Source organism: Butyrivibrio sp. XBB1001 (assembly GCF_000424505.1).
Lineage (GTDB): Bacteria > Bacillota > Clostridia > Lachnospirales > Lachnospiraceae > Butyrivibrio.
On record NZ_AUKA01000017.1, the window covers coordinates 1 to 57,671 of the forward strand.

General features: G+C 41.1%; 52 protein-coding genes (1 of these 52 running past the window's edge). 35 read left to right on the forward strand and 17 right to left on the reverse strand.

What is annotated here, in order from left to right; all coding sequences use genetic code 11:
• Positions 1-399 precede the first annotated feature (399 nt).
• Complete coding sequence (locus G631_RS0113060; RefSeq protein WP_026489837.1) at positions 400-2,499, forward strand: DUF2339 domain-containing protein; 2,100 nt, start codon at positions 400-402, stop codon at positions 2,497-2,499.
• Positions 2,500-2,507: 8 nt separating this feature from the next.
• On the opposite strand, the gene G631_RS0113065 is transcribed toward G631_RS0113060, so the two are convergent.
• The gene (locus G631_RS0113065) at positions 2,508-2,921 is read right to left on the reverse strand and encodes a hypothetical protein (protein WP_026489838.1); all 414 of its coding nucleotides are present in this window, start codon (positions 2,919-2,921) and stop codon (positions 2,508-2,510) included.
• Between the two features lie 252 nt (positions 2,922-3,173).
• Here G631_RS0113065 and G631_RS0113070 point away from each other — a divergent pair, with 252 nt between their 5' ends.
• Genes G631_RS0113070 through G631_RS0113080 form a run of 3 tightly spaced genes read left to right on the forward strand, consistent with a single transcriptional unit; the run spans position 3,174 to position 5,241 of the window.
• Complete coding sequence (locus G631_RS0113070) at positions 3,174-3,509, forward strand: PadR family transcriptional regulator (RefSeq protein WP_026489839.1); 336 nt, start codon at positions 3,174-3,176, stop codon at positions 3,507-3,509.
• Positions 3,510-3,511: 2 nt separating this feature from the next.
• The gene (locus G631_RS0113075) at positions 3,512-4,531 is read left to right on the forward strand and encodes a permease prefix domain 1-containing protein (protein ID WP_026489840.1); all 1,020 of its coding nucleotides are present in this window, start codon (positions 3,512-3,514) and stop codon (positions 4,529-4,531) included.
• Positions 4,528-5,241, forward strand: coding sequence for a DUF4097 family beta strand repeat-containing protein (locus tag G631_RS0113080; protein ID WP_026489841.1), 714 nt, complete (start codon positions 4,528-4,530; stop codon positions 5,239-5,241). Before G631_RS0113075 ends, G631_RS0113080 begins: the two co-directional genes overlap by 4 nt.
• Before the next feature lie 7 nt (positions 5,242-5,248).
• Here G631_RS0113080 and G631_RS20975 read toward each other — a convergent pair whose 3' ends face one another.
• Positions 5,249-5,407: a hypothetical protein gene (locus tag G631_RS20975; protein WP_155833923.1), complete on the reverse strand. Its 159-nt coding sequence runs from the start codon at positions 5,405-5,407 to the stop codon at positions 5,249-5,251.
• Positions 5,408-5,577: 170 nt separating this feature from the next.
• On the opposite strand from G631_RS20975, the gene G631_RS19205 reads away from it, so the two are divergent.
• Together G631_RS19205 and G631_RS0113095 are read left to right on the forward strand one after the other, a co-directional pair.
• A complete protein-coding gene (locus tag G631_RS19205) occupies positions 5,578-5,964 on the forward strand; it encodes a DUF1622 domain-containing protein (protein ID WP_035789829.1) in 387 nt (128 codons plus the stop codon).
• Complete coding sequence (locus G631_RS0113095) at positions 5,951-6,592, forward strand: YoaK family protein (protein WP_026489842.1); 642 nt, start codon at positions 5,951-5,953, stop codon at positions 6,590-6,592. The genes G631_RS19205 and G631_RS0113095 overlap by 14 nt, the downstream gene beginning before the upstream one ends.
• On the opposite strand, the gene G631_RS0113100 is transcribed toward G631_RS0113095, so the two are convergent.
• Both G631_RS0113100 and G631_RS0113105 read right to left on the reverse strand, forming a co-directional pair.
• Entirely contained in the window at positions 6,593-7,285 is a 693-nt protein-coding gene (locus tag G631_RS0113100) for an LrgB family protein (RefSeq protein WP_026489843.1), read from the reverse strand.
• Positions 7,285-7,662, reverse strand: a complete 378-nt coding sequence (locus G631_RS0113105; RefSeq protein ID WP_026489844.1) for a CidA/LrgA family protein — start codon at positions 7,660-7,662, stop codon at positions 7,285-7,287. The genes G631_RS0113100 and G631_RS0113105 overlap by 1 nt, the downstream gene beginning before the upstream one ends.
• Before the next feature lie 110 nt (positions 7,663-7,772).
• Between G631_RS0113105 and G631_RS19210 the strand changes: the two genes are divergently transcribed.
• Together G631_RS19210 and G631_RS0113115 are read left to right on the forward strand one after the other, a co-directional pair.
• Complete coding sequence (locus G631_RS19210; RefSeq protein WP_051197235.1) at positions 7,773-9,980, forward strand: glycoside hydrolase family 31 protein; 2,208 nt, start codon at positions 7,773-7,775, stop codon at positions 9,978-9,980.
• Positions 9,981-10,889 carry a hypothetical protein gene (locus G631_RS0113115; RefSeq protein ID WP_026489845.1) on the forward strand — a complete coding sequence of 303 codons (909 nt, stop codon included), beginning with the start codon at positions 9,981-9,983 and terminating at the stop codon, positions 10,887-10,889.
• Between the two features lie 6 nt (positions 10,890-10,895).
• Here G631_RS0113115 and G631_RS0113120 read toward each other — a convergent pair whose 3' ends face one another.
• Positions 10,896-11,291 (reverse strand): RrF2 family transcriptional regulator, encoded by a 396-nt coding sequence (locus G631_RS0113120; RefSeq protein WP_026489846.1) that lies wholly within the window; start codon positions 11,289-11,291, stop codon positions 10,896-10,898.
• Between the two features lie 235 nt (positions 11,292-11,526).
• Between G631_RS0113120 and G631_RS0113125 the strand changes: the two genes are divergently transcribed.
• Positions 11,527-12,810: an O-acetylhomoserine aminocarboxypropyltransferase/cysteine synthase family protein gene (locus G631_RS0113125; protein WP_026489847.1), complete on the forward strand. Its 1,284-nt coding sequence runs from the start codon at positions 11,527-11,529 to the stop codon at positions 12,808-12,810.
• Between the two features lie 723 nt (positions 12,811-13,533).
• Here G631_RS0113125 and G631_RS0113135 read toward each other — a convergent pair.
• Complete coding sequence (locus tag G631_RS0113135; protein ID WP_026489849.1) at positions 13,534-14,730, reverse strand: MFS transporter; 1,197 nt, start codon at positions 14,728-14,730, stop codon at positions 13,534-13,536.
• A 38-nt stretch (positions 14,731-14,768) separates the two neighbouring features.
• Positions 14,769-17,255, reverse strand: coding sequence for an EAL domain-containing protein (locus G631_RS20345; RefSeq protein WP_051197237.1), 2,487 nt, complete (start codon positions 17,253-17,255; stop codon positions 14,769-14,771).
• Positions 17,256-17,523: 268 nt separating this feature from the next.
• Between G631_RS20345 and G631_RS0113145 the strand changes: the two genes are divergently transcribed.
• The 3 genes from G631_RS0113145 to G631_RS0113155 all read left to right on the forward strand — a co-directional run bounded on the left by G631_RS0113145 (position 17,524) and on the right by G631_RS0113155 (position 22,490).
• On the forward strand, positions 17,524-18,261 hold the full coding sequence (locus G631_RS0113145; protein WP_026489850.1) for a hypothetical protein: 738 nt from the start codon (positions 17,524-17,526) through the stop codon (positions 18,259-18,261).
• Between the two features lie 231 nt (positions 18,262-18,492).
• Complete coding sequence (locus G631_RS0113150) at positions 18,493-20,508, forward strand: diguanylate cyclase domain-containing protein (RefSeq protein ID WP_026489851.1); 2,016 nt, start codon at positions 18,493-18,495, stop codon at positions 20,506-20,508.
• A 179-nt stretch (positions 20,509-20,687) separates the two neighbouring features.
• On the forward strand, positions 20,688-22,490 hold the full coding sequence (locus G631_RS0113155) for a methyl-accepting chemotaxis protein (RefSeq protein WP_026489852.1): 1,803 nt from the start codon (positions 20,688-20,690) through the stop codon (positions 22,488-22,490).
• Positions 22,491-22,561: 71 nt separating this feature from the next.
• On the opposite strand, the gene G631_RS0113160 is transcribed toward G631_RS0113155, so the two are convergent.
• Positions 22,562-22,840, reverse strand: a complete 279-nt coding sequence (locus tag G631_RS0113160; protein WP_026489853.1) for an HU family DNA-binding protein — start codon at positions 22,838-22,840, stop codon at positions 22,562-22,564.
• A 149-nt stretch (positions 22,841-22,989) separates the two neighbouring features.
• Between G631_RS0113160 and G631_RS0113165 the strand changes: the two genes are divergently transcribed.
• Positions 22,990-23,511, forward strand: a complete 522-nt coding sequence (locus G631_RS0113165) for a PH domain-containing protein (RefSeq protein ID WP_081671355.1) — start codon at positions 22,990-22,992, stop codon at positions 23,509-23,511.
• Between the two features lie 191 nt (positions 23,512-23,702).
• Positions 23,703-25,487 (forward strand): methyl-accepting chemotaxis protein, encoded by a 1,785-nt coding sequence (locus G631_RS0113170; RefSeq protein ID WP_026489855.1) that lies wholly within the window; start codon positions 23,703-23,705, stop codon positions 25,485-25,487.
• Positions 25,488-25,571: 84 nt separating this feature from the next.
• Here the strand turns inward: G631_RS0113170 and G631_RS0113175 are convergent, their stop codons facing one another.
• Positions 25,572-26,993: an amidophosphoribosyltransferase gene (locus G631_RS0113175; protein WP_026489856.1), complete on the reverse strand. Its 1,422-nt coding sequence runs from the start codon at positions 26,991-26,993 to the stop codon at positions 25,572-25,574.
• 311 nt (positions 26,994-27,304) lie between these two features.
• Between G631_RS0113175 and G631_RS0113180 the strand changes: the two genes are divergently transcribed.
• Genes G631_RS0113180 through G631_RS0113190 form a run of 3 tightly spaced genes read left to right on the forward strand, consistent with a single transcriptional unit; the run spans position 27,305 to position 31,621 of the window.
• Positions 27,305-28,228: an AAA family ATPase gene (locus tag G631_RS0113180; RefSeq protein WP_026489857.1), complete on the forward strand. Its 924-nt coding sequence runs from the start codon at positions 27,305-27,307 to the stop codon at positions 28,226-28,228.
• Complete coding sequence (locus G631_RS0113185) at positions 28,225-29,295, forward strand: DUF58 domain-containing protein (protein ID WP_026489858.1); 1,071 nt, start codon at positions 28,225-28,227, stop codon at positions 29,293-29,295. The genes G631_RS0113180 and G631_RS0113185 overlap by 4 nt, the downstream gene beginning before the upstream one ends.
• Complete coding sequence (locus G631_RS0113190; protein ID WP_155833924.1) at positions 29,198-31,621, forward strand: transglutaminase-like domain-containing protein; 2,424 nt, start codon at positions 29,198-29,200, stop codon at positions 31,619-31,621. The genes G631_RS0113185 and G631_RS0113190 overlap by 98 nt, the downstream gene beginning before the upstream one ends.
• A 36-nt stretch (positions 31,622-31,657) precedes the next feature.
• On the opposite strand, the gene G631_RS21185 is transcribed toward G631_RS0113190, so the two are convergent.
• From G631_RS21185 to G631_RS0113205, 3 genes are all read right to left on the reverse strand, one after another.
• Positions 31,658-31,825, reverse strand: coding sequence for a hypothetical protein (locus tag G631_RS21185; RefSeq protein WP_196803869.1), 168 nt, complete (start codon positions 31,823-31,825; stop codon positions 31,658-31,660).
• Positions 31,826-31,915: 90 nt separating this feature from the next.
• Positions 31,916-33,481 (reverse strand): 2-hydroxyacyl-CoA dehydratase family protein, encoded by a 1,566-nt coding sequence (locus tag G631_RS0113200; protein ID WP_026489860.1) that lies wholly within the window; start codon positions 33,479-33,481, stop codon positions 31,916-31,918.
• The gene (locus G631_RS0113205) at positions 33,474-34,676 is read right to left on the reverse strand and encodes a 2-hydroxyacyl-CoA dehydratase family protein (protein WP_026489861.1); all 1,203 of its coding nucleotides are present in this window, start codon (positions 34,674-34,676) and stop codon (positions 33,474-33,476) included. Before G631_RS0113205 ends, G631_RS0113200 begins: the two co-directional genes overlap by 8 nt.
• Positions 34,677-35,032: 356 nt before the next feature.
• Between G631_RS0113205 and G631_RS0113210 the strand changes: the two genes are divergently transcribed.
• Positions 35,033-37,807, forward strand: a complete 2,775-nt coding sequence (locus G631_RS0113210) for a glycoside hydrolase family 3 protein (protein WP_026489862.1) — start codon at positions 35,033-35,035, stop codon at positions 37,805-37,807.
• A 108-nt stretch (positions 37,808-37,915) separates the two neighbouring features.
• Here the strand turns inward: G631_RS0113210 and G631_RS0113215 are convergent, their stop codons facing one another.
• The 3 genes from G631_RS0113215 to G631_RS0113225 form a co-directional block, all read right to left on the reverse strand.
• Positions 37,916-39,874: a fructose-bisphosphatase class III gene (locus G631_RS0113215; protein ID WP_026489863.1), complete on the reverse strand. Its 1,959-nt coding sequence runs from the start codon at positions 39,872-39,874 to the stop codon at positions 37,916-37,918.
• Between the two features lie 195 nt (positions 39,875-40,069).
• Positions 40,070-41,230, reverse strand: a complete 1,161-nt coding sequence (locus tag G631_RS0113220; protein ID WP_035789832.1) for an RNA-guided endonuclease InsQ/TnpB family protein — start codon at positions 41,228-41,230, stop codon at positions 40,070-40,072.
• Complete coding sequence (locus G631_RS0113225) at positions 41,193-41,816, reverse strand: IS607 family transposase (protein ID WP_196803873.1); 624 nt, start codon at positions 41,814-41,816, stop codon at positions 41,193-41,195. The genes G631_RS0113220 and G631_RS0113225 overlap by 38 nt, the downstream gene beginning before the upstream one ends.
• Before the next feature lie 344 nt (positions 41,817-42,160).
• Between G631_RS0113225 and G631_RS0113230 the strand changes: the two genes are divergently transcribed.
• From G631_RS0113230 to G631_RS0113275, 10 genes are all read left to right on the forward strand, one after another.
• Positions 42,161-43,780, forward strand: a complete 1,620-nt coding sequence (locus G631_RS0113230; protein ID WP_026489866.1) for a hypothetical protein — start codon at positions 42,161-42,163, stop codon at positions 43,778-43,780.
• Positions 43,781-43,785: 5 nt separating this feature from the next.
• Entirely contained in the window at positions 43,786-44,025 is a 240-nt protein-coding gene (locus G631_RS0113235) for a hypothetical protein (RefSeq protein ID WP_026489867.1), read from the forward strand.
• 68 nt (positions 44,026-44,093) lie between these two features.
• Positions 44,094-44,546, forward strand: coding sequence for a hypothetical protein (locus G631_RS0113240; RefSeq protein WP_026489868.1), 453 nt, complete (start codon positions 44,094-44,096; stop codon positions 44,544-44,546).
• A 95-nt stretch (positions 44,547-44,641) separates the two neighbouring features.
• Positions 44,642-45,730, forward strand: coding sequence for an acyltransferase family protein (locus tag G631_RS0113245; RefSeq protein WP_026489869.1), 1,089 nt, complete (start codon positions 44,642-44,644; stop codon positions 45,728-45,730).
• Complete coding sequence (locus G631_RS0113250; protein ID WP_026489870.1) at positions 45,723-46,142, forward strand: helix-turn-helix domain-containing protein; 420 nt, start codon at positions 45,723-45,725, stop codon at positions 46,140-46,142. The genes G631_RS0113245 and G631_RS0113250 overlap by 8 nt, the downstream gene beginning before the upstream one ends.
• Before the next feature lie 28 nt (positions 46,143-46,170).
• Positions 46,171-46,470: a hypothetical protein gene (locus G631_RS0113255; RefSeq protein ID WP_026489871.1), complete on the forward strand. Its 300-nt coding sequence runs from the start codon at positions 46,171-46,173 to the stop codon at positions 46,468-46,470.
• A 106-nt stretch (positions 46,471-46,576) separates the two neighbouring features.
• Positions 46,577-48,133 (forward strand): glutamate/gamma-aminobutyrate family transporter YjeM, encoded by a 1,557-nt coding sequence (gene yjeM, locus G631_RS19220; protein ID WP_081671357.1) that lies wholly within the window; start codon positions 46,577-46,579, stop codon positions 48,131-48,133.
• A 218-nt stretch (positions 48,134-48,351) separates the two neighbouring features.
• Positions 48,352-50,106 (forward strand): HD-GYP domain-containing protein, encoded by a 1,755-nt coding sequence (locus tag G631_RS20350; protein WP_051197241.1) that lies wholly within the window; start codon positions 48,352-48,354, stop codon positions 50,104-50,106.
• A 189-nt stretch (positions 50,107-50,295) separates the two neighbouring features.
• Positions 50,296-51,273 (forward strand): nucleoside hydrolase, encoded by a 978-nt coding sequence (locus G631_RS19230; protein WP_035789833.1) that lies wholly within the window; start codon positions 50,296-50,298, stop codon positions 51,271-51,273.
• Positions 51,274-51,288: 15 nt separating this feature from the next.
• Positions 51,289-51,870 (forward strand): ECF transporter S component, encoded by a 582-nt coding sequence (locus G631_RS0113275; RefSeq protein WP_026489872.1) that lies wholly within the window; start codon positions 51,289-51,291, stop codon positions 51,868-51,870.
• Positions 51,871-51,875: 5 nt separating this feature from the next.
• Here G631_RS0113275 and G631_RS0113280 read toward each other — a convergent pair whose 3' ends face one another.
• Positions 51,876-52,520, reverse strand: coding sequence for an SDR family NAD(P)-dependent oxidoreductase (locus G631_RS0113280; protein ID WP_026489873.1), 645 nt, complete (start codon positions 52,518-52,520; stop codon positions 51,876-51,878).
• A gap of 96 nt (positions 52,521-52,616) precedes the next feature.
• On the opposite strand from G631_RS0113280, the gene G631_RS0113285 reads away from it, so the two are divergent.
• The 6 genes from G631_RS0113285 (at position 52,617) to G631_RS19235 (ending at position 56,599) form a co-directional block, all read left to right on the forward strand.
• Positions 52,617-53,156, forward strand: coding sequence for a histidine phosphatase family protein (locus tag G631_RS0113285; protein ID WP_026489874.1), 540 nt, complete (start codon positions 52,617-52,619; stop codon positions 53,154-53,156).
• 72 nt (positions 53,157-53,228) lie between these two features.
• Complete coding sequence (locus G631_RS0113290) at positions 53,229-54,356, forward strand: hypothetical protein (protein ID WP_026489875.1); 1,128 nt, start codon at positions 53,229-53,231, stop codon at positions 54,354-54,356.
• Positions 54,295-54,726, forward strand: coding sequence for a hypothetical protein (locus G631_RS0113295; protein ID WP_155833925.1), 432 nt, complete (start codon positions 54,295-54,297; stop codon positions 54,724-54,726). Before G631_RS0113290 ends, G631_RS0113295 begins: the two co-directional genes overlap by 62 nt.
• Before the next feature lie 19 nt (positions 54,727-54,745).
• Entirely contained in the window at positions 54,746-54,919 is a 174-nt protein-coding gene (locus tag G631_RS20980; protein ID WP_155833926.1) for a hypothetical protein, read from the forward strand.
• Positions 54,920-54,969: 50 nt separating this feature from the next.
• Positions 54,970-55,368, forward strand: a complete 399-nt coding sequence (locus G631_RS0113305) for a DUF3237 family protein (protein ID WP_026489877.1) — start codon at positions 54,970-54,972, stop codon at positions 55,366-55,368.
• Positions 55,369-55,651: 283 nt separating this feature from the next.
• Positions 55,652-56,599 carry a hypothetical protein gene (locus G631_RS19235; protein ID WP_196803871.1) on the forward strand — a complete coding sequence of 316 codons (948 nt, stop codon included), beginning with the start codon at positions 55,652-55,654 and terminating at the stop codon, positions 56,597-56,599.
• Positions 56,600-56,755: 156 nt separating this feature from the next.
• On the opposite strand, the gene G631_RS20985 is transcribed toward G631_RS19235, so the two are convergent.
• Positions 56,756-56,917, reverse strand: a complete 162-nt coding sequence (locus G631_RS20985) for a hypothetical protein (protein WP_155833927.1) — start codon at positions 56,915-56,917, stop codon at positions 56,756-56,758.
• Between the two features lie 210 nt (positions 56,918-57,127).
• Here G631_RS20985 and G631_RS20755 point away from each other — a divergent pair, with 210 nt between their 5' ends.
• Positions 57,128-57,671, forward strand: partial view of a GNAT family N-acetyltransferase gene (locus G631_RS20755; RefSeq protein ID WP_081671358.1) — the 5' portion only. The gene runs 455 nt beyond the window's last position; 544 of the gene's 999 nt are visible here — the first part of the coding sequence; the start codon lies at positions 57,128-57,130; the stop codon falls past the right edge of the window.

The window sequence follows — 57,671 nt, forward strand, 5'->3', positions numbered from 1 at the left end:
TGCTGATATGATACTCATATATACTGCAGGTTCGCGGTGATAAGTTTCTGATAAAGCACTCCTCTTTGAGTTGCTTTCTAATTTCGTTATTCATTAAAAATCCTCCAGAATTAAATATTTTCAGTGATAAAAAACATTCTTCCGGAGGAGGGCGGACTCTCAGCAGTAAAGAGTTGTGAAGAAATACAGAAAATGTTAATCTTTTCATAGGCGGAAGTAGTGGTTTTGTTTTGGTGTGGTAACTTAAACAATACTCCTTTTAGGAGTCACTATCTACCGCCTTTCTAAAAGTAAAAACGCTGCGCACAGCCTTGGCAGGCCGTCGCGCAGCGACTTAGTTCAATTATAATTAAAGGCTACACTTATTTTTTTATACGATAATAATCAGGGGAGAAGTGTATGGGACAGATTGAAGAGTTGGAGAGGGAACTTAGTACCATCAGGTTCCAGGTCAGTCAGATTCAAAATCGCTTAGATCAAGCGTCAAATACAATTGAAGAATTAAAGAGACAACAAGGGGTGGCGCCACAGATGCAGCCGCAGCCGCAACCGCAACTATATCAGCCTCAGGCTAGAACTGTAGCACAGCCAATTTACCAGCAGGCACCACAGCAACAACCACAGCCTCAGGTTAGAACTACAGTGCAGCCACAACCCCAGTTATATCAGGCACCAGTCAGGAAATCATCCACAGAATCCTGGATTGGTAAGCATCTTATGGGAGTTTTGGCAAGTATCCTGATCTTTATAGCTCTTGTTTTGTTTGCAAGTCTCATCATTCCTTACATGAATGATGGGGTTAAGATCACAATGATGTTTACAGTCAGCATAGGCCTCACAATTGGAGCATATTTTCAGCATGTTAAAAAGCCGGAGAATACGTTTTTTACAGCCCTTCTTGCTTGTGGTCTTGGATGCACCTACCTGTCGGTTCTAGTCACCAGGATACATTTTGAGGTTATAAATGATCTGCTTATGTATATTCTTTTGTTTATCTGGGCCGCAGTTGTTCTTATAATAGGCAGAAAAGAAAGCAGACTCTTCCAGACTATAGGCGATGCAGGATTTGTGATATCGGCCTTCCTGGGCGCAGGAATCAAAGATACAGCACTGGTTATTCCTATGCTCTTCTATTTATGCATACTGGGCGGAGCCTTCCAGTTTGCCTTCTGGAAGAATAAGACCCAGCGTCTTATTCAAAGTTGCATTAATTTGGGAATCATCTTTTATTTTGCTGTTGTGATAGGAGACAAGATTAGTATTGGTGTTCCTCTGACTATTGCAGCAATTGTTTTGATGCTTATAAGTGCAGGTTATTATGCATATTTCCTATTTGGGAATCTGCTTACAGAAGATGCAGATAATACATTCATGGCCTTTGGAAGCGCTATAGCCCTTGCTTCCTCCTATATGCTATTTGGAGATTGTGTTAATACGGCTACATGGCTTGACATTATTGTTTTCTTCGCCATAGTAGTTGTGGCAGAGGCAGCTCTTTTAATGGGCATTTCAAAGAGTGACAAGCCCTACGTAAGGTCTTTTAACATTGCCTGGACAACTGGCTGGATCATCGTAGGTTTGATTCGAATTTGCTTTAACTACGAGGAATTCTTTGATACAGGAATCATATTTGTGGCCTTTCTTGCGGTAGCTCTTTATGGAATCAGGAGAGATATAAAAGGCTTTAGAAACCAGGCAGCGATTCTTGCAGCTGCAATGATCATTTTAGAGCTTATTGGTAATAGCAGTGTCCTTTTCTATGGAGCGGCCTTTATATTTGCTGTAGTAGTGTTTATCTTTGAGGCATTCGTGGTCAACAAATATGCTCTCAGCAAGATTATCTTTTATGTTATGACTCAGGTCTGTATGGGATTATTCTTGTTTACTGCGCTGGAAGACAGCCTGGCGAAATATGCAGAACTAAGAGAACTTTTAGTTATAACTCCTATGGGAATATTTAACGCTGCCATGATCTTTCTTAAGTTTGACCATGACAGCGCGGGTAACAAGGATAAACAGATCAGCACTGTCCTTAACATTTTCAATGCTATAGGAATGCTGGTGGGACTTTACAATATAGAAAATGTGGATTCCCCTGTATTACAGGGCCTGTACATTGTATTTACTGTGGCACTTGCCTGCATTAACCTTCCAAGACACTTTGCTTCTGGTGGCAGTGAAAAGCTCTACGCAGGCATCAAGTTTGGAATAATCCTTCTTGTCAGCCTTTTTGGCTATGATGCAGAGGGATTTGTAGTCAGCGTTGCCATTCTGCTCTTTGCTATCGTGTGCATTGCTGTGGGCTTTAACAAGACCTTTGGAGCCAAAGAGCTAAGGCTCTACGGACTTATCTTGTCTATGATCTGCGTTGCAAAGTTTATTATGATCGACATAACCTATGAGAATACCATTGGACGCGCAATCAGCTTCCTGGTAAGTGGTATCCTCTGCTTTGGTATAAGCGCGATTTACAACCACTTTGAAAAACAAGGAAGGTAGTCAAAAAATCATCTGACTTCTACAGTTGGGTCAGGTAAATCTGTTACTGGAGGATTGTCATAGTGATCTCCAAGGCTCACATCTACAGTAGAAGAGTCAATTGCCTTGTCTTTTTCTATTGTAGATGAGCCGTCTGTTTTGGTGACAGAAGCGGAAGTTGCTGAGGAAGACTCCTCCACATTGGTAGCTTCCAAAGAAGCCGCATCTGTAGCCTCATTAGGAGCATCATTAGCATCGGAAGAAGAATCTACAGAAGAAACATTGGTAGATTCTGCGCCCTTTGATATAGCTTCTGTTGAATTATTCTCTGTAGAAACTGCTTCTGTAGAGCCATCTTTCTGGTTATTTGTACATGCGCCAAGGACCAGGCAGGCAAGACCTATAGTAGTACCGATCAATAATTTCTTTTTTAGATTTTTCATCGTCTTTCTCCTCTCATTCCCAAAATAATTAAAAATATTCTATCACTATAGAAACAACGTAGCAACGCGGTTTGTGACGCTTTTCAAATGCTTTTTTGCTATTTTTAAAAAATATTTTTGACGATGTGTTGACATACTACGATAGCCGTGGTATATTTACTACGTCAGATATACTACGACAGACATAGTACATCTGTCATAGTACGATAGTCGTATGAAATACACATTTTAAGAGAGGATGTGATTTATGGGATGGTAGAGATCAGTAGCGATGTAATTCGCGGATATAATGACACCATTATCCTATTTATCCTCCTGGATGAACCTTCTTATGGATACGAGATTTCCAAACGGATCAGGGCTCTTTCAGAGGACAAATACATTATAAAAGAGACAACTCTTTATTCCGCGTTTACCAGAATGGAGAAAAATGGATATGTCGAATCCTATGCGCAAAGCGCAGAGAACGGCAAGAAGAGAACCTACTACAGGATAACCGAGTTGGGGAAACAGTACTACATGGAAAAATGTGCTGAGTGGAATCTTACAAAAGAAGTGGTTGAAAAGTTTATCAGAGGAGATAAGTGATTATGGATACAATTAAAAATTATCTGGAGACAATGTTTGCGAATCTTCCAAATACAGTCGAGGTAAAAAAGGCCAAGGACGAGCTTTACTCTATGATGGAAGACAAATATACAGAGCTTATAAATGAGGGCAAGACAGAGAATGAGGCAGTTGGAACAGTTATCTCAGAGTTTGGTAATCTGGATGAACTGGCAGAGAGCCTTGGAATAGATAAGGTTGTAAGTGAGGCAGTTGACTCAGATACAAGAGTTCTGTGCCAGGAAGAGGTCCTTGATTATATCAGAGACGTAACCCGCCAGAGATTTACTATTGGTCTTGGTGTTATGCTGTGCTGCTTTGCTATGGTTGGACCAATTCTTTTTTCTACAATCGGAGATATGATCGGAAGAGAAGGCGTTGTAGGAATAGGTGTGATACTAATGTTCCTTCTGGCTGCTGCTGGTGTGGGAATGTTTATCTTTTCCTCAGTTATGATGAGCCAGTGGAAATTTCTTCAAAAAGAGCCTTGCGCCATTGATTTTTCTACTGCTGAGTATCTTGCAAGGGAGAAGGAGGACAATGCAATCCTTCGCGGCAGCATCCTTACAATAGGCATAATAATCTGTGTACTTAGCATAATTCCTGTTATAGCCTTCAGCACAATCTTTGGAGAAACATTTCCTTTTCTCACAGAAGGCATCGGCCCTTCAATGATCTTTATCTGCGCAGGTGTTGGAGTTCTGCTCATTATCTTTTCAGGAGCCAAGGACTCTGCATATGACAAGCTCTTATCTCTCAATGATGTAAAGACCATGGCTGGTGACTTTGAACCGGTTAAAAAGGCCAGAAAGAACTATGTCAATGAATATGCGAAGGACTTCATGTCAATGTACTGGAAAATAGTTCTTTGCATTTACCTGATCATCAGTTTTTCATCCTTTAACTGGGGTTCAACCTGGCTTATATGGCCTATCGCTGGAATTATCCGCAAACCACTTGGAAGGATCCTGACAGGAAATCGTGAGGGAGGTGAAGCTAAATGAATAAGGCATTTATGTTTGTTCTTGTAGTGATTACTGTAGCCGCTGTATTTTGGGGCATCAAGACCCACCTCTACAACGAGGGAGAAGTAGTTAACGAAGATTTCAATATTACTGGAGAAATAAAGAAACTTGACATAGATGCTGCTCTTTTGAACATCAAGATTGAAGAGGGCAAAGAGTATAAAGTTGAATATAAAGGCGATGAGAACTTCAGGCCGGTGTTTGATTATGACGAGAATACAGGAGCTCTTTTGATCAAGCAGAATCAGAAGGTCAAGAAAGCAAACCTAAAGACAGACAACAAGCTCACAATCGAGATTCCAAGGGATAATGAAATGGATAGCTTTATAGTTGAGCTTGCTATCGGAGATCTGAATGTGGATGATATTGTGGCAAAAGAAATCTCACTGACAGGTAACATGGGTAATATTGAGGTAAATAAATGCTCTTCTGAGAAGATTTCTATAGAAGCCAATATGGGCGATGTGGAAATCAGCAAATGTGATGCTACAGATCTTGATATCACAAATTCCATGGGCAATGTGGACATAACCCTGGAAGAAGATGTTAAGGACTATTCCGTTGAAGTATCTGCGTCTTTAGGTGATGTCAGAATAGGCAAGGAAAAGGTAGATAGCTCTTATAAGCAGACTGGAGATAAGGGAACTATCAAGGTTGAGTGCAATCTTGGAAATGTCGATATAAAATAACAGGCGATCACAAAATAAATAGCACAACAAAGCAAATCAGCGCTGCTATAGCTGCAGTAACTGACAGAATCTTTTTTCTAATAATGCTGGGGTCTACATACTTACCATTGTAGATCACAGCATTTATTGTTTTCTGTTTTTTACCAAAATTCTTATCTATGTTCATGGAACAACCTCCAATATCAATCTAGTTTAACTTATGAATATGTACATTTTCTGTTGATAAAATAAAAAAAATATAAAATCTCGAAAACGTTATAGATTTGCGATAAATCAAGGCTTTAACTATAATAAAGTTATACATAAGTCAGTAGAGATTGCCATGGAGGATGAGCTATGGAGAATATTTATCTGAATGCAGAAACATATCTTCGCTATATAGTTGAATTTTCCACACTTCTTTTGGAACTATTTGGAATATGTATCCTGGTATTTACAGCCATTAAGAGTTTTGTCTTTTGGCTTAAAAAGGATGAATCCATTAGACTTCAGTTGGCACAGGGAATTGCTCTTGCCCTTGAATTCAAGCTTGGAGGAGAGGTGCTAAGGACAGTAGTAGTAAGAGAATGGGCTGAGCTCGGGATTCTGGGAGCCATCATAACCCTTAGAGCTGTTCTTACATTTTTGATCCATTGGGAAATAAAGAACGAGAAAAAAGAACTTGCTCCAAAGACAATTTCAGACAAGGACGAAATATCAGGAGACACAAATGCAGAAGTCTGAGAGTTTTAGATTAAGCGCGCTGTTATCATTTTCCGGTGGATTGCAGGATGCGTATACATACAATGTGCGAGGCAGTGTATTTGCCAATGCACAGACAGGTAATGTGGTTCTTATGAGCCAGAATTTTATGATGGGACAGTGGGGTAAGGGTCTACACTATCTTTTACCGCTTATATCATTTGCTGCGGGAGTGTTTCTGGCAGAGAGAATTGAGAGCAGATTTAAAAGAAGCCCTAAGATCCACTGGAGACAGATAGTTTTGCTGGTTGAGATCATTATGCTGCTTGTAGTGGGATTTTTACCGGCATCTTTTAACGTGATCGCTAATATGCTGGTTTCTTTTGCCTGTGCGATGCAGGTTCAGACCTTTAGAAAGGTGCATGGATACGGATATGCCAGCACCATGTGTATTGGAAACCTGAGAAGCGGAACAGAGAGCCTGTCTAAGTTTATGCGAACAAAAGAGAAGGCTGCTCTATTTAAGTCACTTCATTTCTTTGGAATTATCGTTATATTCGCCATAGGAGCCGGAATAGGAGGAGTCCTATCCGGACAGCTAGGCATTGGAACCATTTGGATTTCATCAATGATATTGATTGCTGTGGCTCTGATGATGATAAGAGAATGATCAGATGAGCCCGGCAAATACTGTTGCAAAGATTACAGTTAGTATACCGGCAACAGCTATTGAAAGGGAACTCATAGCACCTTCTATTTCTCCGATTTCCATGGCCTTGGCAGTGCCAATAGCATGAGCTGCAGTTCCAAGGGCAAGGCCCTTAGATATAGGTTCATGGATTCGGAAGATCTTACAGATAAATTCACCAAATATATTTCCCAAAACTCCGGTTATAACAATAACCGCAACTGTGATAGTTACATAGCCGCCAAGTTCCTCTGATACACCCATGCCTATGGCTGTTGTGATGGACTTGGGAAGAAGTGTCACATAGCTCTCGTGAGAAAGTCCCATGAGCTTTGCCAGCACAAATACAGTCACAAGGCTTGTCAGAACACCAGAGAATATTCCAAGCATTACAGCCTTGGCATTATTTTTCAAAAGCTCCCATTCTTCGTATAAAGGTATAGCAAGGCAAACTGTAGCAGGCGTCAAGAGCCAGCTAAGGTACTTGGCACCTTCATTGTAGGTATCGTAGTCGACGCCACAGGCCAGTAAAAATAAGATGGTTGCTATTATAGATATAAGAAGTGGATTAAGAAATCCGTATCCAAATTTCTTCTTAAGATAGGCACCGATGCTGTAGGAGAGAAGACTTATTGTGACTCCTGCATAAGCGCTGTTTTGCATAAACTCGCCCATTATGCTTCCTCCTTTTTACTATTTATCTTTTTGTGGCCTCTGCGGATAATAACCTGAGAAACAAGCCCGGTTGCGGCCATTACTGTAAAGATTGTGATCACAGTGATGACAGATACCGGAATCAGAACGCTCTTAAGTACACCCCAGGAGGACATGAGTCCTACGCCTGCCGGAATAAACATAACAGGCATTATTTCAATAAGGAACTTGCCTGCATCTCTTACCTGATCGAGCTTTATAAGGCCTGTCAAAAGGAAAATAAACATAAATACCATCCCATAAATACTTGCAGGGATAGGGAGTGGAAGGATTGCCTTGCATATCTCGCCCATAAGTGAAACTGCAAGAATGATCAAAAACTGTTTTAAATATTTCATAAATAATACCTCGATATAACAAAAAAACATTACACATTATACTATCTTTTTTTAAAGACGCAAGTTGTGTGCTATCATTGAGTATATCTAAATAAAACGAGGCATAAGACATGATAAATATTGATGACAACAGCTTTTATTTAAAAACAAAAAATGGGACTTTAAGGTTAACCATAATGGATTGTGGCATCGTAAGGACATCCTTTTCTGTGGATGGAGTATTTGATGCAAGACAGGGCAAAGGGATGTGCAATGTCCAGGTAGAAAAAGATCATGAGATCATTCAGGGGCAGAACGAGACAATAATTGATACTAAATATATCCTGGTCAGAATAAACGAGGAAACAGGCGCCGTCACATACGTTGATAAAAAGGGGAAAACAATTTTATCAGAGAGACGTACTTGTCCGAGACAGCTGGAAAAGATAAGTCTTTACAAAGTAGCTGATAACAACAGCGCTGTAGTTGAAGAAATAGAAACAGCTGATGGTATTAAGAAAAAGATAAAGGCTGCGGATAAGGAAGAATATGGAATAGCCTACAAGACAAGGACTTATTTTGAGTTTGAACCAGAAGAAATGCTGATTGGTTTTGGACAGGGCGAAAATGGTGAATGGAACTTAAGGGGCAGTACCTATTACATACATCAGGCAAACAGGAAGATTGCAATTCCTATGGTGGTTTCAACCAATAATTACGGAATACTTCTCAGCACCAATTCCCTGGCACTTTTTTCTGAAAAGAATGGAGAAGCCTATATCCAGACTGAAGCAGACTACTATCTGGATTACTACTTTATTCCGGGAGATACGCTTCCAGCAGTAATCAAGGGCTTTAGGAAACTTACAGGACGAGCAGCAATGCTTCCCAAATGGGCTTACGGATATATTCAGTCCAAGGAGAGGTATAAAAGCCAGGGAGAGATCCTGGATGTAGCAAGAGAGTTTAAAAAGAGAAAGATTGGAATAGATTGCATCGTCCTTGACTGGCTCAGCTGGGAAGATGGGAAATGGGGGCAAAAGAGCTTTGACAGATCCAGATTCCCATCTCCAAAAGAGATGACAGATGAGCTTCATGATATGGGAATCCATTTTATGATGTCCATTTGGCCAAACATGAGCCCTAATACGGAGGATAATAAGGAGTTTAAGGAAAAGAATTATCTTTTACCGGGGACTGATATTTATGACGCGTTCAATGAAGAGGCCAGAAAGCTCTATTTCTCCCAGGTTGAGAGAAACCTCCTTCCGTCAGGGGTGGACGCCTTTTGGTGCGATTCAAGTGAGCCTATAACGCCTGAGTGGGAGCATCATATAGAACCGGAGGACGGTGAAAAATACTGTGAATTCAGGACAGATGCAGGAAATATCATGCCGCTTGAAATGGCTAATTCCTATGGCCTGTATCATGCCATGACCATATGGGAAGGGCTTATTTGCGCAAGACCGGATAAAAGAGTTGTAAACCTTACCAGAAGTGGATGGGCAGGAAGCCAGAAATATGGAACCATATTATGGTCAGGCGATGTTTCTGCTAGCTGGGATTGCCTTAAAAGGCAGGTGAGAGCTGGCCTTCAGATGGCGGCAAGCGGAATGCCCTATTGGACGTTGGATGCAGGAGCTTTCTTTGTAAAAAGGGGATTTCAGTGGTACTGGAACGGCGAATATGAGGGAATTACTGACGAGTACAAAAAGCTCTATGTAAGATGGCTTGAGTTTGCAGCTTTTTTACCAATATTCAGATCTCACGGAACAGATGTGAGTAGGGAGCCCTGGGCCTTTGGCGATAAGGGTGATCAGTATTATGAAGCAATTGTAGCTACTATTAAGGGAAGATACAGGCTTATTCCATATATCTATTCTGTTGGAGCGGCGGCGTGTTTAGATGATGGCATGATCATCAGGCCCTTATTCTTTGATTATCCGGATGAAGAGGGCATTCGCGAAATTTCTGATCAGTATATGTTTGGCCCAGGTCTTATGATCTGCCCCGTGGTAAGCCCTAAAGATACTATTTCTATATATTTGCCAGCAGGTAATAACTGGTATGACTACTATACAGGCAAGTTTTATGAGGGCGGAAGAAGGATAGAATATGAGTGTCCTATCGACAGGATTGCAGTATTTGCAGTGGCAGGCAGCATTATTCCACTTGCCGAAGAAGATGGAACGATAGAAAAAAAGGTATATCCGGGTAAAGATGCTTCTTTTAACCTTTACGAGGATGACGGCGAATCCTATGGATACGAAAGAGGCCAATATTCAATAACAAAACTTATGTGGGACGATAAACAATGCAAATTAGATGTGGAGAAATAAATGGATTTTCCTGTTGCAAAGGCATATTATCATTTGCCTGGTCTTTTTGAATTTTATGATTTTTACAAGGTCTTTTTGCCCTTATTCAGGGAACATAGAGCCTATTTCTACGACTGGTGCGAAATAGGTTCTATTTACGGTGCGCCTGCAGATTGTATCTGGGGCGGGGGCCGTGTCGGCTTTGGTGATGAAGGAGCATATGATGTGGCTGAGCTTATGAAGGAATATGAGATTTCTGCAAGGCTTACCTTTAGCAATTCTCTGATCAGGGAAGAGCACCTTGCGGATAAAAGGTGCAATGACCTATGCCGTTTGTTTGAAAAGACAGGTGGAGTCCAAAATGGCGTTATTATCCATTCAGACCTTCTTCTTGATTACATAAAAAATGAATATCCTGACTTTTATTTTGTTTCATCTACGACTAAGGTTCTGACTGATTTTGGAGACTTGGAAAAAGAGTTAAGCAGGCCTGAATTTGACTACGTGGTCCCTGATTTCAGACTGAACAAGGATATGGATAGGTTAAAAGAGCTATCGCCAGACTTAAAGAAAAAGGTAGAGTTTCTCTGCAATGAATGCTGCTATTATGGTTGCACAGACAGAAAAAAGTGCTATGAAAACGTAAGCAGAAAGAGCCTTGGCGAAGATTGCGAAGATCATATATGCCGCTCACCAAAGGCAAGTGAAGGTTATAAATTCTCTCTGGCAATGGAAAATCCTGGATTCATCGGAGTAGACGACATCCAGGATACATATATTCCAGCTGGTTTTTCTAACTTCAAGATAGAAGGTAGAAGTCTGGGAAGCGCTATAATATTGGAATTTCTTTTGCATTACATGACTAAGCCTAAGTATCAGCTAAAGGTCCGGGAAGAGATATATCTTGATAGTACTCTGGATCTCTTTTGACAAGAATTAGAGGAGGTCACTAAGCTTTTTACTGTAAAAGAAATTCTTCTCAAGCTCGTAGAACTCTCTCCACATGGGCAGAGTCTTGCATTTGCTTGCTTTGTCACAATTGTAGTTTTCATCCTGAAGGCATGCTACAGGAGCAAAGGGGCCTTCCATCAGCTCTATTATCTCTCCAACGGAGTACGCTGAAGGCTCTTTACAGAGTTTATAGCCGCCATGCTTGCCGCTGGCACCTACAATAAGTCCGCCCTTTACCATCTCTTTAGCTATGATCTCCAGATACTTTTTGGAAATATCCTGGCGTTCAGCGATATCCTTAAGTGGAATGAAATCGTCGCTTTCTTGCTGAGCTAAATCTATCATTACTCTAAGGGCGTAACGTCCTTTCGTTGAAAACATAGTCTGTTGCTACTCCTTGTCTTTTATCTTTATGTAAATTGCTTATTCCTCATAGTTGTCTTTTGACACCTATATCATAATATACCATATTTAAATAATTCAATAATCAGCAGAAGTTATCGCAAGTGATAACTCTTTATTATGATAAAGTATATTGACATAGTAGGTAAATACATTTTAAAATCATTCCAATACAAAAAACGCGAATGAGCAAGCCAGGAGGAGGATTTAAGGTATGAGCAATTACAGATTTGAGACACTTCAGTTACATGTAGGACAGGAACAGCCAGATCCAGCAACAGATGCTAGAGCAGTTCCAATTTATCAGACAACTTCTTATGTATTTAGAAATTCACAGCATGCGGCAGACAGATTCGGACTTGCTGATGCAGGTAATATCTACGGCAGACTTACAAACTCAACACAGGATGTTCTCGAAAAGAGACTCGCAGCCCTTGAAGGCGGCAGCGCAGCTCTTGCAGTAGCTTCCGGCGCAGCAGCTATCACCTATACAATTCAGGCACTTGCTGCAAATGGTGGACATATTGTTGCCCAGAAGACAATCTATGGTGGCAGCTACAACCTTTTGGCACATACACTTCCACAGTATGGAATTTCAACAACCTTTGTTGATGCACATGACCTTGCAGAGGTAGAAGGCGCTATCAAGCCAAATACAAGAGCTATATACCTTGAAACTCTTGGTAATCCAAACAGCGATATTCCGGATATTGATGCAATTGCTGAGATCGCTCACAAGCATGGTCTTCCTCTTGTTATAGATAATACCTTTGGAACACCATATCTTATCAGACCAATCGAGCATGGTGCTGACATTGTAGTTCACTCAGCTACAAAGTTTATTGGTGGTCATGGAACAACACTTGGTGGAATCATCGTAGAGTCAGGTAAGTTTAACTACAAGGAGAGTGGAAATTATCCTCAGATTGCATCTCCAAACCCAAGCTATCACGGAGTATCTTTCTATGATGCAGTTGGACCAGCAGCCTTCGTGACCTATATTAGAGCAATTCTCTTAAGAGATACTGGAGCAACTATTTCTCCATTTAACGCATTCCTTCTTCTTCAGGGAGTTGAGACTTTGTCACTTCGTCTTGACAGACATGCGGAGAATACAAAGAAGGTAGTGGAGTTCCTCTCAAGACACCCACAGGTTGAGAAGGTAAATCACCCATCTCTACCAGATCATCCTGATCACGCCCTCTATGAGAAATATTTCCCTAACGGAGGAGCATCAATTTTTACTTTTGAGATCAAGGGCGGCAAAGAGGCAGCATGGAAGTTCATCGACAATCTCGAGATCTTTTCACTTCTTGCAAACGTAGCAGATGTTAAGAGCCTTGTAATCCACCCCGCAACAACAACTCACTCTCAGCTCAACGACGAAGAACTTGCTGACCAGGGCATTACTCAGAGCACCATCAGACTCTCAATCGGCACAGAGCACATCGACGACATCATCGCCGACCTCGAAAAAGGATTCGCCGCAGCCAAGTAAAATAAACCACCCTCTTCCCCCTGCCCATTCTACGCTCGCAGGGGGAATTTTGCTTGTTCAAAAAGATTTTTTGTCGGTTCTTTCGCTGGGATTTATGGCCTTCCAAAAGATGCCCCAAAATCCTACGAATTAAACTCAGCTCGTCCCAGAATCTATTTGGCGGGTGGATTTGATACTTGCGAGCGTTATAAAGAAGTTCCATTTTCTAATGCTACCAAAGCAGCCTTTCCCACGCATGCGAAGCGTTGTCTGAAGCAGGACGGGTAGCATAAACACAATAGGAAATGCCATAGCCCGCAAAGCGGGCGTTAACAAAAATGCGAAATCAATCTTTCAAGTACACTTGAAGAAGTTGATTTCGCATTTTTTAATGACGCATGGCGTCAGATGGCATTTCCATATATACAGTTTCTTCCCGTCCTGCAAGTTTACGCTGCAGCATGCGCTTTAAAAGAAAGGCTGCGGGAGCATCTAAGAAAATGTGAACTTCTTTGTCGCGAGTAAGATCAAATCTCTTGCCAAATCCAGGATTCTGGGATCGAGCTTCGGACAGGTAATTCGTAAACAGGATTTTGGGACGCTTTTGGAAGGCGCATAAATCCGTCAGCTCCTTCTTACGCCAAAAAACTCTTTTTTGAACGGCGCAAGGTCCCTGCGTAGGGAATGTGGCGCTGAGCGGGGGCAGGGGCTTTGCAGTCTCATCAAGCATGTTCAAGACGAGGTTTAAGAGGCACCATTGGTGCCTTGGCCTCTCTTCAGGTACATCCTACCGGCGCAGATAGCTGCGGCAATTGAGAAGATATAAAAGGCGGCCAGGATTCCAATGGCCATTCTCATTCCCAGGCGCTCTGCGTTGAAACCGGTGAGGGCGGTGAAAAGGACGCCGCCGATGCCCGTTGCAGTGGTGATCATGCCTGTTGAAAAGGCGGTGTTTTTCCCGGCGAAAGGAATCATCATATTGAGGACGCATGGATAGATGGCGCCGCTGGCAAATCCAAGAGGGATGCAGAGCGCAAATACCACGAGGCTGTTATCTATAAGAGCTACAAGGACGGTGAGAAGTGGAATTGCCACAAGGGCAGTAAGCAGGATGGCTCTGGCTCTTTTAGCAAAATAGCCCACGAATACTCTCGAAGGGATCATCATCGCCCAGAATGCTGAGAGGGCGTAGCGGCCGAGGCCTGAGTCCAAAACGTCCGCGAACAGAGTTTCTACAAAGTACGCGAAGCCGTTTTCAAATCCAACATAGATGCACATGATAACGCAAAGAAGCAGGATTCCAATGAGGAAGAATTCTGTTTCTTTTTTTGTAGATTCATCTGAAGTTTCTTCCTTGGCGGAAACTTCTCTTTTTCCCTCTCCTGAGGCCATGATTCCGGCAAAAGAGATGAGGCTTCCCACTGCGAGGATGGCAAAAAGAACTTTCCATGTAAGTCCAAGACTAAGATAATACTCAACAACAAGAGGAGCCACCAAAGCTCCAAGGGCATACATTGAGGTCATGAATCCAATTTTTTTGCTGCCGCTGATGGGATAGGAGTCTGCAAGAGCAGCGATGGATATGAACTGAAGTGCACTGGTGGTTAAGCCAAGAAAGAACACACCTACAACAAATGCACTTTGTAGACCAATTATCTGGATTCCTGCGGCGGCCACAAACTGGATCACCAGCAGGAGCTTTATACACTTTGTTTTAACGTTGGCGTCTGCCCATGCCCCGAGGATAAGCGGTGCAAGCATTGTGGCAAAGAGCTCTGTGGCTGCAAAGAGGCCTTTGGAGGTCTCGGAAAGATCGTAGTTTTGCCCGATGCTTCGAAGACTGGCCTGATAGCCGCCTGCTTCAAAACCGTTAATGAATATGATCAAAAAAAGCACAAGCCATAAAAAGTCGAACTTTTCAGATTTATCATTACTGTTCATGAAAACCTCCTGAGCAGATATGCTTTTTGAGTTAAGGCTTACTGTTGCATCCGATCAAGGACCCTTGGGTACATGTTTTCATCGGTGACGCTCTCATCAGATCTGAACATATAGGAAGTACTAACCTTTAATGTCATTTTGTTACCATCAAGTTCTCTGATGGATTCAATAGCTTCTTTTAACTGACTGCACAATTCATCAACTTCAGACTGCTTGTCAGTATATAAAAGCAGCGCAAATTCTGACTGTATCATTCGGGCTACAGCGCATTTGTCCTTTGTGACATTCAGTATTTCCTGCCCCATTCGATGTAAGAGCTTTTTGATAAAGTCTTCTCCGTAGTCAGCAGCAACTCTGGCATGCTTTGTGTCTCTAAGTATAATAAGCGCAAAATCACGCCCCAGATTATGGTAGTTCTGGGAATAATCTATAAGGGCATCAAGGAAGCCTTTTTTATTCATACAACCGGTAACGGTGTCTGTTCTTTTTACGTTATAAAGCTTGTCTATTCGGGCCATCTCCTCATCAACATCAAAGAAATAGCCCATCAGGCCGGTAATCTCGTTGCCGTCATATATAGGAGTCTTGAAACACATGATGTTATGGACAACGCCTTTTACGATGCAGTATCCCGGAACGCCTGAAATCACGGCACCATTTGTAAGAACGTCAATTTCGTCGTCTCTGTACACTTTGCCGTCGGTATGCCAGCCCATGTCCTCATCGTCTTTGCCGAGGATATCGTCGATGGTAAAGCCGTAGAAGTCAAGAAAAGCTTTGCTGGCGCCCAAAAACCTCCTGTTTTTATCCTTCCAAAAGAATTTAAGATGAGAGGCAGTTACAGTGTTTTCCCACATTTTTGCATACATTTGTGAGTCCTCTGACTTAAGCCCGTAGTCTTCGCGGTTATATAATTCCTGGATTTTGTTAAGGATTGAGTGGGTATCGTCAGGAGTTGGCTTTGTGCACATGAGGAATTCTTTTTCCCCTGTTCCTGGAATAAGCATGAGCGATAGGCCTTTCCACTCATAATTACCGTCACTTTGCTTGATCCTGAACATATTCTCGACATAGCCTTTGGAACTTTTTTCTATGCGGCTGTTCAGTGTAGACCAGTCGCAGAAAACATCAAACTTCTTGGCGTCAGCCAGCGCAATATATTCCTCTTTGAACTTTTGGGTATAGGTATTAAGATCCATGCCATCGCTGGAGCTGCCCTTCATATAACGGAATTTTCCAACAAGCGGAATGATCGTGTTGTTGGATGGATTGATCTGAGCCACAGTGTCAAACATGTGATTTATTTCTTTTAACCTGAAATCAAGGCTGTTGCTCTTTTCAATATTTGAATCAGCAGAAATATTGCGAATGGAGCTAATGTAGATATGGCTCCCGGCGTTTTCCACGATCTCTTTTCCCTTGAGGCACAGAATGCTGCCGTCAACAGTGAAGTAGAAGGTTTCAAGGTTCTTGCTCTGACTAACGGTATCAGCGAATTTTCTGAGCTGGGAATTTATGGGAGAGTTGGAATGGAATACTTTCTGATCGATATCTTCCTGGTCGTAGGATCTGCCAAAAGCCTGTATTTTGTAAATGTCATTCATGAAAAGAGTTCTGAGAACTCCGTTGTCATCTTCTAAAATGGCCAAAGGTTCATCAGTATGCCTTGCAGAGAAGCTGGCCACATCGTAGAAATGGCGCCACTGCCTCTTTTCAATCTCAATTTTGCTCTCTTTGATATGGTCAAAAAAGTCATTTATGGGCATAGGTTTGCCGTAATAATAGCCCTGAAGTCGGCCACAGCCGATGTTTTTTAGAAACTCCACCTGCTCCTGGGTTTCTACGCCTTCTGCCAGCGTCATGACATCAATTTCTTTTGCCATGATAACTGTAGAAGTAATTATGGCCTTGGATTTGTCGTCAAAGGAGCGAAGAAATGACATATCGAGCTTAAGGGTGTCGAAATGATAGTCCTTAAGGACAGTAAGAGAGGAATAACCGCTTCCAAAGTCATCCATCCACACCTCATAGCCGGTGCTTCTGAAGCGCTCTATCATGCCGGACATCAGCTCGGCGTCAGATACGATCATGCTCTCGGTTATCTCAACATGAATGTAGTCCCTTGGAATATCGTACTCGTCCACGGCATCCTCCAAAACCTTGAGCATGTCAGTGGCTTCAAGGTCAAGGCGCGAAAAGTTGATGGACACAGGAACTGCGTCGAGGCCATTATGAATACGCTCTGAAATGTCGGAGCAGACTTTTTTAACAATCCAGCAGTCAAGCTTGTGGATCTGCCTGCTCTCTTCGAGAGCGCCTATGAATTTATCAGGTGAAAGAAATCCCATTTCAGGGTCGATCCATCTTGCCAGAGATTCAGCGCCGCAAAGCTGCCCTGTGAGCGCGCGAACAACAGGCTGGTAATATACTTTAACCCAGCCATTTTCCAATGCTTTCTCGATATTGGCAACCACGTATTCCGCGATTTTTTTGCGTTCCTGACTATTGTTTGAGGCAAGTGGCATGAACGTAATCTCCGTGAAAATTTATTGTTATATTGAGCATAACATAAGTTGAGTACCGATAGTATATAATATTGATAAAATGATTATAAATATGACAAATTTAATTATTGTTTCCAAATAAGTTGTTTGCAATAAGTGGTAGTTACCGCGTAATAACAAATAATCTTTTTGAGGTGGGTGTACGAGATTGTGATAAGGGGTTGAGGTTTAGGGTTTATAGTGTATAATTGACATCTTGGGTATTTTAGTCTAAGAAGTGAGGAGTTCCATGAATAATCTATTGTACATCTATGAAGAAGTCCTTGATCTGATCAAGGATAAGCACCTCGATTCGTTCGAGAGGGAAGGAGCCAGAGATAATTTTACTTGGCAGTTTGCAGAGAAAGGTTCATCACTGCATGTTCAGACCGTTAATCAGAGCCGTTTCGTGTTATATGCTACCGAGAATGATTTCAACCTGATAAAGAGAAAGGCTGATGAAGCTAATCTTGGTATTGTTATCAAGGAGAGCAAAAAAGACGTTATTGAACTTATGGTTTCTCAGTATGAGGAAGTAGGAAGTAAGGCAATCCTGTTTGTTAGAAACGGTAATAAGGGACTTTTACAGAACCCTGAAGAGCCCAGACTTCCACATGTGATATATCTTTTTACTAATGAGAACCTTGAGTTCCTGCTTGATTGCATGGTAGAAGCTAAGGCAGCCAAAAAAGTGGCATCAACTGACAGTAAGTCAGCTAAGCCTATCAGACCAGTAAGACCTACACCAGAGTCTAAGATTGGAATTTATAGAGCCTTTGCAACGCCTAAGGTTAAGGCTCCAGAGCTTTCTGATGAGGAGATTGAAAGTACACTTCCCGTAGGATGTGAAGTAGAACATGCCAGATATGGACAGGGCGTTGTCCAGACTATAGCGGATGGCAAGGTAACTGTATTGTTCGAAGATTCAGTAGAGAAGACCTTTGCAGCATCTGTTTGCATCGACAAGAAGCTGTTAAAGATATTATGATCGGTGAAAAATGAGATATAAACAATACTTATATTGTTTATATAATATATATAACATTGAAAAGCGGTGATCCTATAGTGGATTGCCGCTCTTTTGCTATTTCAGCGGAGATATTAAATAACTTAGAGAAAAATAATGAAATTCTTATATTTTTATAATAACGGAAAATCAACTTTAAATTTAATTAAAAAGCGATTATGATTAATATATTTAGGAGGGCTATGGCTCGGAATGTATTATTCAGTGATCGCTGCAATGGCGTTAGTTGTTAATTTAATACTGAACTGGGAAACCCTCAGAGATTACACCTTTTTTAAGGGTGAAAGAGATGAACAGGCACTTGTAAGGCATCGCTATGCGCAATTTCTGTCTGCGGTGAATTGCTTTTACCTGATAGAGATTTTATGGGGTGTTTTCTATGGACGTCATGATACGCCAGCGGTTTTTGCACTCGTATACTCGGTGACAGTGTTCTATTTCATCTTTATACAGCTTACTATGCTGACCTGGGCGAGATATATGGTGGTTTATCTGGACAAGAATAGTGGTGTCCGGAGTAAACTCCTGCTAAGCATAGTGTGGGCCATGTTTATTTTTGGAATTGTGGGACTGCAGTTCAACCGGTTTTTCCACTTTTTGTTTTATTTTAACGAGTCCCATGAATATATCCCAGGACAAGGCAGATATATTACATCTACCCTTCAATGGGTGTTCTATTTAGTTGTTTCTATCTATATGCTGGTTATAGCGCGCAGATCAAGTGGCCGCCAGAAGGTAAGGTATATGGCGGTTGCTGTGACTAGCGTTATTTTCGGCGTCTCTATATTTTTCCAGATTCTTGTGTCATTTTTCCCGGTGTATGTAATTGGACTTATGGTTGGAACCTGCATGATACATTCTTATGTGGAAGCAGGAGAGAGAAAAGAAAAAAAGATACAGGATCATATTGCTTCTGTAATGGCAGAGGATTATGAGGCAATTTTCTATTTTGATATTGAGAGTGGTGAATATCTTGAGTTTGCAAGATGCAAAGAATATGAACCACTGAATTTTGCTAAGTCCGGTAAAAATTTCTACAATGATCTTCTGAAAAATGCAGAAAAAAAGGTGTATCCAGAGGATAAAGACTATGCCACCAGCTTTTTTACCAAAGAAGCAATGAAAAGTAACATTGAAGGAAAAAGGTCCTTCTCTTTTAAATTCAGGGTCATGGTAAAAGAAGAGCCAAGGTATTACATGTTCACCTATATGTGGGCTGGAGATGGGCAGCACATTATCCTTTATGAGAAGGATATAGAATATGAGCTTCAGGCAGAGAAGGAACGCACTGAAAATCAGGAAAAAACTGTAACATTTAGTCAGATTGCAGAAAGCCTGGCTTCCAATTACGATGCAATCTACTATGTGAATGTTGAAAACTCTAGCTTTGTGGGCTATGAAGTAAATAACATCTATGGACAGCTAGAAATAGGAGAAGTAGGGGCAGATTTCTATAACGACTGTTATGAAAACATTCCAAAGCTGATCCATGAGCAGGATCAGGAAAGCCTTGTTGAATTTATAAATAGGGACTCTTTGCTGTCTACATTAAATACCCATAAGAGCACTAGCATAAATTACCGCATAATAAGTGGCGGAAAGTCTCAATATACCAGAATGACAGCCAGAAAGAGCAGCGATGGGTCACATTTTATCATTGGTGTTGAAAATATTAACGAAGAAATTCAAAGAGAAAAACAGCACCTAATAGAACTTAAGACTGAGAAAGAACTTGCAAGGCGAGATGAACTAACAGGTGTTAAAAATAAGAATGCTTACAAGGAGCTGGAGGAGTCCATTCAGGGCAATATGGACAATGGCATGGACTACCTTCCATATGGGCTCATTGTTTGTGATGCCAATAATCTTAAAAAGATAAATGATACTATGGGTCATGCAGCAGGCGATGAATATATAAAAGCCTGCGCTAAGCTGTTGTGCAATATTTTTGTCCATAGTCCCGTCTTTAGAGTAGGTGGTGATGAATTTACTGTATTTTTGCGCGGCGATGATTACTACAATAAAGAGGAACTTGTGGACAAATTGCGCAGCCAGGTGCTTGAAAATCAAAAGTCTGGTTCAGGGCCGGTTCTGGCTTCCGGAGTAGGTATTTATCAGCCAGGAAAAGACCTGGTAGTAAACGATGTATTTGAGCGGGCTGACAAGGAAATGTATGAAAACAAGCAGATGTTAAAAGGGCTTAAATAGGCATTAGGATAGTGATGATTTTACACTCTGGTGTTGTTTTTTCGAATTCATACTTATGTTTATGAAATCTTAATACATAGGTAAGCTTTTTTACCTATTTTATGGACCTTAGATATGGTATAGTCAAAGAACGGATGGCGAAATTTCGATAATTTTGCTGCGGAAAGGAACAAAATAGTATGGAAAAGAAAAGTGGTTCTTTAATGTTGCCTATAGTAGGCTCAATCTTTCTGGCAGTTGTGATAACAGCAATTTCCATTGCAGGTTTCAACATGTATAATACCGTCTCAACTAATTCTTTGCAGGTTGAAGCTTACGAGGAGAGACTCCGTGAAGATATCATGAATGAGCTTAAAAACGAGACTCAAGAAGCTATGAGCATCTGCCAGGTTATGTATGAAAGATATCAGGCTGGCGAGATGACCATGGAAGAAGCGCAGAAAGAGTCCGCTGATATTATCAGAGAGCTTAAATACAACGATGGCGCAGGATATTTCTGGGTAGATACATCCAAAGGTGTCAATGTGGTTCTCTTGGGCCGTGATACTGAAGGGCAGTCAAGATGGGACAGTGTTGACCCTAATGGAACTTACTTTATTCAGGAAATGATCAAGAATGGTCTTCAGGAAGGCGGCGGATATACAAATCTTATGTTTGCCAAGCCCAATGAGACTGAGCCACTTCCTAAGATCAATTATACTGCTTATTTCGAGCCTTTTGACTGGGTTATGGGTACTGGTGTATGGGTTGACTATATTGATACCCTTAAGAGCGAGTACACAAATGAGTCTAATAAATCACTTACAAGCTCTATTACAAGCAGCGTTATAGTAATGATAGTTCTTCTCATTATTGGTATCGCAATTGCTGTTTATATGGGTAAAAGAATCACTGCTCCACTTATCCTTGCTACTGACCAGATGGTTCGCATGTCTAACAATGATTTCACGGATAATGAGCATATGGAGAAGGTTAGACAGCTTCCTGCCAAGGAACATAATGAGATTGGTCAGATTGCAACGGCTCTTGACCTTATGCATACCAACATAAGAGATCTGATGATGAAGATTTCAGATACTACTGCTTATGTTGCTTCTGCTTCTGAGGAACTTTCCGCAAGCGCTTCACAGTCTGCCAAGGCCAGTGAAATGGTAGCTACTTCCTGTACGTCGGTTGCTGAATCCTGTTCAGGTCAGATTACTGCTGTTGCTGGTGCCAGCAATGAGACCAAGACCTTTGTTGATAACATGCAGGAATTCCAGGATGCTATCGGCAAGACCACTGAGATGATAAAGACTACTAATGAAGCTGCCAAGAAGGGCGCTGCAGATATGACAAATGCCACCAACATGATGGAATCTATTAAGGATTCTGTAGAGAGCACAGCTACTGTAGTAGAAGCACTTGGCGAGCAGCTTAAGAGTATAGATACCTTTGTTGATACAATTGCAGAAATTGCAAGCCAGACAAACCTCCTTTCTCTTAACGCCAGCATTGAGGCTGCAAGAGCAGGCGAAATGGGTAAAGGCTTTGCAGTTGTTGCAAGTGAGATCAGTAAGCTGGCAGATCAGTCTAATGATGCAGCATCCAAGATCACAGAGCTTATTGAAGAGATCATGAAGAATTCTGATGAAGCAGTTTCTGCTATGCGTCAGGGCGCAGAGAATGTTGTAGAAGGTACAGAAACTGTAAACGAGGCAGGTAATACCTTCAGTAACATTGTTGACATGGTATATTCAATTTCTGAACAGTCAGAGAGAATGAGCGAGATTGTAACTCAGCTTTCAGAAGGAACAGAGACTATCGCAAGTAACATCAGCAAGATTGAGGATATGAGTGCCAACGTTGCAGATGAGACCCAGAACGTATCAGCTGCATCAGAGGAGCAGACAGCTTCTTCACATGAGGTTGCAGAAGCTTCTGATAAGCTTGCTAGCAACGCTCAGGATCTGCAGGACTTTGTTTCCAAGTTTGATCTTTAATAAAGTCTCAAACGATATTATGATAAAAAGGCAGCCGGTGCAAACCGACTGCCTTTTAAAATCGCTTTTTATTATTTCTTGTTAACAGCTTCCTTGAGAGCCTTACCAGCTTTGAACTTAGGAACTGTAGCTGCAGGAATCTTAAGTGTAGCGCCAGTCTGAGGATTCTTACCTGTTCTAGCTGCTCTCTTTGCAGTCTCAAATGTTCCGAAGCCAACGAGCTGAACTTTGCCCTTCTTCTTAAGCTCCTTAGTAACAACTTCTGTGAAAGCCTTTACAGCCTTCTCGCTGTCCTTCTTGCTGAGCTTTGTAGCCTTTGCGATAGCTTCAACGAGTTCTGTCTTATTCATATTTTTTCCTCCAAAAGAAAATTGTGTTTGTGGGGCCTTATTGCCCTTATGTAAAAATATTATCGCATTTTAGTACATTTGTTAATACCTATATTAAAAAAACTTTTGTGATATAATAAGTCATCATAGCTTGGAGGGAGCGTTACATAATGGAAAACAGAGCATTAGAAATAACACTTATTGTTTTGATCGCCGTGGTTGCGGCATTTGTAGTACTTACTATCTTATCAGCAGTTCTCAATAGAAAGAGAAAGAGCTTAAAGCAAGAGGGGAACATTCTCTGGAAGGACCGGAAACACACATTCCTGGGATTTCCTTTTTCCTTTACAGTATTTTCAGTTTCTGAGGACAGACTATTTGTAAAAAGAGGTTTCTTTAACATAACAGAGGACGAGGTAAGACTCTACAGAGTGCTGGACATCAGTCTCAAGCAGACACTTGGACAGAGAATATTAGGCCTTGGTTCTATAGAACTTAAGACTTCAGACAAGACTCTTAAGAACTTCGTTATTGAGGCTGTCTGCCATTCAAGGGATGTAAAAGAGCTCTTGTCTGAGAAAGTTGAGAATCAGCGTAAGGAAAACCGCATTTCTGGCAGAGAGTTCATGTCCTATGATGATGATGACAATGATAGCAGTCCTGAGCAGGAGCAAGAAGATATAGATATGTAATTAATGTGGTCTCTTTGACATCGTAGACGTGCAAATTATTAATTTAAGATTTAATGCAATATTTGTAAAAACACTAAAATTAGTATTAAAAATCGTCGAGAAATCTAGAAGCACCATCGTCCGTGGTGTAAGATTTTTAGTGAACTGATACAGATTTTACGGTTGCAGATGATGTTAAAAAGGAGACAACAATGGCTACAAAAAATAATCAGAAAAAAATACCATTTTTCAAGACGGTAGCAGGAATGAGTGGCATTTCATATGCGGCTTTATTGCTGCTATTTGTTGTTTCTATCTTTATTGTTATTGGGCAAATGAATGATATTACATCCACATCCATAGGTACTTCTACAATGGTAGAAGGAGTCATGGATGATATTCGTGTATTTGAAGTAGATATGCGTATTCTGGATAATGATGGATTTGCCTTTGCGGCTATGTATGACACAATCGTAGCTATTGGACAGCTGGATGGAAAACTATCAGAAATGGAAAAATGCATTGCCGAGATGGATGCGGCTGTGGAAGGAATCAATTCTACCATGGCAGTTGTTACAAGTGCAGGTAGTACTGCTCAACAGGCGGCTGCTATCCTGCAGGAGAATTATACTCCTTATAAAGCAGGTTATCAGGCAGTTATGAAAGCAGCCAAGGAGGGAGATGTCAATACAATTTTAGGTGTTGTATATGGTGACGCATCAACTCAGCTTGCTAACATGAAAGAGCAGCTGGTTATCTTAAATGAAGAGCTGGTAACTATTCAGAACGCAACTCAGAACTATGTTCGTGCTAATACAAGATCTGCAGTTATGATTGTCAATGTAATTGTGGTTGTTTATGTGATATTTATCATTGCCTTCTTGTTCTGGAATTATAGGTCCATTGGACGTAAGGTTAACCAGATGGCAGATGAGATCAATGGAATCATCAGTGATATTCAGAATAATAAGGGTAATCTTAATGCAAGGGTTGAAACCCAGACTTCATCTGAGCTTGTACTTATCAAAGATGGCTTTAACCTATTTATAGAGACCCTTCAGGGCATCCTAAGGCAGGTCAAGGATGGAACAGTTGTACTTACTGAGTCTTCTGAGAATATGACAAGCCAGATCATGCTGGCTAGTGACAATATTACAAACACTTCTGCAGCGTTAGAAGAGTTGTCTGCTAGCATGCAGAATGTGTCCGACTCAGCGCGCGTTATGAATGACAAGCTTGAAAGTGTTAAGGACGCTACTGATAGCATTAACGGAGGCGTAGAGGATGGAACAGCCAAGGCTGAGGAAATAAGGGCTGAGGCTATTGTTATCAAGGAAGATGCACAGAACAAGAAGGACAACACTGGAGCCAAGATGGAAGAATTATCGACTGTTCTTGAGCAATCAGTTAAAGATAGTGAGAAGGTTGCACAGATCAACGAACTTACAAAGGTAATCCTTGATATTGCATCACAGACAAACCTTCTGGCCCTCAATGCATCTATTGAGGCAGCAAGAGCTGGAGAAGCAGGAAAGGGATTTGCGGTTGTTGCTTCGGAGATTAGCTCACTAGCTGAGAATTCCCGTCAGACTGCTGGAAATATCCAGGTTATCAGTAATGAAGTTACAGAGGCTGTTACATCTCTTGCAACTAACGCCAATCAGGTGCTTGAGTTCATCAACACGACAGTTCTTGCAGATTACGATGCCTTTGTAGATACCGGTGAGAAATACGAAGAGACAGCAAGACTTATCAATGAAATGCTGGATGGCATTTCAACTCAGTCCCAGAGTCTTAACACAATTATGAGTGAGATGGCAGATTCTGTAACATCTATCTCAGAATCTGTAGAGCAGGCTTCAGAAGCAATCAATCAGTCTGCAGAACATTCACAGGATATTGTCGACGAGATCAGTGGTATCAGCTCGGCTATGGATACAAACAACGATGTTACAGAAAAGCTTAATGATAGTACAAGGCAGTTTATTACTATATAGGCGTCTTTATACAAAATAAAAAAAGCAAAAAGCCTGGAGGAGAGCCTCCGGGCTTTTTAATGTGCGCCTAGCGGCGCACGTTTCTTATTCCTTGCCACTCCAGCAATAAGTACAAAGATTGCAGGGTTCAAGTGGAATAGCTTCTATCATGTCATCAAGTCTGTGATAATGAAGTGAAGTGAAATTGAGCTCTTTTCTGATTTCTTCCAGCATAGCCTCATACTGAGGTGAATCGGGATCTGTATATTTTCTTACTGTCTCCTCATCTGGAGATGGATATCCCTCAAGCTTTTCAATAACTCGTCTTGTTATAAGTTCCATCTCTGAGTTGGAACGGGAGAAGTTAAGATACTTACAGCCATATATCAGAGGTGGGCATGCGGGACGGATATGCACCTCGCTGGCGCCACTCTTATACAAGAACTCAGTAGTCTCGCGAAGCTGAGTTCCCCTTACTATGGAGTCATCGATCAGAAGAAGGCTCTTGTTCTTAATAAGCTGATTAACAGGGAGAAGCTTCATCTTGGCTATAAGGTCTCGCCTTGACTGAACTGTAGGCATAAAGGACCTTGGCCAGGTAGCTGTATATTTTACAAAAGGTCTGGAATATGGAATTCCTGAAGTATTGGAGTAACCGATCGCGTGTGCAACACCTGAATCTGGAACGCCTGCTACCAGATCGGGATGAATCCCCCTCTGCATATCACGCTGAGCCAGCTTGGCACCGCAGTTATAACGCATCCTTTCTACGTTTAATCCCTCGTAGGTAGATGCAGGGAAACCATAGTAGATCCACAGGAAGGTACAGATACGCATATCTCCCATTCCAGGAGCAACTATCTCTACAGATTCCGGGGTGATAAATGCGATTTCTGCAGGTTCCAGCTCTCTATAGTCAATATATCCAAGATTTAAGTAGGAAAAACTTTCGAATGCGACACAGAATCCCTCGTCCTTGTGTCCAATCTGGACAGGAGTTCTGCCATAACGGTCTCTTGCAGCATAGATTCCTTCCGGAGTCATAACAAGCAGAGACATAGATCCCTTTATTATTGCCTGTGCGTAACGGATTCCTTCTACGATTGTAGATTTCTGATTAATGATAGATGCCACAAGCTCTGTAGGGTTGATGTCTCCACCACTCATCTCCAGAAAATGTGAATGGTTGTCAGTAAAGAGCTTATTGGTGATTTCATCGATGTTGTTGATTTTGCCAACAGTGGTGATGGCGTATGTGCCGTGATGTGATCTGACGATAAGTGGCTGAGGTTCATAGTCTGAAATAGAACCGATACCAAGATTGCCCTCCATCTTGAGCATATCTTCCTCAAATTTGGGCCTGAAATACGACCTCTCAATATTGTGGATAGAGCGGTCAAATCCCTTCTTCTTGTCATAAACAGCCATTCCGGCGCGCCTTGTACCTAAGTGTGAGTGATAGTCAGTTCCGTAAAAAAGGTCAAAAACTGCACTCTCACGAGATGCTACTCCAAAAAATCCTCCCATGGGATCCTCCTTGAATATGAGATTTAAAAGCGATTACGGAAAGTATCATACCACAGGGCTGACCTTTGTGGGGGAAAAAACTGTGAGAAGGAATAAAAAATATTTCAGTTTGTTATAGGTCATACAGTCTATATATGTGCCTAAACAGCTATCCAAAAAGAAGGGTAAATAATGTATAATTGAGATATAAAAATACTTTATTACAATTATTTGACTTTTTTGTGATAGATGATGATCAGTAAGAGACTGCTAAAGAGTAGGGCGCATAATAGGGGGATAAGTGTTGTAAAGGTTTTTGGAGGAGACTGGGGATGAATGACAAGGCACAAAGACTCAAAAACAGTATGCAGCAGAGAATTGTTGGTAAGGGGCAGGTCATCGACAGGGTGATCATAGCTATTCTTTCGGGAGGGCATCTTTTACTGGAAGATGTGCCTGGCGTGGGCAAAACGACGCTTGCCAAGGCACTTTCAGATTCCCTCTCTCTTTCTTTTTCAAGGATTCAGTGTACACCTGATACGACGCCTTCTGATATTACAGGCGTATCAATCTTTAGCCCGGACAAATCGGGCTTTCAGGTAATTCCAGGACCAATTGTTAATAACATTGTGCTGGCGGATGAGCTTAATAGGACTTCGCCCAAGACTCAGTCTGCCCTTTTGGAGGTAATGGAAGAACACTGCATTACTATAGATGGCAACCAGATTCCTGTTCCGGAGCCATTTATGGTGATTGGAACGCAGAACCCTGCAGAGATGGCAGGAACTTACCCTCTTCCGGAGGCGCAGCTTGACAGATTCATGATGAAGCTATCAGTGGGATATCCTGATGTTCAGGCTTCTGAGGACATGGCAAAGCGATTTCTTGATGGAAGCCTTCATCAGGAGACCCAGCCTGTTCTTAGTGGAAAAGATATAATGGAGATGAGAAGTGAAGTTGAAAGAGTTTCTATTCACGAGAATCTCAGGGCCTATGGAGTCCTTATAGTGGATGCTACCAGGAATAAGGCTGAAATATCCTGTGGCGCATCGCCCAGAGCTCTTTTGACAATGCTGCGCTGTGCTCAGGCCATTGCCTATCTGGATGACCGTGACTATTGTATTCCAGAGGATATAGCTGAGGCTGCAAAGCTAACACTTCCACACAGGCTGATACTTACTACTGAGGCAAGGCTTAGCCGTGTGACCAAGGAGGAGCTTGTCAAAAAGATTCTTGAGCAAGTGAAGGTGCCATGATTATTACTATTCACAAGAGCAGGTTGCTCATATATATTCTTGTTGTCATGTTGGGCCTTGTGTTTGCTTCCTTTTACGGAGGCCCGGTTTCTTTTGCGTTTCTTTACGCTATTTTGCTGCTTATCCCTGTTTCCGGCCTCTATATATTTGTAAATAGCATCTCCTTAAGGATATTTCAGGAGGTTGAAGTTCATAAGCTCACAAAGGGAGAGGAACACAGATTTAGCGCCATCATAGAAAATGAAGGATTTCTGCCCATTCACAGAATGAGGCTATATCTCTATGAGGGCAGGTGTGATCTGTATGAGATTGAAAACGGGCAGGAGATATCCCTCGGAATCCATGAGAGGAGAGGACTTGACTCTGGTATCAGCTGTAGATTTGCCGGGGCTTACTGCGTTGGGATAGAAAAGGTTTCCTTTGATGATCCGTTTTGTATTTTTACCTTCGAAAAAGAGATACCATATTCCTTCAGAGCTGTTGTAAGGCCACAGATAACGGATATTGCCCGTAAGGCGCTTGACCTTGAGAATCTGCATAACAGCACGGGGCTTAAGAGTGCCCTTTTATATGAGGATTCTCCTGGAAGTGACCTTAGAGCCTATCAAAGGGGCGATTCTCTTAGCTCTATTAACTGGAAGGTATCTGCAAGGCTCTCGGAACTCATGGTGAGGGTTCCTGACAGAATGGAAAAAAGATCGGTGACAATTCTGATGCAGGCGTCCAATGTGCCTGAAAGGCTTCAGGATACTGAGTTTCTTAAAAAGAGAGATTTCTTTTTGGAATTTGTTGTATCCGCGGCCTGGAGTTTTGGTCAGCAAAAGGTCCCGGTACGTCTAATATATCCAGCGGGAAAGGTAAGCCAGTTCACTGTGGATTCTTACGATAGCTTTATGGATTTTTACAATATTGTAGCAGACAGCATTTTCTACAGGTCTGAGCAGGACCTTGAAGAAATGGAGAAAATGGTTGCAGACATCAGGAGCAGGGCTTATGACAACGACACCTGGATCCTCGTCAGAGAGGACTATCAGCCTTCAGAAAGTAATTTCCTTATTTGTGGCTGAGTGCAAACTGAATTTACTGGCTCTATCCCTGATAATTACAGGGATGGAGGTTTTTCTTCTGATAATGGGAGACGAAGACTACTTTGATAGGGATAGTTTTGTCCTTCTAGTGGCCTTTTTCCTACTGTTCTTTGGCTGTCTTGACCATCTCTTTGGAATCTTTATAAAAAGATGGATGTCTGTAATTTTTTTAGTTTTCCCTGCAGCTATTTTGATCATTTTGCTAAAAGATATAGAGGATTTACCTTATACGGGCGCTTGTATTGCAGTTGCTGTGTTTGTAAGGCTTGTTCTTGCGGGGTTAGTGGCTTTCTTTGGGGATAGAGACTATGGGGATTTTATTTTTCCAGAAATTTGCATGTATCTGGTTCTTGATATTTTGGCCTTTGGATTGTATTTTTCTCTAGGCAGATTTGCTTCAAACTATCTATCTAGCAGGCTTTTATTCGTATCACTTGTTATTCTAACTCTTTCTGGATTTCAGGCTCTTATCTGCGAAAAGAAAAAGAGTTCTTTTCCATTCCATTTCTTTGTTCTGCTGGGAGTATTGACTCTTCTTTTGCCAATGAAAACAGAGCCACTTAATTGGACGCCTCTTTTAAATGCTGGATATAATCTTGTTTCTGGCATCATGGATACTATAGATGAAATGAATTACAAATTATCTGTGGCTTTTGAAAATGGTTCCTATACTGCTGGCTACAATTCTTTTGAAGCAAGGGGGAATGCGATTTCCAAGGAGGAGAAGACGCAGATAATAATTGAGTCTGATGATAAGCCCTATCTTGTTTTTACTGATAATGAAAGTGGCAAGAGGCTTAAGGTCAGGCGAACAGTTTATCTTGCTGGAGGAAGAGGGAGAGACTATGTTAATCTTGTTAGCTTTTTAAATCTTCTAAGTATAAATGAAGTCAGTAAGGACCGTGCGGCTTTATTTTCAAGGCTTTCCAAGGTAAAGCTGGAATACGCCTATTTAAATACCAGGGATGAGATTGCACCTGTAAATTCAATTTATTTATCTGCTGAGGGAAACGGTAAAAACGGTAGAAAAGAGATATCAAGCGGAATAGCAGATAAAAAGCACAGGAAAGGATATAAACTTTCTGCAAGGTTTTTGGAAATTGATTATGGAAGTCCATATCTGATAGTGCTTTTAAATGAGGCTGGTGATGTTTTCAAAGATGGTGCTACAAAAGAAAATATGCTTTCCTATGAGGAAGCTTGTAAATACTTCAAAGAGCTGTATAATGCCGGGCTTGACGAGTATATGACACAAGAGTCATATGAGGAGACGCTTCTGTCAATAAATGAGTTTGATGACTCTCTTCAGGTGGAATCTGCGGGCGAGGAAGGTGATGGACTGGAGAGCACTGATTTTCTTGATGTTAGTGGTGCCTCAGAAAAAATGACAGATCTGGCTTTTGAAATTTCTGGTAGTGCTACCCTTACAGATTATGAAAAGTGCAAGGCTATAGAGAAGTATTTGCGGCAATATCCCTATAGTACAAGTGCTCAAGGGGGATATGATCCTAAGTCAGACCTTAGCTCTGCTACAGGAATGGCCGATATTGCAGATAGATTTCTCTTTGACACACAAAAGGGTTATTGTGTACATTTTACTTCTGCCATGGTAATGCTCCTTAGGCTAAATGGAATTCCAGCAAGGGTCTCTGTTGGTTATCGATATGTTTATCCCTTTGAAACTCAGGATAGATATGAAGTGAGTAGCAGTCTTGCCCATGCCTGGCCTGAAGCCTATATAGAAGGCGCAGGTTGGATTCCCTTTGAACCTACCAGCGGTTTCCTTCCAGCAGAGGATTTTACTTGGCATAGGGTGGAAGAATCTTCTATAAAAAGTGACCAGATTAAAGAAAACCTCCAGATTCCAAGTTTAGAAGTTAAAAGTGAGCAAGATGCTGCTGAAGATCCTGAAAACGCAATACAGAGGGAAATTACTCCAAGGCTTATTAAAATTGCAGTGATAGTGGGGCTTAGCATCGCTTTCATTATTTTTTTACTGATACTGGGAACAATTGTATTCTCGAAACTGCGATACAAATTTAGTTCAGCTGAGAGAAAACTTGAAATTGATGTTCAGCAGATAAAAAAGGCAATAAGACATAGCTATGAGAAGAGTACTGGTAATGCCTTTGTGGATAGAGGCTTATTATCTGACTACGTAAGTGCTGCTCCTGAGAGCCTTAAGGGAGAGACTAAAAAGGTCTTTTCTATATATTACAGGCTCCTTTATAGAGAGGGAGAGAAAATTCCTGTATCCATAGAAGAAAGTATTTTGGCCAGGGACTTGAGACTAAAATATAAATGAAAACAAATAAATGAAAACAATTAAAGAAGACCAGCATCAAAGATGCTGGTCTCTGTCTATTTTGTCGTAATGTTTAAGTAGTATTGGTTCTATTGCCGCTGTCAGCTTCATATCAAGGTTGAAGAAGTAAACGGTAAAGGTCAGCACAAAAAATACTACAAGTACAATTGCTATTATCTTAAGTATCAGAAGAAATGTAGCCATTTCTTTTTCCTCCTATAAAAATGCTATTGTTTAAATTCCTGTGGGCATATTCCTATTTTGCCCACAAGAGGTTATAGATAAAAACTGCAATTACCAGCTCTGGTCGTCTGGAAGAATCTCAAGTGATGGATCAATAGGTTCCTCCTGCATTACAGTACGCATAAAGGAGTTGATCTGATCACGAACGCCCTGGCGGGATATGATCCTTGGATCAAAAAGGTCGTGAGATACCCATACAAGAGGGATTCCTCTTTCGCGGGCCTTTTCCTCAAACATTCCATGCATTCCGTCAAGGGCTTTACAGCTCATATGCTCCCAGAGAATGACCATATCTGCGTTGAACATCTCAACAAACTCCCAGAGTTCATCCAGTAGAACCTTGTATCCTCCGTGGGTTCTGTTTCTCATGATCATATTCTCTGTAAGCCATGCCATGTCGTAGATTGCCTGTTCTCTATTTTCAGGAGTGTCCTCTGTTACAAGCTCCTTGGTTGATACCATTGAGAGCATATCTGTAAGAGGAACGATGCCCCAGCAGTTAAGGAGCCATACGAGGAAATCCATGTAGTAGTGAGACTGAACACCCCAAACTATAGCGCGGTGACGGTATTCCTTGGCTGCCATTTTCTTTTTGGCGTAGGCCTGCCTTGCAAGCTTGGTGATCTTGGCATCTGCTTTTTCAAAGGCTGGGATTCTACCGCAGATTGCCATGTAGTTTGTCTCTGTATAGAGTGCAAGGTTAGAACCAAATACCTGTGGATATGGAGTGCGGTTCATTTCAAGCCATTCCTGGCGGCATTTTGTAAAGTAATTGACACGTTTTGCACACTCGAAATATGCATCCCAATTCCATTTGTGGCCAGTGTGTTTTTCTACGAAAGCGATGGCATTTCTTATCTCCTGTGCAGCGTAGTCCTGAACGTCGTCTTCTCTGTGACGAAGTGGGGCAGCAAGCTGGAATACAGGAATGCCATTTTCTTTTTCAAGTCTCTGTGAGATAACGCCGTTTCCAAGAAGTGAGCCGTCGCAGGTGGTGTTACACTGGATCGCGCAGGCACCCAGGATAGGGGCATCATCATCGATTGATACTCCGGCTTCTGCCTCAGGCATAGGGCAGACATCACCAGCAAGGCCAAACTCCTGAGCTACATCTATGTAGTGGCAGGCAGCGCGCTGGTTTAGAAGTACTGAAACGTAGGTAGACGGAGTCTCACGGCTTAAGACCTTAAGATCAGGAAAGCCCATCATTACTGCTGTCATCTCGTTTTCATCAACCAGAACAACCTTATCTGAAAACTTTTTGTCGTTGCCGATACGTCTGTCGCCTCTAAAGAGGGAATCCAGAAGATTAGCTACGTCTTTGATAACAAGGTCCTGCTCAGTATGACAGATTCTGAGGTACTCACCTCTAAGCCCCTGAGTGTGTCTGTCGACCATCATAGGTACTGCAAGATAATTGGCCATCCAGCGATAGCGGAACATGGCCTTGACGTTTCTGGGCTTCATAACGAACTTGCCCAGAGTCATCATGATCCAGAGCCATCTGGAGTAATCGTACATTGTATCTCTAAAGCCTCGCCATTCACGACGCTTGCGGACTCTTGAACCTTCTTTATAAAAATCGCCTAATCTGTCGGCGCCAATCTGTTTAGCCATTTTCCCCACCTCTCTGGATCTTTTTGATTTCAATACTCTCGACAAAGGCCTGAACTCTTGTCTGCATCTGTCCTGAAGTACCGATTGAATATGGCCTGTCAACTGCAAGGACAGGGTATCCATATTTGTCCCTTAAAATAGTAGAGCCCATCATCTTTTCATAGGCCCAAGGGTCGCAGAATTTCATCTGCTCATAGATAATGCCGTCAGCCTTGTACTCTTTTGCCAGCTGGTCTACGTATTCGCGGCGGTGATCCATTTTGTGGGTGTTCATGAATCTTGGACATTCTCCTTTATTCATGTATGCTCTGCAGACCTGAGTGAGAGCGTCTTCTTCATCATTAAGTTCAATTGGATTTCTGCCAGGAAGAGAGCCGTAGCAGTAACGGTCTGCGCAGACATATGCCCCGCAGTCCTCAACTAGCTTTATGAAATCAGTATCGTCAATCTCTGAGCCGGCTACAAGGACTCTTGCTCTGAATTTGCTATTATCATCAGGCTCTCTTGTCTTTAATTCCTCAAGAGTTTCCTCTAATTTGTCTATTAAAAGATATTTTGGAGCCACGTAAGTTGCCAGTGTTATAACTGCAAACTCATAACCAGTGATCCTTGGCTTTTCATCTTTTCTAAAGTCGCCTATGGCGCGGATCAGCCTGCAGATACGGTTGTGATCCTCCACTGACTTTCTGATTGCTGCATCAGAAATGTCTATGCCATATTTTTCGTTTAGTGGCTTTAAAATATGGTTGCGGCACTGTACTACATATAGATTAAGACCGTTATCGTCGGCCTTCATTGGTATTTCCATGTACTCGAAGAAGAACTTCTCTTTGCCACCGCCAAGGGTCTTTAAAAGTTCCATATTCTCTACACAGCGGTTCATCATGGAACAGCCATCTGGCGTGATCATACAATCGGCAAAGTTAAAGCCGCCTTCAATAGCGCGCTCGAGGAGAGCACGAGAGTATTCACATAAAAAGCTGGTCATATAATATGTGGAAATATCAAGAGATCCTGTTCTGGGTGCACGCAGTCTTGCAGAAAAACACCCTTCAAGATTAATAAGAGGTTCAGGAACATTTTCACAGGTGTATGCCACACAAACCTTTGAATCTGCCTGAGCCTTTTGAACGAGTTCATTATTTGCTTCTAAGAGAAGATTCTCAAAGAAGATCAGATGCCTTAAGTCTTTCACTTTTCCCCCTACCCCAAAAATTAATTAGAAATTTAAATAGTGTAATAATAGTCTATAGTACAGCATTATTAGTGTCAATTAATAAAGCTTACAAAAAATCAATACCCAAAATAAATAAAGTGACTAAAAATATGGTGTAAAATAATGCAAAATAGATTAGTTATCGAAACATTTTTTAAGGAAAGGTTAACTAAGAAAAGGCCAAAATATTATTGAATAGTACCATATACTATTGTAAGCAACTTAGGATATCATAGGTAAAGTGCGTTTATTAGAGATTAGCAAAATAGCCTTATCAATATAAATGTGTTTAAGAATCAATGAGAGTTGGCTGAGGTTGAAAGTAGGAGAATGTTATGAGTAAAATCTGGGATTACAAAAAGTTTCAGGAAGTCATCCGCGCTGCAGCTGCGGAAGGAATAGTTCTTTTGGAGAACGAGGGGAATGTTCTTCCTCTTAAAAAGAATGAGAAGATTGCAGTATTTGGCAGAAGCCAGATGAATTATTACAAGAGTGGAACAGGGTCAGGCGGCATGGTAAATGTTGACTATGTTGTTGGAATCTATGAAGCCCTGGAAAATTCAGGATATTTTAAGATCAGTAAGACTGTAAGAAAGGCCTACGAAGAGTTCGTTAAGGAAAATCCTTTCGACACAGGTATAGGATGGGCTGCTGAGCCATGGTTTCAGAAGGAAATGCCTCTTACAGAAGATTTTGTAGAAGAGGCAGCTAAAGAGTCTGGAACTGCTATTTTTATCATCGGAAGAACAGCAGGTGAGGATCAGGACAACAAGAATGAAAAGGGTAGTTTTCTTCTGACTGATGAGGAGAGGGATGCTCTGAGCAAGGTCTGCAGAGCTTTTGATAAGACAGTAGTTCTTTTAAACGTAGGAAATATCATCGATATGAAGTGGGTAAAAGAGATAAAGCCTGCTTCTGTTCTCTATGTATGGCAGGGAGGTCAGGAAGGTGGAAATGCTGTATTTGACGTACTAAGCGGCAGGGTAAATCCATCAGGTAAGCTTCCTGATACGATTGCAGCTAACATAAGCGACTATTCATCTACAGAGAACTTTGGCTCTGACAAGGAAAACTATCAGACTGAGGATATCTATGTAGGATACCGCTATTTCGAGACCTTTGACAAGGAAAGCGTGCTGTATCCTTTTGGTTATGGTCTTTCTTATACAAGCTTTGATATTGCGCCAGGAGCATTTTCTTTTGACAAAAAAGATGGAGTATCCCTGGAAGTTCTGGTTCGCAATACTGGAGATGTAGATGGTAAGGAGGCTGTACAGGTTTATGTAGAGGCTCCTATGGGCAAGCTAGGCAAGGCAAGCAGAGCCTTATGTGGATTTAATAAGACAGATCTTTTACGCAAGGGAGATTCCCAGAGGATTAGCTTTGAGATACCTCTGTACTATCTTGCATCCTATGATGATAGCGGTGTTACAGGTCATAAGTCCTGCTATGTGTTAGAGAATGGTATATATAACATATATATCGGAAGCGATATAAGAAGCGCTAAGCTTGCGGGCTCTTTTACTGTTGAAAAGACTGAAGTTGTGTGCTCCTGCGAGGAGGCATATGCGCCAATCTATGATTTCAAGCGCCTTAAGGCGGTTTGCAAGGATGGAAGTGTAGAAAAGGCCTATGAGAAAGTTCCTGTAAGAACAGTTGACCCAAATAAGAGAAGCAAGGACAGACTTCCTAAGGCACTTCCCTTTACAGGAGATAAGGGCTATAAGCTTGTGGATGTGGAGAATAAGAAGGCTTCCATGGATGAGTTTATTGCACAGCTTTCAGATGAAGATCTTTGCTGCATGATGAGAGGCGAAGGAATGTGCTCTCCTAAGGTAACTGCCGGAATCGCAGGAGCCTTCGGCGGAGTTACAGATAAGCTTGCTGCATTTGGAATTCCTGTTGCGGGCTGCTCTGATGGCCCATCTGGAATTCGTATGGACTGCGGAACTCATGCATTTTCTCTTCCAAACGGAACCTGTCTTGCCTGCACCTTCAACGAGGAGCTTAACGAACAGCTCTTTAACTGGGAAGGACTTGACCTTAGAAGATATAGGATTGATGCCCTTTTGGGACCTGGTATGAACATTCACAGAAATCCTATGAATGGTAGAAACTTTGAGTATTTCTCAGAGGATCCTTTCCTTACAGGTAAGCTTGTGGCAGCACAGCTGCGTGGACTTCACAAGTATGATGTAACTGGTGTTATCAAGCACTTTGCTGGAAACACACAGGAGTTTAAGAGACATCACGTTAATAACATTGTTTCTGAGAGAGCTCTTCGTGAGATTTATTTAAAGGGCTTTGAAATCGCAGTAAGAGAGGGTAATGCCAGAGCAGTGATGAGCACCTATGGCCCTGTAAATGGCATCTGGACTGCCAGCAGCTATGATCTTCTTACTACTATCCTGCGCGGAGAGTGGGGATTTGATGGCATTGTAATGACAGACTGGTGGGCTATGGGCAATAACTTTGCAGGAGATGCTGGTGATTACAAGAATGTATCCTCTCAGGTTCGCGCTCAGAACGACCTTAACATGGTAAATGGAAATGCAGAGACTAACTCAAACGGAGATGACCTTGAGAAGGCTCTGCAGGATGGAAGACTTTCAAGAGCAGAGCTTGCAAGATGTGCAGAGAATATCCTTAGATTCCTGCTAAAGAGCCCAGCTTACAGACACCTCTTGGGAGAAGAGTCAGAGCTTGATGAGGAATTAAAGAGTGCAGTTACTGCGGAGGATGTACGTCTTCAGGAGATAATAGATGTAAAGATGCCTGGAAATGAGGTTTCTCTGGATACATCTCTCATAAAGACAGGAAGAGGAGATGAGACAACATTTCTTTTAACTGAAGTTAAGAGAAGCGTTGTTGAACTGGAGCTTGTGCTTAAAGCTGATGATCAGCCTGATGTGGCACAGCTTCCTATTTCTATCTTCCAGGATAAGGGCCTTGTACAGACTGTTACACTTACAGGTATGGACAGAGACTGGAAGACAGTGAAGGTTACTCTTTTCCCTTCTTATATTGGAACTTTCTATCTTAAGTTCTTCCTGACTCAGGGCGGACTTTGCATTAAGTCTGCAAAGCTTAGGGTTGTAGAGGAACTGTAATTTAATTTGATGAATTAGTTTGGAGATTCAAATACCATATAATACAAATTTAGTTCTAGCTGCAGGATTAATCCTTCCTGGATTGATCCTGCATTTTGCTATATTACCTTACTCCTTCTCAGCAAGAAGTCCTGTCCTGTAGGCATTTAAGAGCTTTTCAAGCTGAGCAATAGTTTCCTTGATGTTCTGGCCGATATCAGTGTCTGCCACGGTCTTTCTCTTGTCCACATGCTGAACCAGCACAGTGTCAGAGTGAATGTCACTTCCGGTCTCCACCGCCTTTTCAACAGATTCAAAGGGCTCATGGGCCGCAAGTAGGAATCCATAGGAATTGTAGGTCAAGGTATAGCCTGCAATGCCGGTCTTGGGCTGATAAGCCTTGGAAAATCCGCCGTCAATAACGATAAGTCTTCCGCCACACTTGATAGGAAGCTCACCCTTCTTGGCTTCCACAGGCACATGGCCGTTTACAATGCGGCTTTCAGGAGAAGTAAGGCCAAATTCACTCATGATCATATTTATTGTTTCTTCATCGTCATACCAGCTGTAATAGGGATTTTTCTTCTCTTCATGAGTCTCCTTCTCTGCGATAAAGTAGCGCTCAAAGGTAGCCATTTTATTCTTACCAAATACAGGAGAATTCTCATGGCACCAGGTGTACCACAGCATATCCATTCCAAGCTGCTTCTCATCAGGGTCAAGAGCGTAGTAGCCCTTCCTTAGGATCTTCTCAAGCTCGTCGTACAGGGCCTTGCCCTTGTATTTGTGGCCGCAGAGCTCAATTTCCTTGAGCTTGCCATCATCTGTAAGCGGAACACATCCATGATACAAAAGGTTATTGTTATATACCTTATATAAACTTCCCTTGCGGAAAAGAAATCTCACGTGCTCCTGAAGCTTCTCGCACCTGATAAAGCCGTTTCGCAGCTTTTCCATAACTTCTGCTTCTTCAGGGGACAGGGCATAAGGGTCCGCAGGATCAATTGTGGGGAAATTTGTGTCAAGGAGCTTGTATAGAGTTTCCCTAATTCTGACCACGCCTCTCTCAAGATCCATCTTATCAAGAAGAAGCCTGTCCTCCATGTGGAACTCGGGATGGGCCTTAATAAGCTGCCCCTCCACCTTAAACTGTATTACTGCAATTGCCTTGTGCATCTTGCGGTCAATATCTGCGTTGGAAAGGTCATACTCGCCCTCTCTGTAATGCAGTTTGAAACAGTCGCAGGGGTCATCTTTGTAGGTATCAAGAGCAAACTTGAAGAGTGGGAGAAGGTTTATACCATATCCATCCTCCAGAATATCAAGATTTCCGTATCTTGCAGAGAAACGCAGAACTGTCGCGATGCAGGCAAGCTGACCAGTGGCTGCGCCCATCCATACTATATCGTGATTTCCCCACTGAATATCAACGCTGTGGTGGCGCATAAGAGTATCCATGCACAGGTGTGGCCCTGGGCCTCTGTCATAGATATCTCCTACAATATGAAGGTGATCCACAACAAAGCGGGTAATAGCATTGGATAGCGCCACAATGAGCTCAGGCGCCTTGCCAATTCTGATGACTGTATGGATTATTTCGTTGTAATAGGCTTCCTGATTGCCCAGATCCCTTCGCCCTGTGATAAGCTCTTCGATCACGTAGGCAAAGTCCTTGGGAAGAGCCTTTCTAACCTTGGACCTTGTGTACTTGCTGGCTGCGCTCTTACACACCTGTATCAGGCGATTTATCATGACAACATACCACTCATCCATGTTCCAGGTGGTATTTTTGATCATTCTGATGCGCTCTTCCGGGTAATAGATTAAAGTCGCAAGATCTCTTTTCTCTTTTTCGGAGAGCATATTGCCAAATTCCTCGTCAATCTTGCGCTTGACTGCACCAGATCCGTTTCGAAGCACATGGGCAAATTGCTCATATTCTCCGTGGATATCCGACAGATAGTGCTCTGTGCCCTTTGGAAGGCTGAGTATTGACTGAAGATTTATGATCTCCGTAGCTGTCGTTGCTACATTTGGAAACTGATTAGATAAAATCCTAAGATACTGAGCTTCTAAATTACTTCCCATGTAATCGTCCTGCCACTCAAAATGTGTTTAAATACACTTAACACATCGAGAAATTGAAGTCCTCACGGATACTTCTTACTGCTTCAACGTGCATGCTTTGGCGATTGCAAGCAATACGCTACTCACAAGTTCTTGTACACTCCACAGTCGTAAATTCCTGCGATAGCCCACAGTACATACTTACGTTTGCTTTAATTATGCAACTTCGTAAGTTTTGGCATCTCTAAGATTTAGGCTTGCATTAAAATCTCTATCTTCAACATAGCCGCAGTCACATCGATAAATTCTATCTGAAAGTTTTAAATCTTTCTTGATATTACCGCAGCAATGGCATATTTTTGATGATGGATACCATCTGTCTACAATCCTAAGTTCAATACCGTTATCATCACATTTAGTCTTTAACTTAGTTCTAAATTCATAAAACTTCTGCGATGCAACAGCTTCTGAAAGATGCCTGTTATTCATCATTCCCGACACATTCAAGTCCTCAATAGTTATATAAGACGGCTTGGTTTTCACTATCTCAGCTATTGTTTTATTGATGTAATCAGTGCGGATATTGGCTATCCTATGATGGAGTTTCTGTACTTTGAGCTTTTGTTTTTGTATATTTTTTTGAGTGGGCGCTCCTTTCTTTAAATTTTCATACTTACGAGAGAGACATTTTTGTTCTCTACGTAGTTGTTTTTCTAATTTCCTTAATCTTGCTGATTTGTTGATATTCTTATATGTCTTACCGTTAGAAACAATCGCAAAATCTTTTAAGCCTAAGTCAATCCCTATGCCATCATTGCTATTATTGGCAATCTTGACATCAGGAATTTCAACAAGAACTGATACGTAGTATCTACCTGCTCTAATGGACACTGTACCGCTTTTAATTTTCCATCCGTCTTTAGTTGTAGGTAAATAGCCCTTTTCTTTAAGACGTACCCAACCTAAAGTCGGTATGTTTAGTCTATGTCTTTCGCAGCGACAATCCTTTGGGTTGTTCTTTACAAAATACATTTTTACATCTGATTTGCCTTTCTTTTTGAAATTTGGAAAAGCAGTCTGATGTTTGAAAAATCTTGTAAAAGCAGTGTATCCATCTTCAATAGATTTCTTTACGGCTTTTGAATATGCTTCCTTAATCCATACTTTGTCAGGGTTATTAGGAATATATTCATTATTAAGCCATACACTAAAACTCTTGCCTGTCAGGAACTTCTCACCCTTGTCATGTAAGCTTTTGTTATGACCAAGATAGAAGTTGTAGACATATCTACAAGTACCAATAGTCTTACTGATTTTAACTTTTTGCTCGGCTGTCGGATTAATTTCCGTTTTGAAGCTCTTTAGCAATTTCCTCATCCTTTTCTATTTGTTTTTTATACTTGCGAAGTCCATACAGCCTACAAGAAAACACATGGAGTATTGAAACAATATCCTGTACTAGTTCTTCTTGTGGCGATAAATCTTCATTGTTTACTACCACTATGGTCGTATTGAACTTCATACAGAATTTTTCAAACCAATCATAGCCAAAACGGATAAATCTGTCTTTATGCGTTACTATGATAGTTTTGATTTTTTGTTCCATGACTTCATCTAATAGTTCATTCCACTTTTTACGGTTGTAATTTAGACCACTTCCATAATCTTCAATACATTGGTCTACAATAATACCTCTAGCATTGCAAAACTGCCGTAAAAAAGATACCTGATTATGTAAGTCATCTTTTTGATTTCTTGTAGACACTCTTGCATAAATAACAATCTGACGATTATCATTTTCTGTGTTTATACCTTTAAACTGAAGATATTGGTCATAAGTATAATAACGCCTATCAGTTGGAGTTCGGTTCGCCTTTAGAGTTCCTTCCCTATCCCAGCGCTGCAATGTCTTAACGGAAACCCCCAATAGCTCGGCAAAATCTTTTGGCTTGTAATTTGTGATATTTGATGTGTTCATAATGACTTACTCCTTTGAACACATTTAAACACATTTAATCATGATGGTCAATGTTTTAGGTTGCCTAATATTTCTCCTCATCTGATGCGCAGTGGCCAAAAATCGGGGCAGTGAATGATATTAGGCATTAGGCAAAAGCTAATGCCGCTTGCAATATCACGAAAAGAAATATGTCACCACATATTTATGGTAACATATCGCGTGCGAAATAAAATGTAGGATCAATCCAAAAAATGGTCAATCCTGCATTGCCTGGACTTAAGAAGTTTTGTTCTTTGCTGATCCGAAGTGATATAATAGCTGGATAATTAAGAACTTGGGGAGGATATATGAAAAAGAGTTTGTATATTAAACTATTTACTGTGGGCATGGCCGGGGCTTTACTGACAGGCTGTGGCCTTGATTTTTCATCAAAAGAGGATGGAGCGTCCGCAGAGATTTCAAAAGAGTATTTTGAGGAATCAGAAGATGTTCGTGAAGATGCATCAGAGGAGGCAACTAATGTCCCTGAAGAGAAGAAAGACGGCCCAAGGGGCGAGGAACTCTACGAAGCCTTCATGAACGGAGATGAGAAGGTTGTCTATAATAATCTTTCTAATGAAATCGGCGATGCGCTAAAGGATTACCTTGAGGATGGTAAGGAGTATGATCTGGATGAGATCATAAAATGCACAGAAGACAAATCAATGACATCTGTTGGAGATCCTAAATATGTCTTTATTGACTGTGGAGAAGACGGCGTAAAAGAGCTATTAGTTAAACTTGAATTTGAGGGACGATCATCTCTTTCTATGATTCTTAAGGATATGGATGGAGGCCTCAAAATCTGCTATTCAGGAGAGGAATGGGAGAGGAGTGATCTTAGTATCAGTGATACAGGATTGATTTCTTCATCAGGCTCAGGAGGAGCAGCGGTTCATGGATATGATGCTTCTTTTGTAAATGCTGAGGGCGAGTATAAGTTCTTTTACTCATGCTATACAGATGGCAATCCATCTAATTACTTCGCATATGTCTCAGATGAAAAATATGAAGAGATTTCGTTCGCAGATCTTGATACAGGCTTATTCATGATCAATCGTTATTGTGTAAAAGACGATAATGGAAACTCTACTTATTACTACAGCTATGACATGCTGGATGAGGATTACAATGTTGTCACAACTGATGCTGACTATGATGCGTCCAATCCTTACAGAAAAAAGTTTACTGACGCAGGAATTACAGTTTATACACAGTCTGAAATCGATGATATTCTGGCTAAGGAGGCAAAGAGAATTGGCTATCCTGGAGGCTATGATCCAGTATCTGAGGCTGATGATCAGGAAGATAGACAGTATGGAATAGCTCTTTTGTCAAAAGAGCATGTGGGTGAATCAGGACTTAGTGCTGAGGATCAGACTAGTAACTATTCAATTGGCGATGTCACAATGGAAATTACCGATAGTGTGGATGGCTTGAAGGGTTCTTCTTTAGATGGTCATATGGAGGTGTCCAGGATTTATAATGACGACTATGAACCTGTCATTTTATTTGAGCTTGATGGTAAATATGTAGGAACCTTACATATGGAGTCCTACGATTTTGATACCTTTAACTATATTCAGTTCAAGGATATAGATGGCGATGGTATGGAAGAAATTCTGGTAGCTACGTATACAAGGAGCACAGGGCCACTTACTGCGGTTGATTTCTCTGTGTTGAAGTATACACCTGACCATAATGCGGCAGATGGTTCTTCATATGGCGTTACAATTGACTATCATTTATCTGAAGATTTTCCATATGGAAACGGATACTATTTCATCGAGGCAGATGAGGAACTTGCTGGTGGAAAGGTTACGTACGTTGGTCTTGAAGATAATGGACTAAAGGTTGTTGTAGATAAGGGTACCAAGAATAACGATGTTTACGAGCCTGACGAATATGTTCTGGTTATAGGGGATTAAGTAGAATGATGCCAAATCCAAAAGAGGTAATAGAAAACAGTGATCCAGACATTTGCATTCAGATAAGGCATATCACAGCTAGGCAATTTCCCTATCCATCAGACCACATGATTAGAGTTTATCACAACGGACGCGAAAAAATAAAAAACTATACAGGAAGATATTCCGAAGAACCCAAGGACGGCGATATTTGTCCTGAATGTGGACGTGAGATCATTGTTTTTGATGAAATATGGTATATATAATCACAAAAAACGGAGTTTATAGGAGAATCGGACTGTATACGGAATAGGAAAGGTTATGAAGTAGACAAATGAAAGAATATGAATACAAAGTTCACGAGCCGAAAATTGTTGCTATACTGGCTGGACTTTACCTTTTTTTGGGTTTGATCATGGTTTTAATTGGGGTGGATCAGATAATTACCGGATATATGACCCAGCTGGGATGGTTTTTGGGTTGTACTATATCGTTTCTTTTGCTAGGAATACTGCTATTGGTGGATTACAAGCGCAGAGCACTTTACGTGATCAGATCTGGCCATGAATATTGTTATGTTCCATTAATTGGTAAAAAAAGATATTTTCGAAGAGAAGATATAGCATCGGCAAAGCTTAAATGGGGAAATTTTTTTCATATGGGCTATAGGATCGTTGCAACGGACCATAATGGAAAAAAACTGTTTATTGTCGAAGACAATATGGTAAACGCAGAAAAAATTGTATGTATAGCACAAAATGAATTTCAGAAAGGCAACAATTTTTAACGCTAATGATTCTTAAATGTTAATTATGGTTGGTGGACTCAAACTAATAAGTGCAATAAAATAATGTTAAAATAAATTGCAAAGGTGGGATTAGTATGAGAAAGCACTATTTGGACAACATTCGCTGGGTCACTGTCGTCATCGTTGTTATCTATCATGTGTTTTATATGTATAACGCTGAGGGAGTGCTTGGAGGTCTGGGAAAGATTACAGATCTTCCGGCTCAGTATTACGATGGTTTTCAGTATCTGGTTTATCCATGGTTTATGCCTGTACTTTTCGTTGTTTCAGGAATCAGCGCCAGGTTATCACTTGATTCGCATTCAGACAAAGAGTTTATAAAGTCCAGAACTTTAAAACTTCTGGTTCCATCGACAATAGGTCTTTTTGTATTTCAATTCATTCAGGGATATGTGAACATGTCATTGGGTGGAGGATTCGAGGGACTTGTATCAGAGGGCGTTCCGAAGCTTGCTATCTATTTGATAATGGTTGCCTCCGGAAGTGGAGTACTCTGGTATATGCATCTTTTGTGGATATACTGTGTTGTGCTTGTTCTTATCAGAAAGATTGAAAAAGGAAAGCTTTTGGAAGCAGGGGCTAAGACTCCTTTGTGGCTTGTAGCAGTTTTTATTTTACCCATTTGGGGAGCGGCTCAGATTTTTAACACTCCCATAGTTCCTGTTTACAGAGTTGCGTTCTACTTCGTTTTCTTCATGCTTGGTTACTTCGTGTTCTCCAATGATGAGGTGATCGAAAGACTGAAGAAGATAGCAGTACCTTTGATCATGCTAGCTGTTGCGATATGCGTGACTTTCACTGTTATGTATTTTGGTAATAATTATGCAGATAAGCCAATTAACAGAGGCTTCTTATATGTTCTTGATGCATATGTGGGATCACTGGCAATGCTGGTCGGAATGGCACGCTTTGGGGACTTTTCGGGATCTTTATCCAAATGGATGTCAGAGCATAGTTTCGGACTATATGTGTTCCACTATCTTGGAATATCTTCCGTTGCTCTGATATTTGCTAAACCTGGACTATTGTCTGCGCCTGTATGCTACATATTAAGCCTTTTAACAGGATTCATATTCGGATACGGGCTATATGCTGTTATCTCAAGGATTCCGTTTTTCAGATGGGCAGTGCTGGGAATTAAAAGGGGGAAAATAAATGTTTAAGGACAATCTGGTTCAGTTGCGTAAATTATTACAGATGACTCAGGAGGATGTAGCAGAAAAGCTTGGCGTTACAAGGCAGTCCGTTGCAAAATGGGAAGCCGGAGAGAGTATTCCGGATCTTGATAAATGCAAGCAGCTTGCCAATATTTTTGGAGTATCTCTTGACGACCTGGCTAATTACGAGCCCGAGGACAATATGGGATTTGCAGTTCCACCTAAGGGCAAGCATCTTTTTGGCCTTGTGACAGTGGGAGACAAGGGACAGATAGTGATTCCTGCAAAAGCCAGAAAGCTGTTTGATATTTCTGCCGGCGATCAGCTGGTTGTTCTGGGAGAAGAAGGCCAGGGAATTGCCATAGTCAAACCTGAAAACTTCCTGGCATTGGCCGGTATGATTGAAAAACTTAAATGAGCTATATCAGAAAGAGAGAATATAGAAGATGACAAGAAATCAGGTTGAATGGTCTAGAAAGCGTGATGAACTTGTATCTGCTATAGCTAAGCTTGGTTTTCCAAAAGAGCTTGGTGAGCAGATTGCCAAGCAGCTTGGGAGTCCAAAGGCTATGGATAGGATGCTGGCCTATCTATATAATGTGAAGCCCCGGACAGCAGAACTTGTTGTGGATGAGATGCTTGCAATATGCAGTGATATCGACACGTGGCACAATAAAAAAGCTGCAGAGGAAGCAAACGCAAGGTACAACGAAATGCTTTACTATGGCCTTGGAACAGAGGAATAATTAAAATAAAAATTGTTTCTAGAGATAACCTCAAAAAAGTGATATAATTGACGACGCTGTCGCAAATTTTTCAAAGAATTTTTTAATGGGAGTCTTTAGTAACAAAATGAAAGAAGAAAAGAAATTGGGGCTTATGCCCCTTATACTGATGATTTTTACGTCAGTTTATGGTTTTAATAACATTCCAAGGTCATATTATTTGATGGGATATGCAGCGATTCCTTGGTTTGTTATAGCAGGTATTTTGTTTTTTATACCTTTTGCTTTTATGATCGCAGAATTTGGTTCTGCATTTAGAAATGAAACTGGTGGTATGTACTCCTGGATGTGCAAGTCTGTAGGTCCAAAGTATGCATTCGTCGGAACTCTTATGTGGTACACATCATATATACTTTGGATGGTAAACGTATCCTCAGGTATCTGGGTACCAGTGTCAAATATCATTTTTGGTGAGGACAACACAGCAAACTGGTCACTTTTTGGATCACAGTTTTTATCTGGTTCAAGATTACTTGGACTGATGGCGGTAGCATTTTTCATTATTATTACTTATTTTGATTCAAAGGGAATAGATAAGATCAGTGCCGTAACATCTGTTGGTGGTACAGCTGTTCTTACAATCAATGTTTTGGTTGTAGTTGGTTCAATTGTTATGATCATTGCCCGCCATGGACAGCTTGAGCAGCCATTTATAGGCCTTGAGTCTCTTAAGACTCCGCTTAATGCAGCTTACCAGGGGAGTCCTATCATGATCTTATCATTTATCGTTTATGCACTTTTTGCATATGGCGGAATTGAAGCTGTAGGTGGTTTTGTAGACAAAACAGAGAACCCCAAAAAGAACTTCCCTAAGGGAATTGTGTCAGCAGCACTTGTTATTGTTGTTGGTTATGCACTTTTGATCATGCTAGTTGGTTCTTTTACAAATTACAGTGAGATCCTTGGATCAGACAGCATTACACTTGGTAACGTTTCATATGTGATCATGTCCAATTTTGCTGCATCATTTGGTAAGGCTTTTGGCGCATCACAGGCTACGCAGGTTGCACTTGCTCACGGTTTTGCCAGAGTATACGCTCTTATCATGCTTCTTGCACTTATGGGAGCTATGTTTACTCTTGTATATTCTCCGTTAAAACAGCTTATCGAGGGTACTCCCAAGGAGCTTTGGCCTGGAAAAATGGGCGAGATTTCTGAGGACGGCATGCCAAGGAATGCTATGTGGATACAGTGCACGATCGTTTGCATCATGGTTCTTTTAGTATCATTTGGTGGCGACACAATGCAGCAGTTTTTCGTTATTTTGACAGCTATGGTAAATGTAGGAATGACAGTACCTTACATGTTTATATCATTTGCTTTCCCTAAGTTCAAAAAAATGAAGGACGTTGACAGAAGTTTTGTAATATACAAATCCCAGACTTCAGCTAATATCTGGGGCTATGTTGTAACACTTACACTTTTACTGGCTAATGTATTTGCTATTATCCAGCCAGCCCTTGATGGTGACTTCAAGACTACATTCTGGTCACTTAGTGGTCCTGTAGTATTTGGCCTTGCTGCCTGGATCATTTACACAAGCTATGAAAAGCGTCTAAAATCAAATAAGGATACAGCAGAAGAAACTGTGGAAGCAGGAGTTACAACAGGCGCAAACGGCTAAAAGAAAATAAGAAGTCAATTATATAACTGTATTTATCATCGCTCATTGGTTTTATTTATAACAAAAAAGTGATAATATTATAATATGATATAACATGGGAGTAGTTTAATTGGATCCAGTGGTTGGGAGCTGGCCAATATAAGAATGAAAAGGGGATTGAGAAACGTGGTTTATACACGCTTTAAATCCCCCTTTTTTGTATACTGGAAAGAATAACCATGAAAAGAAAAAATGAATTGGCTCGTTCAAGCATAGCTCTGATTGCTTGTATTGTAATCCCTTTACTTTTTATGCTTTTTTCTGTTGTTACAGGCAATCACGAATATAATACAGATACGGTCGTGCCTAAGGATATTAATGATGGATGGATTGATGGAGAGGGACAGGCGGTCAATCTTTATAGTCTTGCCCTGGGAAGTAAATCTGTTATATTGGATATCAGCAAGCTAAACGTTGATGGCATGGCGTTATGCTTCAAATCATATGATACTAATTTTACAGTATATGCATCTAATAGGGAAATTTACGATTATCATCCTATGATCCCAAGACATTTAGGCATTTCGTATGGTATGCAGTATCATACCATTCCAATTCCTGAAGGGAGCTCATTTATAAGACTGGATATCGAACCAGTATTCTTAAATACTTCTGCAGTTATACGAGATATAGCTATTAGTGATGCAGGGCAGTACATGACCAATGTATTTAAAAGAAATCTCTTTTCATTCGGACAAGGAATGACAACAATAGTTCTCGGGATTCTTTTTATTATAGCAGGAGTAACTGGCCGAATTGTTATGAAATCAACAGGCATTGATTTCATATCTTTTGGTGTAACCTGTGTAATGATTGGCTTTATTGGGCTTAATGATACGCTTCTTCTTCAGGTTCTGACAGGTCGCCCAGACATCATCAGGGTTACGGAATACATGTGTTTTTCGTTTATAGCATTTCCTGCGCTTTCTTTTTTTTCCAGTACAACCAAAGAGTCACATTCAAAGCTTTTGCTTGGCGTTTTTGCAGCATGTCTTTTAAATTGTTTACTTCAAGTAGGGCTGACATTAAGCAGATTATCAGATTATTACTATCTTGTTTATATTTCACAACTAATTATATTTATCGGAATTTTGATAGCAGTAGTGATTGCTATTAGGGCGATGCGTCAGGGAGAAGTCAAACCTGCTCTGCTGCACGCTGTAGGTTGGGGATTAACAGCCTGTATTTTGGGGGCTGTAAATGATATCCTCCGTTATAATTTTTTTCATAGTTACGGAAGCTTAACCTTTACACGAATTGGAGTGCAGCTGTTTACTACATTAATGGGGATATATCTATATAGGGATCACATAGAATCTTTGAAGAAAAAGCAGCAGGAGAGTGCTGTATTTGCATCCGAGGTATCAGAGGCTTTTGCAAAAGTTATTGATATGAAGGATACCTATACCAACGGCCATTCAGAGAGAGTGGCCAAATATACAGCAATGATAGCCAAAGAGATGGGGTATGACGATGAGACTGTAGAAAAATATTATCGTATTGGCTTGTTGCATGATGTAGGCAAGGTTGGAATACCAAACGCTGTGCTTAATAAGCCGGGAAAACTAACAGATGAGGAATACGATGAGATAAAATCTCATACTATAAAGGGATACGAAGTTCTTAAAGATATCAGTGTTGTTCCTGAGCTAGCTGTAGGTGCCCTGGCCCATCATGAAAGACATGATGGAAAAGGCTACCCTAGTGGACTTTCGGAAGATGAAATTCCACAGGTTGCACGTATTATTGCTGTAGCGGATAGTTTTGACGCAATGTATTCTGACAGGCAATATCGCAAGCGCATGGATTTTGAGAAGGTGCTATCAATAATTCGAGAAGTCTCCGGAACTCAGCTAAATCCTGAAGCTGTTGATGCATTTTTCAGACTTGTTGATAAAGGTGAAATAAAAGCTGTAGATGAGAAGAAAAGTTAGGAGTAAATGGCTTGATTATTTTCTTATTTGGCTGTATAATCCGATAGCGCAATAAACGACAGTTCATTTGTACCTTCCTGTCGCTAAACAAAACCAGGACTACATGAAATAACTATGTCTTTTTATGTGGCTCTGCGGTTTTAAACGCAGAGCCACTTTTTATGTTTTTTGTGAAAATAGGTGAAAAGAATGAAGAAAATTATTATCGATTGCGATCCTGGAATTGATGATTCGCTTGCCATAATGCTGGCGCTTAATAGCCCCGAGGTTGAGGTTGTAGGAATTACGATAGTTGCTGGAAATTCTCCTGTAACTATGGGATTTCAGAATGCCAAAAAGATCCTCAGCTTCCTCGGAAGGCTTGATGTGCCGGTGTTTGTAGGAGCAGACAGACCAAGAGTAAGAGAATATGTTAACGCCCTTGATACGCATGGGGAAGATGGCCTTGGCGAGAGCTTTTTGCCTGAAGTTCCCGGGCAGGAGATACCGGATCAGACTGCGGTTTCATTCATGAGGGAGAAACTTAAAGAGGGCGATGTATCTGTGGTGGCTCTTGGGCCTCTTACTAATCTGGCAAGGCTTATTGATGAAGACTTAGAGGCATTTCTTTCTATAGAAAGACTTGTGTCCATGGGAGGAAACTTTAGAAGCCATGGTAACTGTTCACCAGTTGCTGAATATAACTACTGGGAAGATCCAGACAGTGCCAAGGTTGTCTTTGATACGCTTTATGAGCACCATGGAAGAATCGAGATGGTTGGCCTTGATGTAACCAGGGAAATCGTCCTCACGCCGGAAATCCTTGATCAGATGAAAAAAGTCAATTTGGTAACAGGCGATTTTATTGAGAAGATAACAGATTTCTATTTCAAGTTCCACTGGGAATGGGAGCATATAAGAGGATGTGTCATAAATGATCCTTTGGCTGTTGCGCAGTTTATAAATCCCGATATCCTTACAGGAATAGAGGCATTTACCGAGGTGGAAACTAGTGGAATCAGCATGGGACAGACTGTTGTGGATTCCATGGGTTTTTACCGCAAGGAGAGTAATGCTCAAATTTTTACCCGGGTAGACAAGAAGACTTTTTGGGAAATGTTTTTGACCAGGATATTGGGAATCACGCAATCTGAGTATAAGGAGAGATTTGCGCAATTTTTTACATGAGATTGGAGAATTGAGATGAGTAACAATATTAAGAAACTAACATTTATGGCTGTAGCAGTAGCAATCAACATCGTTGGAAGTAAGATAGCTCTTTTTCTGCATCTGCCTATCTTTCTTGACAGTATTGGAACAATGCTTGCAGGAATTGCATTAGGACCTCTTGCAGGCGGACTTACAGCGCTGGTCGGCGGACTTGTAAATGGCGTTCTGGGAGATATTTACGCTATTTATTTTTCTATCAGCGGAGTTCTGATGGGCGTGCTTGCGGGATTTCTTTTCCATAATAAAAAGAATTCCTGGGTTTTACTGCCACTTAAGACCCTTGTTGTAACACTTCCTGCATCTGCTCTGTCAGCCTGCATTGAGACCTTCCTTTTTGGTGGCATTACTTCTGCAGTTGTAACAACCTTTATTATTCAGGCTCTTTCACAGACAGCGCTTAAGCTTTTTGGCAGTGCGTTCCTAACACAGGCTGTTACAGACTATGTGGACAAGCTCATTGCGATCATCCTTGTTGTAGTATCCATGAAGCATCTGCCTTACGAACTTACTCATTTTGAAGAGAATAAAAAGGCAAAAGAAAAGGTAGCAGCCTAAAGCTACTACCAGATAAAGTTTGATTTAAGCTGCTCTCCGTTGTCGATGAGCAGATCCTGACCAGTCATACTCTTGTTTATATTGGTCAGATAATAAGAAAGTTCAGCGATTTCCTCTGCCTGAGCCCATCTGTGTAAAAGAGTTTCATTAAGGCACTGCTCTAAGAGATCAGGGTCATCAATGATGTGGGCATTAAGTGGTGTGTATACGCCGCCGGCAGAGATGCTGTTAGAGGTTGCACCGTATTTCGCAAGGCGAAGTGCGGTGTTTTTCATATATGTAACTACGCCGCCCTTACTGGCTGCATATTCAGGAAATTCTGCGCCATTTGAAGCACTTGAAGAGGCCATAAAAAGAACCGAGTGAATATCCTCTTGAAAAGCATACTTCTCAGTAACTGCAATGGTGGCTCTTAGATTAGTATCTATAACGTCAGGCCCTTCCTGAATTCCTGCGTTGTTAATTAGTACGTTGATACCATCTATCGTAGGCAGCTCTTTGGTCACATCAACCTGCATATGAGTGTATAAAGGCGACTGCAGGCCGCTTTTTTCAATGTCAAAGCCAATAACTTCATGGCCCATTTCTATGTATTTTTTTGCACACGCAAGCCCTATTCCGCGGCTTGTTCCAGTAATTAGTATTTTCATGGGTATAGTATAGCACAATAATGAAAATATGCTAAAATTAGTGGAAGTCAGGGGAAGGTTCTTTTGACTTATCCTAAAATTGGAGAGAAAAAGATAATGGATCATTTTTATTTTATTAGACATGGAGAGACCGTCTGGAACGTAGAGAACAAGATCTGCGGAGCAACTGATATTGAGCTTACTGAAAGGGGCCACGAGCAGGCTATAGAAACCGGGAAAAATCTATTGGAGAAGGGCATTCACGCAGATATTATACTGACTTCTCCTCTGGTTAGAGCTGCAGAGACAGCAAGGCATATTTCCGAAATGACAGGGATTCCTATGCAGGTGGAACCTAGGCTTATAGAGCAGAACTTTGGAAGATATGAATCAACACCAAGGGATGGAAAAGAGTTTCATGAAGCCAAGAAAGAGCTTGCAAGCCGCTTCGGAACAGGCGAATCTATGCTGCAGGTGGCCCAGAGGATTTACAACCTTCTTGATGATATCAAGGCTGGAGATCAGGAAGTAATTCTGGTAGCCCACAATGGTATAGTGAGGATCATAGAGTCTTATTTTAGAGAGATGGACAATGAGACCTTTTCCTCTTGTGGCATCAGGAACTGCGAAATTAAGAGATATGACTTTCCTGGTTGAGCGAAAAAGAGCCAGTGATGTTATCAAGTGATAAGAGTTTTTAGAAGAGTGATTTTAGAGGAGAAAAGCATTATGAAAAAATACAGCAAGTTATTTATGAGTATTGGTCTTATAGTATGCCTCTGCGGATGCGGGCAGAGCCAGAGTGGAGAAAGTGATGATATCTGGCAAAAGGTAGACGAAGCAGAGGCTGTAAATAGCGGAGCTAAAGAGGGAGAGGGTAGTAGCTCAGTTGCTGAAGCCAGTGCAGGTGATGCAGATAGCTACAGCGATTTCCTTGATAGTAAGGCGCCTGCAATAGCAATTTACGAAGGGCAGGAGAGCGAAGTATGGTTTAAAGATCTTCCGCAGGATCCACAGGAGTGGGACAGCTACAGCGTAAGCGATGAGAGAGTGGATCTTGATAACGATGGCAAGACAGAGCTTATATTAAATGGCCCTTATGGTGGAATGTATCTGGATGAAAGAGCAGGCAAGTACTTTGTTCTTGCTCAGGGGGAGGGTACTACAGGAGAACTTAGTTATGTATATTATGAGGGTAAAACATACATCATACATAGGGATACTTCTCATGGAGGTCGTCAATCATATCATTTTGACTGCTACAACGGTGATGGTGAGGTCACAGACGCTTTTGACCTGACTGCAGAATATTGGGATTCTGAATATGACTTCTACGACTCAGACAGTGACTTTACCTTTAGAGGCCAGAAGATCACTATGGATGAGTACGAAAAGCTCATGAAGGATATCTTTAATCAGCCCTCGAAAGCTGAATGGGGTGCAGAGACGGCTGCAACCGAGTTTGGCTATGACGATAACAGCGAAAAAATAGTTAATGATGCAAGCGACTCTTTTTATGACGCTATGGAAGCTTTTTATGGTGAATACATCTATAAGAAGGATTGTGATGGCTTGGAAGGTAGCTTGGCGATAATCCAGGAATTTGATAACAGCCGAGAGTACAGTATTTATGATAACAATACCAACGGATACAGATTCATTGCGCTAGGCTCTAATGTTGAGTACATAAAGGGTAACAAATTTTATATGAAATATCCTGAAACTGTTTATGAAGACGGCACGGAGGTTTTTAAGTATTATGTTTTTGCAAATCATGGAGCATATCTTGTCATCTTTGAAACAGATGAAAACTATGAAAACCCAGAGTACATCTACACAGCATGGCACAAGTACTAATGTTGCAACTGAAAAAATCAATGATAAGCCCAAGGTAAAACAAATCTACATAGGCAGGTGGCTTTATCATGCTCCCAATATGTCTCCAAACAAAGAGGGCAATCGTGTCCTTATATCTCAAGTGAACTTTGGCCCTTTGGAGACCTGGGAATGGGGCATAGATTCGAAAAATAAATTTTATGTTGATTATAAGTGGATTGAAAATGATTTCTATGCAGATGACAGCTTTCATGAGGAAAGGTCATTAGAAGAAGTAAAGGCTGTTTTAAATAGCTTCATAAAGACTTTTGCAGATAATGGACACCAGGATTGGGTTGAGGTATATAATAATTTGTTGGTGGAATTGGAAGAGGAATTCCAGAAAATATAAAAAAGTTGGAGGAGAAAAGATGTATTACTATGGAGGATTTTTTGTTGGCGCATTCCTGGTTGGATTGTTGCTATCATATCTAGGATTTGGGATAGTAGGAAAGATAGCGAAAATTCCGCAGAATAAAGGATTACGAATAGGTGTAGCCTTCTTGATTGCTGTAATCTGGACTATAAAAGAACTAAATGGTTGAGGAATGGGAATCAGCATTAGCGATGCTTTAGAAGGTTGGGGGAAACTTGAATGAAAGAAGTACTTACGATAAGGGTTGCTATCACAGATTGCCTTGAGGTAAAGGGAAAAAGTGAGTGCGCAAGAATGATATTGTTTGATGGTACTTGTGACTGCGAATATTTCAAAGGAAAGGTTATTCCCGGCGGAGTTGATACGCAAAAGGATTTTGCGGGGAAAGAAACTATGCTATCCGCGAGATATATCCTCGAAGGCCAAGACAGCGAGGGTAGAAAGTGCAGGATATTTATAGAGAACAATGGGCAGGTAGACAAGAATGGCCAGATATCTGCCATCCCCCACATTATAACTGATAGTAACGCGCTGTCATTTCTTGAAAATGCTGAACTTAAGTCTACTGTTGAAGGCATCGAAGGCGGCGTTTTGGTTCGTATATTTTTGATGTCCTGAACTAAATCAAATAGTGCAAACATTAGAAAGAACTAGGTGTTGTGAGAGGATTCAAAGCAATAGCTAGTTCTTTTGCATATATATTTATATTGTTTTTCGACATACATAAAATCTTAAGAAATTTCGATGGTATTTCTTAAGAATTTTGTGCTAGCATAGATTCCGGCTCAAGATTTCAGTCGACATATCTGTTGACACTCGGGCCATCATATCTGGCAGTTCGCCAGCTATTTCCTACAGCAGCTTGCAAGCATTGTAGAAAAAATGAAAGGAATCAAAATAATTGCAAATAGAAAATCAAAAGTATAAAGACACTGTCTTTAGAATGCTCTTCAACAATAAGCTCAACTTATTAGAGCTTTATAATGCCATAAGCGGCACCAACTACACTAATCCAGATGATCTGACGATCACTACTCTTAACGGAGAAACTTTTCTAAAAGTCAAAAATGATCTGTCATTTATCATCAATCTTGAACTAAATATCTTTGAGCACCAGTCTACTCCATGTCCAAACATTCCTCTTAGAAACCTGTATTATCTGGCAGCTACATTAAAAGAAAAGTTTCCGACTGAAAAAATCTATAGTCCTACTATGATTAAAATTCCAGTGCCTAAGTTTATAGTGTTCTACAACGGCACATCTCCAATGAACGACAAAGTAATCTATCGTCTGTCTGAGATGTTTATCAAGAAAGATGATAATCCTTCTGTGGAGCTAGCAGTTACTGCGCTTAATGTTAACAACGGTCACAATGCCGGGCTCATGGAGGCTTGTAAAACCTTAAAGGGCTATTCCATTTTCGTCTCAAAAGTGCGAAAATATAAGCAGTTAGTGGAAGATGAGTACGACTTGTCACACTCTACTCCACTCAAGCTTTTAGCAGACAAAAGAGACGTAATGAATAATCTCATCAAAAAAGCAGTTACTCTAGCCATCGATGAGTGCATTCAGGAAAATGTCCTTAAATCTTTCTTTGAAGAGTACAGAGAGGAGATCATAACTGTGGGTGTATTGGAATACTCTTATGAACGTCATATGCAAGTTCTTCAGGATGAAAGTTACAATAATGGGGTCAAGAATACAACTGAGTTATTCTCATGGCTAAAATCTAATGGCCGAGCATCAGATGTATTAACCGCAATCGATGATTCTGACTTCCTCTCACAGCTTTTTGCTGAATACGAAGCCTGGAAGCACGCCAATAAAGCTTCTGGTACAAATTCCTAAGGCTGATCAAGCTGAGCATCTGAAAGATATTGCAGAAGTCAATAGACTTGATGGAATAAAAGAAGGTAAAATCGAAGGCATCGATTTAATCAATGTGGAACTAATAAACCAGGTACTGTGATGAAAACTTACTCACAGTACCTGGTTTATCATTTTTTATTTAAAGAGAAATGCACTTCTTCTGATCAGGCCGACGGCTGATAGAGCGCCGAAGGATTCAAGCTTTTTTTCAAGTGCAATGCTGCTAAGCTGTGAAGCGCAGGAGTTACCTCCCTCTACAGTTTTTTCGTTCTTGATTTTTTCAACGTAGTTTTTCATCAAACTAACCCCCTTAATAATTATTCGTGTTTTATCAGGTACTCATTTCATTTGTGGCACCTACATATATATACGAAGGAGAAATTTCTGTGGCAATTGGTCGAAGTATGTTTGTAGTGAGCATTTGAAATGATGCATTGACACGCATATTATGACTAATTTAGAATATGCGTGTTATATGCAAGATTCAACAGAAATGGAGACACGATAATGACAGCAGAAGAGTTATGGGCAGAATTTTGTTCAAAGAAAAATGTAGATATTAACACACCTTATGAAGCATGGGGATTTGGAGGATCAGGAGACGATGTTCCTGGCAGGCTTGCTAAGCTTGTAAAGGAAGGCATAAAATTTGGAACAGCAAGTAGCTATGACTTGTATGAAATAGAAGACGCACTAGATGAGCTTCCCAAGGCTGGTGATTATAGTGTGATACTTGATGAAAACGATGAAGCAGTCTGTGTTATCAGGGATTATGATGTATATGTCAGACCTTTTAAGGAAGTATCGCCTTTCCATGCGTTTTCAGAAGGTGAAGGGGATAAATCTTTAAAGTACTGGAGAGAGGTTCATAAGGAATTCTTTGAAGAAGAGCTTGAGGAAACAGATTTATCCTTTACTGAGGATTTAAAGGTTGTATGCGAGAAGTTCTCTCTAGAGTACGTTCCGGGCAAGGATTCCGAACAGGAATTGCTATTTGTGGAGCCTTCAATGGATTATGCGGACGAAATTGAAAGCTACAAAAAGGAAATGC

Excerpts from the sequence above, each read along its gene's own strand:
- G631_RS0113060 (WP_026489837.1), top strand. The coding sequence starts at position 400 with ATGGGACAGATTGAAGAGTTGGAGAGGGAACTTAGTACCATCAGGTTC.
- G631_RS0113065 (WP_026489838.1), bottom strand. The coding sequence starts at position 2,921 with ATGAAAAATCTAAAAAAGAAATTATTGATCGGTACTACTATAGGTCTT.
- G631_RS0113070 (WP_026489839.1), top strand. The coding sequence starts at position 3,174 with ATGGTAGAGATCAGTAGCGATGTAATTCGCGGATATAATGACACCATT.
- G631_RS0113075 (WP_026489840.1), top strand. The coding sequence starts at position 3,512 with ATGGATACAATTAAAAATTATCTGGAGACAATGTTTGCGAATCTTCCA.
- G631_RS0113080 (WP_026489841.1), top strand. The coding sequence starts at position 4,528 with ATGAATAAGGCATTTATGTTTGTTCTTGTAGTGATTACTGTAGCCGCT.
- G631_RS20975 (WP_155833923.1), bottom strand. The coding sequence starts at position 5,407 with ATGAACATAGATAAGAATTTTGGTAAAAAACAGAAAACAATAAATGCT.
- G631_RS19205 (WP_035789829.1), top strand. The coding sequence starts at position 5,578 with ATGGAGAATATTTATCTGAATGCAGAAACATATCTTCGCTATATAGTT.
- G631_RS0113095 (WP_026489842.1), top strand. The coding sequence starts at position 5,951 with ATGCAGAAGTCTGAGAGTTTTAGATTAAGCGCGCTGTTATCATTTTCC.
- G631_RS0113100 (WP_026489843.1), bottom strand. The coding sequence starts at position 7,285 with ATGGGCGAGTTTATGCAAAACAGCGCTTATGCAGGAGTCACAATAAGT.
- G631_RS0113105 (WP_026489844.1), bottom strand. The coding sequence starts at position 7,662 with ATGAAATATTTAAAACAGTTTTTGATCATTCTTGCAGTTTCACTTATG.
- G631_RS19210 (WP_051197235.1), top strand. The coding sequence starts at position 7,773 with ATGATAAATATTGATGACAACAGCTTTTATTTAAAAACAAAAAATGGG.
- G631_RS0113115 (WP_026489845.1), top strand. The coding sequence starts at position 9,981 with ATGGATTTTCCTGTTGCAAAGGCATATTATCATTTGCCTGGTCTTTTT.
- G631_RS0113120 (WP_026489846.1), bottom strand. The coding sequence starts at position 11,291 with ATGTTTTCAACGAAAGGACGTTACGCCCTTAGAGTAATGATAGATTTA.
- G631_RS0113125 (WP_026489847.1), top strand. The coding sequence starts at position 11,527 with ATGAGCAATTACAGATTTGAGACACTTCAGTTACATGTAGGACAGGAA.
- G631_RS0113135 (WP_026489849.1), bottom strand. The coding sequence starts at position 14,730 with ATGAACAGTAATGATAAATCTGAAAAGTTCGACTTTTTATGGCTTGTG.
- G631_RS20345 (WP_051197237.1), bottom strand. The coding sequence starts at position 17,255 with ATGCCACTTGCCTCAAACAATAGTCAGGAACGCAAAAAAATCGCGGAA.
- G631_RS0113145 (WP_026489850.1), top strand. The coding sequence starts at position 17,524 with ATGAATAATCTATTGTACATCTATGAAGAAGTCCTTGATCTGATCAAG.
- G631_RS0113150 (WP_026489851.1), top strand. The coding sequence starts at position 18,493 with ATGTATTATTCAGTGATCGCTGCAATGGCGTTAGTTGTTAATTTAATA.
- G631_RS0113155 (WP_026489852.1), top strand. The coding sequence starts at position 20,688 with ATGGAAAAGAAAAGTGGTTCTTTAATGTTGCCTATAGTAGGCTCAATC.
- G631_RS0113160 (WP_026489853.1), bottom strand. The coding sequence starts at position 22,840 with ATGAATAAGACAGAACTCGTTGAAGCTATCGCAAAGGCTACAAAGCTC.
- G631_RS0113165 (WP_081671355.1), top strand. The coding sequence starts at position 22,990 with ATGGAAAACAGAGCATTAGAAATAACACTTATTGTTTTGATCGCCGTG.
- G631_RS0113170 (WP_026489855.1), top strand. The coding sequence starts at position 23,703 with ATGGCTACAAAAAATAATCAGAAAAAAATACCATTTTTCAAGACGGTA.
- G631_RS0113175 (WP_026489856.1), bottom strand. The coding sequence starts at position 26,993 with ATGGGAGGATTTTTTGGAGTAGCATCTCGTGAGAGTGCAGTTTTTGAC.
- G631_RS0113180 (WP_026489857.1), top strand. The coding sequence starts at position 27,305 with ATGAATGACAAGGCACAAAGACTCAAAAACAGTATGCAGCAGAGAATT.
- G631_RS0113185 (WP_026489858.1), top strand. The coding sequence starts at position 28,225 with ATGATTATTACTATTCACAAGAGCAGGTTGCTCATATATATTCTTGTT.
- G631_RS21185 (WP_196803869.1), bottom strand. The coding sequence starts at position 31,825 with ATGGCTACATTTCTTCTGATACTTAAGATAATAGCAATTGTACTTGTA.
- G631_RS0113200 (WP_026489860.1), bottom strand. The coding sequence starts at position 33,481 with ATGGCTAAACAGATTGGCGCCGACAGATTAGGCGATTTTTATAAAGAA.
- G631_RS0113210 (WP_026489862.1), top strand. The coding sequence starts at position 35,033 with ATGAGTAAAATCTGGGATTACAAAAAGTTTCAGGAAGTCATCCGCGCT.
- G631_RS0113215 (WP_026489863.1), bottom strand. The coding sequence starts at position 39,874 with ATGGGAAGTAATTTAGAAGCTCAGTATCTTAGGATTTTATCTAATCAG.
- G631_RS0113220 (WP_035789832.1), bottom strand. The coding sequence starts at position 41,230 with ATGAGGAAATTGCTAAAGAGCTTCAAAACGGAAATTAATCCGACAGCC.
- G631_RS0113230 (WP_026489866.1), top strand. The coding sequence starts at position 42,161 with ATGAAAAAGAGTTTGTATATTAAACTATTTACTGTGGGCATGGCCGGG.
- G631_RS0113235 (WP_026489867.1), top strand. The coding sequence starts at position 43,786 with ATGATGCCAAATCCAAAAGAGGTAATAGAAAACAGTGATCCAGACATT.
- G631_RS0113240 (WP_026489868.1), top strand. The coding sequence starts at position 44,094 with ATGAAAGAATATGAATACAAAGTTCACGAGCCGAAAATTGTTGCTATA.
- G631_RS0113245 (WP_026489869.1), top strand. The coding sequence starts at position 44,642 with ATGAGAAAGCACTATTTGGACAACATTCGCTGGGTCACTGTCGTCATC.
- G631_RS0113250 (WP_026489870.1), top strand. The coding sequence starts at position 45,723 with ATGTTTAAGGACAATCTGGTTCAGTTGCGTAAATTATTACAGATGACT.
- G631_RS0113255 (WP_026489871.1), top strand. The coding sequence starts at position 46,171 with ATGACAAGAAATCAGGTTGAATGGTCTAGAAAGCGTGATGAACTTGTA.
- yjeM (WP_081671357.1), top strand. The coding sequence starts at position 46,577 with ATGAAAGAAGAAAAGAAATTGGGGCTTATGCCCCTTATACTGATGATT.
- G631_RS20350 (WP_051197241.1), top strand. The coding sequence starts at position 48,352 with ATGAAAAGAAAAAATGAATTGGCTCGTTCAAGCATAGCTCTGATTGCT.
- G631_RS19230 (WP_035789833.1), top strand. The coding sequence starts at position 50,296 with ATGAAGAAAATTATTATCGATTGCGATCCTGGAATTGATGATTCGCTT.
- G631_RS0113275 (WP_026489872.1), top strand. The coding sequence starts at position 51,289 with ATGAGTAACAATATTAAGAAACTAACATTTATGGCTGTAGCAGTAGCA.
- G631_RS0113280 (WP_026489873.1), bottom strand. The coding sequence starts at position 52,520 with ATGAAAATACTAATTACTGGAACAAGCCGCGGAATAGGGCTTGCGTGT.
- G631_RS0113285 (WP_026489874.1), top strand. The coding sequence starts at position 52,617 with ATGGATCATTTTTATTTTATTAGACATGGAGAGACCGTCTGGAACGTA.
- G631_RS0113290 (WP_026489875.1), top strand. The coding sequence starts at position 53,229 with ATGAAAAAATACAGCAAGTTATTTATGAGTATTGGTCTTATAGTATGC.
- G631_RS20980 (WP_155833926.1), top strand. The coding sequence starts at position 54,746 with ATGTATTACTATGGAGGATTTTTTGTTGGCGCATTCCTGGTTGGATTG.
- G631_RS0113305 (WP_026489877.1), top strand. The coding sequence starts at position 54,970 with ATGAAAGAAGTACTTACGATAAGGGTTGCTATCACAGATTGCCTTGAG.
- G631_RS20985 (WP_155833927.1), bottom strand. The coding sequence starts at position 56,917 with ATGAAAAACTACGTTGAAAAAATCAAGAACGAAAAAACTGTAGAGGGA.